Raw genomic sequence first — 57,671 nt, 5'->3', positions numbered from 1 at the left:
GCAATACGAAGTGTGAATCGGGGCGCACTATGGCTAAAGGTATCCCAGGAAGCCCTGGCCCCGTACCGACATCGATAAAACGGTTACCTTGTAAATGTGGGTTAACGACAATGCTATCCAAAATATGTCGTACCAACATTTGCATTGGGTCACGCACAGAAGTCAGATTATAAGCTTTGTTCCACTTATCAAGCAGTTCCACATAGCCTATCAGTTGGTGTTTTTGCTGATCGGGTAACGCAATACCTGCTGCATTTAGCAGGGAATCTAATTTTTTTAACACAACAATATCCTCTGACTAAAAAATCTCTGTCAGCCTGTAATGAACCAGTATGTGGAGTAATAATCTAGCCGAGCTAGTGGTTTGAATACTTCGTTACTGACTGAAAATAAAGCTAAATCTGCCTGACTGCTTATCTCTCACAGCTCAGGCAAATGTTGAATAGTTACGCGCTACGACGTAGCAAACCTTGTTTTTTCAGCCAAACCAGCAAAATGGAAATTGCCGCAGGTGTAATACCTGAAATACGTGAAGCCTGACCGATAGAGTTAGGTTTGTGATCATTCAATTTAGCAATAACTTCATTAGATAAACCAGATACTTGGCGATAATCTAAATCAGCAGGCAGCAATGTATTTTCATTGCGCAGCTGTTTTTCAATTTCTTCCTGCTGACGAGCAATATAGCCTTGATATTTAACTTGAATTTCAACCTGATCAGCGGCTTGCGGATCCGTTAATGCTGGGCCAAATAAAGGCAAAGTTGTTAACAAGCGATAGTCAATTTCAGGGCGGCGCAGTAATTCTTCCCCATTGGCTTCTTTTGACAATGGAGCTTTCAGCAACGCATTGATTTCAGCTACGTTCTCAGAATGGGGATGAACCCAAATATCTCGTAGGCGCTGCCGTTCTTTTTCAATTAGCTCAATTTTTTGGCTAAAGTGTGCCCAACGAGCATCATCGACCAACCCTAACTTACGACCCATTTCAGTCAAGCGCAGGTCCGCGTTGTCTTCACGCAACATCAGACGATATTCCGCTCGTGAGGTAAACATGCGGTACGGTTCTTTGGTGCCGAGGGTGCTTAAATCGTCCACCAGCACGCCAAGGTAAGCTTCATCACGACGAGGTGACCACCCATCATCATCATTGGCGAAACGGCCCGCATTGAGGCCTGCAAGCAGCCCTTGAGCTGCTGCTTCTTCATAACCGGTGGTGCCATTGATTTGTCCGGCAAAGAATAAACCCTGGATATATTTGCTTTCCAGAGTAGGTTTCAAATCTCGCGGATCAAAGAAATCATACTCAATGGCATAACCTGGCCGAATAATACGTGCGTTTTCAAGCCCTTTCATTGAACGAACTATCTGCATCTGAACATCGAAAGGCAAGCTGGTAGAAATACCGTTTGGATAGATTTCATTACTGGTCAGGCCTTCAGGTTCAAGGAAGATCTGATGTGAATTACGATCCGCAAAGCGCATAACTTTGTCTTCGATCGATGGGCAATAACGTGGCCCAATCCCTTCGATGATCCCGGCATACATCGGGCTGCGATCCAGGTTATTACGGATCACTTCATGCGTTTTTTCATTGGTGTAGGTGATATGGCATGCCATCTGCTCAGGGTGTTGATCGGCATTTCCCAGGAAAGAGAATACTGGAATTGGCGTATCACCAAACTGAGGAGCCAATTGGCTAAAATCGATGGTGCGCGCATCAATACGCGGCGGAGTACCGGTTTTAAGGCGATTGACTCGCAGCGGTAATTCACGCAAGCGTTGTGACAATGAGATGGATGGGGGATCACCAGCACGGCCACCGCTGTAGTTCTCAAGGCCAATATGAATTTTCCCGTCCAAGAAAGTACCGACGGTCAATACCACAGCTTTAGCACGGAATTTTAATCCCATTTGGGTCACAGCACCGACCACACGATCGTTCTCAACAATCAGATCTTCAACAGGTTGCTGGAAGAGAGTCAAGTTAGGCTGGTTTTCCAATGCGGTGCGGACTGCCTGGCGATATAGGACGCGGTCAGCTTGCGCTCGGGTTGCTCTTACCGCAGGGCCTTTGCTGGCGTTTAGTATCCTAAACTGAATACCGGCTTGGTCAGTCGCCATTGCCATCAAGCCGCCCAGAGCATCGATCTCTTTTACCAAATGCCCCTTACCGATACCGCCAATCGCTGGGTTACAAGACATTTGTCCCAGTGTGTCGATATTGTGCGTCAGCAATAAGGTCTGACGTCCCATGCGTGCCGCTGCCATTGCAGCTTCTGTGCCGGCATGGCCACCACCAATGATGATGACGTCAAATTGATCTGGATAAAACATGGTACTGCACCTCGCCGTTATGCGAATTTCTGTATTTGCCCTGGGGTGGGGGATTCTACTCAAGTTTAGACGATCGACCAAGCAGCTTAGGATCGCCTTTAATTAAAAGAAGATCTTTTTATTTAAAGATCTCTTTATTAGATCTCTTATTAGGATCATGATCCTCTGTGGATAAGTGATAATTCACATTAGAGATCATAAGATTAAGGAGGATCGTTTGCTGTTAATGATCGGTGATCCTATTGCGTATAAGCTGGGATCTAAATGGCATGTTATGCACAGGCACTTTCAGACACTAAGGTTGTTATGTGGATATGTACTGCTTATACCCTGCTTTTAAGCTTACTTATCCACATTCGATCGCGTGATCTTTAAGCAAATCAGAGCAAATTAATCCAATTTTTAACCCAAATCTCTGCTGGGTCCTCAGGAATTTCATGTTGGATGACGTCAATTTCTAAAATATCACCCACACGCAATGCTCCCTGAGTGATCAATTGCTGATCCAATTTTCTGACTGCTCCACAGAAAGTGTCATATTCTGAACTGCCCAAACCGACGGCACCAAAGCGAACCTGCGAGAGATCCGGTTGCTGTTCTTCGATTTGTTCTAATAAAGGTTGAAGATTGTCTGGTAGATCACCGGCACCATGGGTGGAAGTGATAATTAGCCACAAACCATCCAGAGTCAGCTCGTCTAATTCAGGGCCATGCAGTGTTTCTGTCGAGAAACCCGCCTCTTCTAATTTCTCAGCTAAATGTTCAGCAACGTATTCAGCACTGCCAAGCGTACTGCCACTGATCAAGGTAATGTCAGCCATAAAGAACCCAACCGAAGTAATGAACCGGTATTGTACGCTGTGAATCAGCTGGGATCTACCTGTGGATAATGTGGGTATAGTTATTTAGTGCTCAGGGCACGATGGTACGCATAATGGGGTTCTGCAGGGAAATAAGTGTCTCTGTCGACTGGATCTCATCAATCGTCTGGATCTTGTTGATAAGTACCTGTTGCAGTGCATCTATCGATTTACACATGACCTTAATAAAGATGCTGTAATGACCGGTGGTGTAATAGGCTTCAACAACTTCTTCTAAACTCTCCAGTTTTTTCAGTGCCGACGGGTAATCCTTGGCACTTTTCAAAATGATGCCGATAAAGCAGCACACGTCATAACCCAGCTGTTTTGGATTAACGTGAACACAGGCTGCGGTGATAATCCCCGCCTGCCGCATTTTCTCCACTCGGACATGAATTGTTCCTGGGCTGACACCAAAATTTTTTGCCAATTCTGCATAAGGTGTGCGCGCGTTTTCCATTAATGCGTTCAAGATGCCGCGATCGAGATTATCGATTTGATAAATTTCACTCATATTAACCCCGTTTTTTTATCGATTATCTAATTATAGACCTATAAAAATGAATTATTAAAAGTGAAAAGGCAATATTTGTTGTTGTATATTGAATTTAACCCTCATTCTGTTGCTTAATCGATGACAAGCCAAACGGCATAATCAAACAATTTGCATAATCGACAGCAACGAATTGAGAAAACGACAATGAAAAAACAATTTATCCAAAAACAACAACAGATCAGCTTTGTAAAATCTTTCTTTTCCCGTCAATTAGAACAGCAACTGGGCCTGATTGAAGTTCAAGCCCCTATCCTGAGCCGTGTTGGCGATGGAACTCAAGATAACCTTTCTGGTTCCGAGAAAGCTGTTCAGGTAAAAGTAAAAGCTTTGCCAGATGCGACCTTTGAAGTTGTTCATTCATTAGCTAAATGGAAACGTAAGACTTTAGGCCGCTTTGATTTTGGTGCTGATCAAGGGATTTACACCCATATGAAAGCATTGCGCCCTGATGAAGATCGCCTGAGTGCTATTCATTCAGTGTATGTTGATCAGTGGGATTGGGAGCGCGTAATGGGTGATGGCGAGCGCAACCTGGCTTACCTGAAATCTACGGTTAACAAAATCTACACCGCGATTAAAGAAACTGAAGCGGCGATCAGTGCTGAATTTGGTATAAAACCTTTCTTGCCAGAACAGATTCATTTTATCCACAGTGAAAGCTTGCGTGCTAAATTCCCTGATCTGGATGCTAAAGGCCGCGAACGCGCCATTGCTAAAGAGTTGGGTGCGGTGTTCTTGATTGGTATTGGCGGAAAATTGGCTGATGGTCAATCTCATGATGTTCGTGCACCAGATTATGATGACTGGACCTCTCCAAGCGCGGAAGGTTTTGCTGGTCTGAACGGCGATATTATTGTTTGGAACCCAGTGCTGGAAGATGCTTTTGAAATTTCATCCATGGGAATCCGTGTAGATGCAGAAGCGTTGAAACGCCAGTTGGCACTGACATCAGATGAAGATCGTTTGAAATTGGAATGGCACCAATCACTGCTACAAGGCGAAATGCCGCAGACTATCGGCGGCGGTATTGGCCAGTCCCGTTTAGTGATGTTATTGCTACAACAACAACATATTGGTCAGGTTCAGTGCGGTGTGTGGGGGGCAGAAGTCAGCGAGAAGGTAGAAGGCTTGCTGTAATTCCCCTTCATACTTGAAGTTGCAGGGGTGTTAGCCACACTCACTAATCCGAATCACTTACTTGTGTAAGCTCATCGGGATTTGTTCGCTTGCTGCCTACCTGCAACACCAATTATTTTGGGGATTATATTTCCCCAGTCCGCGGTGGCGGTCATCGCGGGTTATTAATCTATGCTGTAGTGATATATAAATATATGTATCACTACATGCAAAGGTTGTTGACGTTATGGCCCGATTTCACCCTCTTAAACATTACTCACATGCTCGTCCAAGGCTGCTATTATCTGTTGGTGCTGGAATAATCACTTACTTCCTGTTGCCATCACATTTCACTGTATTACTGCGTCTGATGGTGAGTTGGAATATATTTGCGTGGCTCTATTTGTTGTTTTTATGGCTGCAATTATTGCGAAATGACCCGAAAAAAATCAGATTAATCGCCCGTGTGCAGGATGAAAGTGCCAGTATGGTGCTGAGTATTGTCAGCATGGCGTGTTTGGCAAGTATTCTGGTTATTCTGTTTGAGTTAAGCACGGCGAATCAGTTATCTGGGTCGGCTAAAGCATTCCATTTAGTGCTTACGGGAATGACGTTATTGGTATCGTGGTTATTATTGCCAACTGCTTTTACGATGCATTACGCCCATTTATTTTATCAGTCCCGTGATGAATCTGATGCTGTCCTGCCATTAATTTTCCCCAAAGAGGTTACTGAACCTTCCTATTGGGATTTTCTTTATTTTTCATTCACTATTGGTGTGGCTTCGCAAACTGCGGATGTCTCGACCGGCACTTCAGATATCCGCCGCGTAGTATTATTGCAGTCAGTATTGTCCTTTATTTTTAATATGACGATTTTAGGGCTGTCGATTAACGTTGGGGCGGGGTTGCTTAACTAAAGCTATTGATTAGCGCTTCCAGCGGCGCATTAAACGGCTTTTTAACCCTGTATCAAAGCGCCAGATATGATCGAAAATCCGCATGATACCGGGCTTGCCATAGGCGGACATCGCCACGGCATGGAACCTATGTTGATGGGCTTGCTGCTGGATTTTAATTTTTCTGATCAATTCCTCGGGTAAACGCTGGGCAATGAAATCAGAAATAATCACGGCATCCGCGTCATACCAGTCTCTCTCTTCCATTTTATTGAGGGTGCTGGCTAAGCAGGCCGCGAGATCGGTGCCGCCACGAAAATGTTGGCTAAGAAAACGTATTGCTTGCTCAATACCATTAGCTGATGAGAGTTCGTAGTGAATGATTTCCGTGGCGAATAGCATGATGTAGCAGCGGCGATTATCCGCTAGCGCAATACGCAGCAAAGCCAGACAAAATGCCTTGGCGCATTGCTCGTTAAATCCTCCCATCGAACCAGAAGTATCGACACAGACAATAAAGGGGCCACGAGGTTGTTCGTCATGGTTTTTAAGGCTGACCGGGCGCTGTAAAGTTTTTTCCTGCCAGTTATCCCCCTGTAAGCGATAAGTGAGCAAGCGCCTTTCCAATAAGCGGCGATAAAATTCAAATTCCAGCTCGCTCATCCCCAGCATCACTAACTCGGTCGGCAACAATCGCAAAATATCATTGCTCTGATGAATGCCACTGACTTCCTCTGGCACGGTATCAGGTTGGCGCACCATCACGGTGTAAGGTTCAAAGCGGGCATCGGGGGTGGGTTGTGCTTTAGCACTGCGGCTGCGGCCCAGTTGCTCTGCAAGCTGCTGTAATTCCGGCTGCTGTTGCAGAAAATCGCCATATTGCAGCAATAACTGATAATCACCGCGCTGCAAATGGCCCTGACTCATATCCCAAAGCCGCCCTGCTGCACTATTATTCGTCGCCAGGATCGGTTCCAAAGCACCACTGAGCGCCAGCCGCTGTTGTAACTCAGCTAAAAGTTGCTCCCGCTCTTGCTCAAGTAACTGATGATGGATAGTGATGGTTTGTAAGGTCAGGCTGATGCGCCAGCGCTGTAAAAAGAGAGTTTGAAAACTATCGCCGGTTTGGGGGTTTTTCTCTAAATCTGCAGTTTGTAGCAATGTTTTAGCTTGTGTGGCGAAAGGCGAATGCCACTGTTGCAATTGCGCCACAATCTCCGGGAGATGGTCATAAAATAGTGGGCTGGCCTCCAACAGACTCTGTTGATACAGGGCAAACTCATTTGCCAGCCCTGCGGGGACTTTTGCCTCCCGAATACGCTGTTGTAAGTTTTGCTTCCAGCCGGGGATATCCTTCATTAATGCCCGTTTAATGCGCGGGAATTTTTCAAAGAATAACGCTAACTGCGGTGATACCAATAACCCCACCACCATCTCTTCGATAAGCTCACTTTCGCTTATCGATAGCAGCAAATCCAATGTTGCCAGGCTGAGCATTGATTAATGACCGCGCAGTTTTTGTTGCAGCAGTTTCACTTGCTCTGCCACATTCAGCAAGCTGGCTTCTATTTTCGCCAACCAAGAGGACGGCGTGAACAAGCAAGGTTGATGCTGACTGAATAACCGCCGTTGTTCAGCCAGGCTATTTTCCAGCTCTGCCAACTCCAGCAGCAACTCAGGCGGCACAGTGGCGGTGGAAGCCCCAGGTTGTGACAATATTGATGGCTGGCGGCTTACATCCAGAAGCGTGATATGTAGCTGATCGTCAATCTCTGCATCAATAGATTGGGCATAACCGACACCATTTAATTTGGCGCGTAAAATCCCCCCCTTATTAAGCCATTGAGTTAGCGCCTCTTTTTCTATTTGCAGATGATTGACCTGCATATCATGCAAACTGAGCGGTTTTTGCAGAAACAGGGTTAGGGTGCTGTCTGTGAGATGATCCGGCAGAGAATATTGCGGTTTACGGCTGAACATTCCGCTTTGCTTGGTCACTGTCAGTGCTTGATGGTCACTTTGCTGTTGCTGGTGCTTCAACCATTGGCTATTAATATGCTGGAGCTTCATTAATAAGTTTTGCTGCTGGTATCCTTGCTCCGTTAGCAATTGTTCAAGTTGTTGTTGCAGCAATTTTAGCGAACTCAGGTCATGCCATAAGCAATCTTTCAGCAAGATTAAGTCGATGGGGGTTACTTCATCCCGACCACTGAAAAAGGCGCTGGCTTGCAGTAAGCGCAGGGCTTTTTTCCACCGTCGGTCAGAGACATACGGCGCTTTTTCTTGCGCACTGAGTTGTTGACGTAACTGAAAAATAAGCTCAAAACAGTTATCTGGTAGGGCCATTTTGTCTATCAATGGCTGCCACTGATAAAATTCTTCATCACTGATACTAAGATTTTCAGCCACCGGATTATGATTTTCATTCTGGCGGCTGAGTAGCAAAGAACGGAAGTTTTGTTTTTCTTGTACGCGATCCAGCCATAGGCGGATCAGCATTCGGTCATAAAGCGCTTCCAGACTGCTGTCTGCATCCGGCAACTCATTTGAAGCCGTCACCAACAAGCGCATAGGAATACTGTCTTCCCGATCACCATTACGAAAGCGCCTTTCATTAATGGCGGTCAGTAAAGTATTCAGAATAGCCGGGCCGGCTTTCCAAATTTCATCCAGAAAAACGATTTCAGCTTCCGGCAGATAACCTCCGGTCATGCGCTGATAGCGCCCTTCTTCTTTTAGCGCTTGAATAGACAGTGGGCCAAACACTTCTTCCGGCGTAGAAAAACGAGTCATCAGATATTCAAATGCCCGGGCATTGCGGAAAGCAAATTTTAGGCGGCGGGCAATCAGGCTTTTGGCTATCCCCGGCGGGCCAAGTAGGAATACACTCTCGCCACTGAGGGCGGCTAATAAACACAAGCGAATAGCCTCCTGTCTTTCATACAGGCCACTCTCAAGGGCACTGCTTAAACGGGAGATTCTTTCAGCTAATTGTGATGATTGCGCCATAATTGCTCTATATGTTCCGTTAGTTGATGAATTTTTACCTGATCAGTAGGAATAAATCCTCTTTTTCTTCATAAGATAGCTCATTGATTAGTAATATTTTTATATCATCGGCTATTTGTAGTCGATCTATTTCCGCTCTTTTCGTTGCTTGATTTAAGAGTAGGCAATCTATTGAAATGGTGCATACTGTGCGCCTTTTGGTGGGCGTCAAGGGACACAGAACCGATTATTTCGGTTCTCAAACGTACACATCAGGTTATGGATGTTCTAGCAAAAAGAAATCAATTATGAGCACAGAACATAAACAGTCTTTATCGGCGGTAACCCTGGCAGCAATAGGGGTCGTTTATGGTGATATTGGTACCAGCCCACTCTATACCTTGAGAGAGTGTTTTTCTGGTCATTACGGTTTTGATGTGCGTCCGGATGTGGTATTTGGTTTTTTATCACTGATTTTCTGGATGTTAATTCTGATTGTCTCGGTTAAATATCTGACCTATGTCATGCGCGCGGATAACGCCGGTGAGGGGGGTATTTTAACCTTGATGTCTTTGGCTGGGCGTAATACCTCTTCCAGAGCCACTTCAATTTTGGTGATCCTCGGTTTAATTGGCGGCAGTTTCTTTTATGGTGAGGTGGTCATCACCCCGGCAATATCGGTTATGTCGGCCATTGAAGGGCTGGAAATAGCCGCACCCGCACTTGATCCTTATATTGTCCCCTGCTCTATTGCCGTGTTAACCCTGTTATTTGTGATTCAAAAACACGGGACTGGTAGCGTCGGTAAATTGTTTGCCCCAGTGATGTTGGTTTGGTTCTTGACCTTGGCATTGCTGGGGTTACGCAGCATTATCGCCAATCCGGAAGTGCTGGCTGCACTGAATCCTAAATGGGCAATAAGCTTCTTTACTGAGTATAAATCTGTTTCGTTCTTTGCTCTTGGCGCGGTAGTGCTGGCAATTACCGGGGTGGAAGCCTTATATGCGGATATGGGGCACTTTGGTAAATTTCCTATTCGGTTGGCTTGGTTTACCGTGGTGCTACCCTCATTGGTGCTGAATTATTTTGGCCAGGGCGCGTTATTACTGAAAAATCCAGAAGCCATCAAAAACCCCTTTTTCCTGCTCGCCCCTGACTGGGCATTGATTCCATTATTAATACTGGCAACATTGGCGACCGTCATTGCCTCGCAGGCTGTCATCTCTGGCGTATTTTCTCTGACCCGGCAAGCCGTTCGTTTAGGTTATTTACCGCCGATGCGCATTATTCATACCTCAGAAATGGAATCTGGTCAGATATATATCCCGGTGATTAACTGGACACTGTATCTGGCGGTGGTATTAGTGATTGTTGGCTTCGAGCGTTCCAGTAATTTGGCTGCCGCTTACGGCATCGCCGTGACCGGTACCATGGTCATCACCAGTATTCTATTCTGTATCGTGGCGCTGAAAAACTGGCACTGGAACCGCGTCTTTGTCGGCTGCTTGCTGGTGGTCTTATTGATTATTGATATTCCAATGTTCTCCGCCAATGCCCTGAAATTGTTCTCCGGCGGTTGGTTGCCACTGTCATTGGGCTTAGTGATGTTTATCATCATGACCACCTGGAAAAGTGAGCGTTTCAGTTTGTTGCGCCGTATGCATGAACACGGTAATTCACTGGAAGCGATGATTGCTTCATTGGAGAAGTCACCACCGGTACGTGTTCCCGGTACGGCGGTGTATATGTCGCGGGCGATGAATGTTATTCCATTCGCGTTGCTGCATAATCTTAAGCATAACAAAGTATTACATGATCGGGTGGTGTTGCTGACACTGCGAACTGAAGATGCGCCGTATGTCCATAATGTTAATCGCGTGACCATCGAGCAGCTCTCACCGACTTTTTGGCGCGTCGTCGCCAGCTATGGTTGGCGCGAAACCCCGAATGTGGAAGAGATTTTCCATCGCTGCGGTTTGGAAGGCTTACCTTGTCAAATGATGGAGACTTCATTCTTTATGTCGCACGAGTCGCTCATCCTAACCAAGCGGCCATGGTATCTGTTCTTGCGCGGCAAGCTATTTATTGCCCTCAGCCGTAATGCGCTGCGCGCCGCCGATCAGTTTGAAATCCCGCCGAATCGGGTGATTGAATTGGGCACACAGGTAGAGATTTAACGTAGAAGGCCGTTAATCATAACGGCCTTTTTCACATTCATCATTCCCGTTTTTCATTTGTTCAGCGAAACGTTTCGATGGCGATCACAATTCTACCAAATTGGGTTTGCCTTCTGCTGCCATTTTTCTAAACTCAGTATCAGCGAAACGTTTCGCTGCTGGAGTCGAAAATGAAAAAAGGCGCATTACTGAATTCTGATATTTCTGCTGTTATCTCCCGCTTGGGCCATACCGATCAGATTGTGATAGGTGATGCGGGGCTGCCAATACCGGCAACCACCACACGTATCGATTTGGCACTGACTCGAGGCGTTCCTGGGTTCCTCCAGGTTTTTGAGGTGGTAACACAAGAAATGCAGGTTGAGAGTGCCGTCTTGGCGGAGGAGATTATTAAAAATAACCCGCAACTCCATGAAACGTTGCTCGCACAACTATCACAACTTGAGCAACACCAGGGAAACCAAATTGTTTTGCACTATATCAGCCATGAGGCTTTTAAAGAGCAAACCAAACAAAGTCGGGCAGTGATTCGTAGCGGGGAATGTTCCCCCTTTGCTAACATCATTCTCTGCTCCGGCGTAACTTTCTGAGGCGTTTATGCAACCTTTGCTGCAACTGAAAGGGATTGATAAAGCCTTTCCCGGCGTCAAAGCACTTTCGGGTGCTGCGCTGAGTGTCTATCCCGGCAGGGTGATGGCATTGGTAGGCGAAAATGGGGCCGGAAAATCGACCATGATGAAAGTGTTGACGGGTATCTACCATAAAGATGCCGGCAGTCAGCATTTCTTGGGTAAAGAAGTGGTGTTTAATGGCCCGAAAGAGTCGCAGGAAGCGGGAATAGGCATTATTCATCAGGAACTTAACCTGATCCCACAATTAACCATCGCCGAAAATATCTTTTTAGGGCGCGAGTTTGTTAATCGTTTTGGCGGCATTGATTGGAAAAAAATGTATGCCGAAGCCGATTTACTGCTGGCGCGTCTGAATATCAGCTACAGCAGCCATCGGCTGGTGGGCGAGCTTTCCATTGGTGACCAGCAAATGGTGGAAATCGCCAAAGTGCTGAGCTTTGAATCCAAAGTTATCATCATGGATGAGCCAACCGATGCCCTGACTGACACCGAAACGGCCTCTTTATTTAATGTTATTAAAGAGTTGAAAGCAGAAGGCCGCGGTATTGTTTATATCTCCCATCGGCTAAAAGAAATCTTTGAGATTTGCGATGACGTTACGGTGTTCCGTGATGGGCAGTTTATTGCCGAAAAACCGGTTAACACGCTGACTGAAAACTCACTGATTGAGATGATGGTGGGCCGTAAGCTGGAAGAACAATATCCGCGCCTGAATTTACCTCGTGGTGAAAAACGCTTACAGGTCAAACAGCTATGTGGCCCCGGAGTGACAAATGTCAATTTCACCCTCTACAGTGGTGAAATTCTGGGAGTGGCGGGTTTGATGGGCGCAGGCCGCACTGAGCTGATGAAAATCATCTATGGTGCGTTGCCGCGTAAATCCGGCTTTGTCATGTTGGATGGCCGTGAAGTCGTGACTCATTCACCGCAGGACGGTTTAGCCAACGGCATTGTTTATATTTCTGAAGACCGTAAACGCGACGGATTAGTGCTCGGTATGTCAGTTAAAGAAAATATGTCTTTGACTGCATTGCGTTATTTCAGCCGTTCAGGTGGCTCGCTCAAGCATGCGGATGAGCAGCTGGCGGTGGCGGATTTTATTCGTTTATTTAATATCAAAACGCCTTCCATGGAGCAGCCGATTGGTTTGTTATCCGGCGGTAACCAGCAAAAAGTAGCTATTGCCCGCGGTCTGATGACTCGGCCAAAAGTGTTGATTCTTGATGAACCTACCCGTGGGGTGGACGTCGGGGCCAAAAAAGAAATTTATCAGTTAATTAACCAATTCAAACAAGAAGGGCTGAGCATCATTCTGGTTTCCTCGGAAATGCCGGAAGTGCTGGGCATGAGCGACCGCATCATTGTGATGCATGAAGGCCAGTTAAGCGGCGAGTTCTCTATTGAACAGGCTACCCAAGAAGTGTTGATGGCCGCGGCCGTCGGCAAGCGCGATTTATTGGAAAAATAATTTATTTATACTCTAAATAATTCGAGTTGCAGGAAGCCAACGCACATGCGGCTTGAAATATGACGAGTAGAGCAGGAGTAATCAGATATGAGTTCCCAAACTATCAATACCAAGCGCTGGTTCAGTAAAGAATGGTTATTAGAACAAAAATCACTGATTGCGCTGCTGGTGCTGATTGCTGTGGTTTCGTCACTAAGCCCGAACTTTTTTACCCTTAATAATATGTTTAACATTCTCCAGCAGACTTCCGTCAACGCCATTATGGCTGTTGGGATGACGCTGGTTATCCTGACCTCAGGTATTGACCTGTCGGTGGGGTCATTATTGGCGCTGACTGGCGCGGTGGCGGCCTCCATTGTCGGGTTGGAAGTCAATGCGCTGGTTGCCGTGGGAGCCGCACTGGCTCTGGGGGCGTTTATCGGCGGCATCACTGGGGTGATTGTCGCTAAGGGCAAAGTACAGGCCTTTATTGCCACTTTGGTCATGATGCTGTTATTACGCGGTGTCACCATGGTTTATACCAATGGTAGCCCGATAAATACCGGATTTACTGATGTTGGCGATACTTTTGGTTGGTTCGGTATTGGCCGTCCATTTGGTGTGCCGACCCCTATCTGGTTGATGGCGATTGTCTTTATCGCGGCTTGGTACATGCTGCATCACACACGTCTGGGCCGCTATATCTATGCGCTGGGGGGGAATGAATCTGCAACTCGCCTCTCTGGTATCAGTGTTGATAAAGTTAAAATTATTGTTTATTCACTTTGTGGATTGTTAGCGGCATTGGCAGGAATTATCGAAGTTGCCCGCTTATCATCAGCACAACCTACCGCCGGTACCGGCTATGAACTGGATGCAATAGCAGCCGTAGTTCTGGGGGGGACTAGTCTCGCTGGGGGTAAAGGGCGGATTGTTGGCACCCTGATCGGTGCATTAATCCTCGGCTTTTTAAATAACGGTTTGAATTTATTGGGTGTCTCCTCTTACTACCAAATGATCGTCAAAGCAGTCGTTATCCTGCTTGCGGTGTTGGTAGACAATAAAAAGCAGTAGGCTATTTTACTTGCCATTTTGGGCTTGGGCAGTGCTCAGAATCCTCACGTACTTTGTGTACGCTCCGGTTCTTGTGCGCTGGCCGCACCCAAACTGTCTGCGACAATAACGCCTACTAAATTGAATTTGCTAACCCCTACAGGAATTGCGACCATGAAAATGAAGAAACTGGCTACTTTGATCTCTGTTGTTGCATTGAGCGCTACCGTAAGTGCTAACGCGCTGGCAAAAGACACCATTGCGTTGGTGGTTTCCACACTGAATAACCCGTTCTTTGTTTCAATGAAAGACGGCGCACAAAAAGAAGCGGATAAACTGGGCTACAACTTAGTGATTTTGGATTCCCAAAACAACCCGGCTAAAGAATTGGCTAACGTGCAGGACTTAACTGTGCGCGGTACCAAGTTGCTGTTGATCAACCCAACAGATTCCGATGCAGTGGGCAACGCGGTTAAAATGGCCAACCAGGCAAATATTCCCGTCATTACTCTCGACCGTTTGGCTAATGCCGGTACCGTGGTGAGTCACGTGGCTTCTGATAACCGTTTTGGCGGCAAAATGGCCGGTGACTTTATTGCGAAGAAAGTCGGTAGCGATGCCAAAGTGATTCAATTGGAAGGGATTGCTGGTGCATCTGCTGCTCGTGAGCGCGGCGAAGGCTTCAAGCAATCAATGGAAAAAAACAAATTCCAATTGTTGGCTAGCCAACCGGCTGATTTTGACCGGACGAAAGGTTTGAACGTCATGCAAAACTTGCTGACCGCTCACCCTGATGTTCAGGCGGTGTTTGCTCAGAATGACGAGATGGCGCTGGGCGCATTGCGTGCCTTGCAGACTGCGGGCAAAACTGATGTTCTAGTGGTTGGTTTTGATGGCACTGACGATGGTATTAAAGCTGTCGAGAGTGGCAAAATGGGTGCAACTATTGCTCAACGTCCAGACCAGATTGGTGTTATTGGTGTACAAACCGCGGATAAAGTATTGAAAGGCGAGAAAATACAGGCCGTTATCCCGGTTGACTTGAAGTTAGTCACCAAACAATAAAAAAGAAAAGCAGGGCACTACGCCACCGTCGCGGTAATCTGGGCGGTGGCGTCATCTACAAAGGAATAAATACGATGGAAACAGGTAAACTGGTGGTCTTGGGCAGCATCAATGCCGACCATATTCTGAATATTGAGCAGTTTCCACGTCCGGGTGAAACGGTGGTAGGGGAGCAGTATAAAGTTGCTTTCGGTGGCAAAGGGGCTAATCAGGCCGTTGCTGCTGGCCGTAGTGGGGCGAATATCGCGTTTATTGCCTGTGTGGGTGAAGATGATATTGGTGACCGGGTACGCCAGCAGTTAGCCAGTGATAATATTGATACCAAACCCATCGAAGCTGTCGCGGGCAGCACTACCGGTGTGGCGCTGATCTTTGTGAATGGTGAGGGCGAGAATGTCATTGGTATTCATGCTGGTGCAAACTCGGCGGTAACTCCTGAATATCTTGGCCGCTACCAGCAGCAGGTTATCGGCGCAGATGCATTATTAATGCAACTGGAATCCCCACTTGAGACAGTTATCGCCGCCGCCAAATTGGCGAAACAGCATCAAACTCAGGTTATCCTCAATCCCGCCCCCGCCCGTGAACTGCCCGACGAGCTGTTAACGCTGGTGGATATGATTACCCCAAATGAAACTGAAGCTGAGCGCTTAACCGGTGTTCATATTGAGCAGGATGATGACGCAGCGAAAGCCGCGCAAATTTTGCATGATAAAGGTATCGCGACCGTCATTATTACTTTGGGCAGCCGTGGTGTGTGGCTCAGTGAGCGCGGCCAGGGTAAATTAGTTGCTGGGTTCAAAGTGAATGCCGTAGATACTATTGCCGCCGGTGATACATTCAATGGCGCATTACTGACAGCTTTATTGGAAGGCCAATCGATGGACGTAGCCGTCCGATTTGCGCATGCTGCGGCCGCTATTGCAGTGACGCGCCCTGGCGCACAACCTTCCATTCCATGGCGGGCCGAGATCGACAGTTTCTTACAAGACCGGGTATAACTTTGGCCACCATGAAAGATGTCGCCCGTTTAGCGGGCGTATCAACCTCAACTGTCTCGCATGTTATTAATAAAAATCGTTTTGTTAGCGATCCTATTCGCGACAAAGTGCTGGCTGTCATCAAGCAACTCAACTATGCCCCGTCTGCATTGGCGCGTAGTTTAAAACTCAATGAAACTCGGACTATCGGCATGTTGGTCACGGCCAGTAGCAACCCATTTTACGCCGAAGTGGTTCGTGGTGTGGAGCGCAGTTGCTATGAGCGCGGCTACAGTTTGATTTTGTGTAATACCGAGGGTGATATTGATCGCATGAGCCGCAGTATTGAAACTTTGATGCAAAAACGTGTCGATGGTTTGCTACTGATGTGCACCGAAAGTCACCGCCCGTCACAAGATATTCTGCGTTGTTATCCTTCCCTGCCAATCATTATGATGGACTGGGCCCCTTTCGAAGGGGTAAATGACGTCATTCAGGATAACTCTTTATTAGGCGGGGAAATGGCAACCTCGTATTTGATTGCCAGAGGATATACTCGCATCGCCTGTATTGCTGGCCCACAAGATAAAACCCCCGCTAAAGAACGTTTGGAAGGATACCGCCAAGCTATGGAACGCGCGGGTCTGCCGGTGCTTCCAGGTTATGAAGTGGCGAGTGATTTTGAATTTGGCGGTGGTTTGGTGGCCATGAAACAGCTACTTGCATTACCGCAGCCCCCTGAAGCCGTTTTTACCAGTAATGATGCTATGGCGGTTGGGGTTTATCAGGCTTTGCATCAAGCCGGATTATCAATTCCGCAAGATATGGCGGTCATTGGTTATGATGATATTGAAATCGCACAATATATGACGCCACCTTTGACGACTATTCATCAGCCGAAAGATTCCCTCGGCGAGCTGGCCATTGATACACTTATTTATCGACTGAATAACCCGGAAACGGAACCACAAGTTCTGATTCTCACTCCCGAGCTGATAGAGCGCGGGTCAGTTGTAACCCACTAAACTTCACTCTCTACGGGCTGCGTGACTTTTTTCACATTACGGCCCTGAATTAAATTATCGCCATCTTTAGGTTTGAGTAATAAGAACACCACGGATGACAGCAATGTCACCGCACCCATGGTAATAAAGGTGTAGTGGAAGTGATCAATATTATTCCCAACCGACAACCCATCATAAAACCGCAAAACAACTGCACTGATGGCAACGCCAAAGCTAATCGCCAGTTGCTGGGTTACCGCCAAAACACTGTTACCCGAGCTAGCATTGTTATCCGTTAAATCAGCCAAAGTAATCGTGTTCATCGCGGTGAATTGTGTCGACATCGCCATACCCAATACAAACAAGGGCAATATCATCATCCAAGGCGACATGCCCGGTGATTGAAATGCGAATAAAGCAATCAACACACCGATAATGGCTGTGACACCGACCAAAACCGTGCGGTAACCCAATGAACGTAAAACTTGAGTCACGGCTGATTTTGCCATCATCGAGCCAATGGCGGTGGGTGCCATCATGCAACCGGCAATAATAGCGGAATAACCAAATCCGACTTGCAACATCAGCGGCACCAAGAACGGAACACAGCCAGTCCCTAAACGTGAGGCTACGTTACCGGCAATCCCAACGGAGAAAGTTCGGGTTTTAAACAGTGGCAAACCAATCAGTGGATTTGGATGGCCTTTGGCATGGAATATATAGAAGAGCAGCATTAATAACCCACCCAATAGCGCCATGGCGGGTAGGTAGCTGGCAATATCGGGCCGCCCCATGATTTCCAAACTCACGGATATCAAGACTAAACTGCTACCGAACAGCAAGAAACCGATAATATCAAAGGCGCGTTTGGGCATGGTGAAGTCCGGCATATATTTACGGGCATAAAAGATACCCAACAAGCCGATAGGAATATTAAGAATAAAAATCCAATGCCATGTGGCGTAGGTCACCAGCAAACCACCTAATAATGGCCCTATTACCGGGCCAATTAATCCTGGGATAGTGACAAAGTTTAATACCGGTAGTAACTCACTGCGCGGATAAGCCCGAATAAGTGCCAACCGGGCGACGGGCATCATCATCGCGCCACCCACCCCTTGAATCACACGGGACGCCACTAAAAATGGCAAAGAGCCGGAAAGCGCGCACAGTAATGAACCCAGCGTAAATAATGAAACGGCCAAAATGAAAACTCGCCGAGTTCCGAAGCGATCTGCCAGCCAGCCACTCACCGGAATCAACATCGCTACTGTCAGGGTATAACTGATAATAGCCGACTGCATGGTGAGAGGTGAGCGGTTAAGGCTTTCAGCGATTGAAGGGAGTGCCGTATTCAGTATGGTGGCATCCAAAGCCTGCATAAAGAAAGCCATGGCGGCTATCCAAGGGAGGCCAGCCATGCTGCGCGCAGATTTTATCATTGTCCGTCCTGATTATATTGGGTGGGGGTAGCTACCCTCTCTATATATAGATATAAACAACATTTGGCCGTTAGTCTTTCTCTTTTAATAACACCTGACAAGCCAGTAAAGCGCCTTGGCTATTTCCTGCCAGAATGGTATCGACAATATCTTGATGGTGTTGCAGCTTAATCACTTCATCGCCGGTAATCGAACGAAAGTAACTGTGATAAACCGAGCTAAACAAATTAGCGAAAGAGGTTAAAAATGGATTGCCACTGGCTTCATAAATAAGTTGATGAAACTGGGCATCCACTTGAATCCATCTCTCACGATTAAAATGGGCATGCAGCTCTCGCATTTCTGTCATTAATGATGCTAACAGGGCTTTTTGTTTTTCGCTGGCATTGATAGCAGCCAGAGAGCAAGCTTGAGGTTCGAGTGACCGCCTTAATATAAGGAAGTGTTGCATGACTTGATCGAAGTTCTCTTTGGTCATCCACCAGGTCAGTAATTCTTGGTCAAGGAAGTTCCAATTAGTTTGCGGCATAACTCTGGTGCCAATACGGGGGCGCGGTAATAGCATCCCTTTTGCGGCAAGCATCTTTACAGCTTCGCGGACTGCGGTACGGCTAACACCAAATTGCTCCCCCAACTCTATCTCGCCAGGCAATATACTGCCGGCTTCATATTCCCCAGCAAGAATACGCTGGCCAATTTTTTCAGCCAGCAGATACGAGAGATTGCGCTGAGCGGCCTGTTGTTGGGTATTTAGTTGCATGGTGTTTTGTCCTATTTGTCTTCTTATACTTCTATTTTACTCTACTGTTTAACTCGGGTACTGAATGTTTAGCTTAATAATTGTTTAAATTGTGGCCTTTTACCCCATTTTTGCTGAAAAAAAACACGGTTGAAAAGTTTTTTCAAATTAGGGGTTGCAGCCTGTCAGGAACTCCCTATAATGCGCCTCCACTGACCGGGAACAACGAAACATACTTCGCCGGGTCAGGAAGAGAAAAGAATCATTTTGACTTCGAAAGAAAACAAATAAATCCTTGACTCTTCAGCGGGAAAGCGTATTATCTGCCTCCCGCGTTACCGTAAGATTCGCCGAAAGGCAAACGGGTAACGAACGCTCTTTAACAATTTATCAGACAATCTGTGTGGGCACTCGCAAGACGATATCGAAGCCTGTTTCGGCAGGCAGAAGAAATATCAAAGTCTTGAAGAGTGACCAAAGCAGTACACATTTGAACTTCGGTTCGAATGCATATTTGCAGAAAGTAATCTTTGAGCATCGCTATGTTAACTCATAGCAAATCAAACAAATCTTAAATTGAAGAGTTTGATCATGGCTCAGATTGAACGCTGGCGGCAGGCCTAACACATGCAAGTCGAGCGGCAGCGGGAAGTAGTTTACTACTTTGCCGGCGAGCGGCGGACGGGTGAGTAATGTCTGGGAAACTGCCTGATGGAGGGGGATAACTACTGGAAACGGTAGCTAATACCGCATGACCTCGCAAGAGCAAAGTGGGGGACCTTCGGGCCTCACGCCATCGGATGTGCCCAGATGGGATTAGCTAGTAGGTGGGGTAATGGCTCACCTAGGCGACGATCCCTAGCTGGTCTGAGAGGATGACCAGCCACACTGGAACTGAGACACGGTCCAGACTCCTACGGGAGGCAGCAGTGGGGAATATTGCACAATGGGCGCAAGCCTGATGCAGCCATGCCGCGTGTGTGAAGAAGGCCTTCGGGTTGTAAAGCACTTTCAGCGAGGAGGAAGGCAGTCGTGTTAATAGCACGATTGATTGACGTTACTCGCAGAAGAAGCACCGGCTAACTCCGTGCCAGCAGCCGCGGTAATACGGAGGGTGCAAGCGTTAATCGGAATTACTGGGCGTAAAGCGCACGCAGGCGGTTTGTTAAGTCAGATGTGAAATCCCCGCGCTTAACGTGGGAACTGCATTTGAAACTGGCAAGCTAGAGTCTTGTAGAGGGGGGTAGAATTCCAGGTGTAGCGGTGAAATGCGTAGAGATCTGGAGGAATACCGGTGGCGAAGGCGGCCCCCTGGACAAAGACTGACGCTCAGGTGCGAAAGCGTGGGGAGCAAACAGGATTAGATACCCTGGTAGTCCACGCTGTAAACGATGTCGACTTGGAGGTTGTGCCCTTGAGGCGTGGCTTCCGGAGCTAACGCGTTAAGTCGACCGCCTGGGGAGTACGGCCGCAAGGTTAAAACTCAAATGAATTGACGGGGGCCCGCACAAGCGGTGGAGCATGTGGTTTAATTCGATGCAACGCGAAGAACCTTACCTACTCTTGACATCCACAGAACTTAGCAGAGATGCTTCGGTGCCTTCGGGAACTGTGAGACAGGTGCTGCATGGCTGTCGTCAGCTCGTGTTGTGAAATGTTGGGTTAAGTCCCGCAACGAGCGCAACCCTTATCCTTTGTTGCCAGCACGTAATGGTGGGAACTCAAGGGAGACTGCCGGTGACAAACCGGAGGAAGGTGGGGATGACGTCAAGTCATCATGGCCCTTACGAGTAGGGCTACACACGTGCTACAATGGCAGATACAAAGTGAAGCGAACTCGCGAGAGCAAGCGGACCACATAAAGTCTGTCGTAGTCCGGATTGGAGTCTGCAACTCGACTCCATGAAGTCGGAATCGCTAGTAATCGTAGATCAGAATGCTACGGTGAATACGTTCCCGGGCCTTGTACACACCGCCCGTCACACCATGGGAGTGGGTTGCAAAAGAAGTAGGTAGCTTAACCTTCGGGAGGGCGCTTACCACTTTGTGATTCATGACTGGGGTGAAGTCGTAACAAGGTAACCGTAGGGGAACCTGCGGTTGGATCACCTCCTTACCTAACGATACGCATTGCGTAGTGTCCACACAGATTGTCTGATGAATGTAAATGAGCAAGAGCACCTGTTGATGTCGTGAGTTTCGACTCATGCTGATGCGAAACGGTTAGATTTCGGTTTAATCGGAACTTCGTGTCCCCATCGTCTAGAGGCCTAGGACACTGCCCTTTCACGGCTGTAACAGGGGTTCGAATCCCCTTGGGGACGCCAATCCGATAATGTGTGAAAGACATTATCAACTGAATATCTTAAAGATGACTTTACCAAGTCGTGTTTAAGATATTGCTCTTTAACAATCTGGAACAAGCTGAAAATTGAAACAATACAGCTGAAACTTATCTCTCCGTAGATGTACTGAGATAAGGACTAACCTGTATTAGAGTCTCTCAAATAATCGCAACGCAAGTTGTCTGTAAAGACACCTTCGGGTTGTGAGGTTAAGCGACTAAGCGTACACGGTGGATGCCTAGGCAGTCAGAGGCGATGAAGGGCGTGCTAATCTGCGAAAAGCGTCGGTAAGGTGATATGAACCGTTATAACCGACGATACCCGAATGGGGAAACCCAGTGCAATTCGTTGCACTATTGCATGGTGAATACATAGCCATGCAAGGCGAACCGGGGGAACTGAAACATCTAAGTACCCCGAGGAAAAGAAATCAACCGAGATTCCCCTAGTAGCGGCGAGCGAACGGGGAGGAGCCCAGAGTCTGAATCAGTTTGTGTGTTAGTGGAAGCGTCTGGAAAGTCGCAGGGTACAGGGTGATACTCCCGTACACAAAAACACACTTGCTGTGAACTCGATGAGTAGGGCGGGACACGTGACATCCTGTCTGAATATGGGGGGACCATCCTCCAAGGCTAAATACTCCTGACTGACCGATAGTGAACCAGTACCGTGAGGGAAAGGCGAAAAGAACCCCGGCGAGGGGAGTGAAATAGAACCTGAAACCGTGTACGTACAAGCAGTGGGAGCACCTTCGTGGTGTGACTGCGTACCTTTTGTATAATGGGTCAGCGACTTATATTTTGTAGCAAGGTTAACCGAATAGGGGAGCCGTAGGGAAACCGAGTCTTAACTGGGCGTCTAGTTGCAAGGTATAGACCCGAAACCCGGTGATCTAGCCATGGGCAGGTTGAAGGTTGGGTAACACTAACTGGAGGACCGAACCGACTAATGTTGAAAAATTAGCGGATGACTTGTGGCTGGGGGTGAAAGGCCAATCAAACCGGGAGATAGCTGGTTCTCCCCGAAAGCTATTTAGGTAGCGCCTCGTGAACTCATCTTCGGGGGTAGAGCACTGTTTCGGCTAGGGGGCCATCCCGGCTTACCAAACCGATGCAAACTCCGAATACCGAAGAATGTTATCACGGGAGACACACGGCGGGTGCTAACGTCCGTCGTGAAGAGGGAAACAACCCAGACCGCCAGCTAAGGTCCCAAAGTCATGGTTAAGTGGGAAACGATGTGGGAAGGCATAGACAGCCAGGATGTTGGCTTAGAAGCAGCCATCATTTAAAGAAAGCGTAATAGCTCACTGGTCGAGTCGGCCTGCGCGGAAGATGTAACGGGGCTAAACCATGCACCGAAGCTGCGGCAGCGACACTTAGGTGTTGTTGGGTAGGGGAGCGTTCTGTAAGCCGTTGAAGGTGACCTGTGAGGGTTGCTGGAGGTATCAGAAGTGCGAATGCTGACATAAGTAACGATAATGCGGGTGAAAAACCCGCACGCCGGAAGACCAAGGGTTCCTGTCCAACGTTAATCGGGGCAGGGTGAGTCGACCCCTAAGGCGAGGCTGAAAAGCGTAGTCGATGGGAAACAGGTTAATATTCCTGTACTTGGTGTTACTGCGAAGGGGGGACGGAGAAGGCTAGGCTAGCCGGGCGACGGTTGTCCCGGTTTAAGCATGTAGGCGGAGCGACTTGGTAAATCCGGTTGCTTATCAACGCTGAGGTGTGATGACGAGTCACTACGGTGATGAAGTAGTTGATGCCAAGCTTCCAGGAAAAGCCTCTAAGCATCAGGTAACATTAAATCGTACCCCAAACCGACACAGGTGGTCAGGTAGAGAATACTCAGGCGCTTGAGAGAACTCGGGTGAAGGAACTAGGCAAAATGGTGCCGTAACTTCGGGAGAAGGCACGCTGGCATTAGGTAAAGGGACTTGCTCCCGGCGCCGAAGCCAGTCGCAGATACCAGCTGGCTGCAACTGTTTAATAAAAACACAGCACTGTGCAAACACGAAAGTGGACGTATACGGTGTGACGCCTGCCCGGTGCTGGAAGGTTAATTGATGGGGTCAGCCGCAAGGCGAAGCTCTTGATCGAAGCCCCAGTAAACGGCGGCCGTAACTATAACGGTCCTAAGGTAGCGAAATTCCTTGTCGGGTAAGTTCCGACCTGCACGAATGGCGTAATGATGGCCAGGCTGTCTCCACCCGAGACTCAGTGAAATTGAACTCGCTGTGAAGATGCAGTGTACCCGCGGCAAGACGGAAAGACCCCGTGAACCTTTACTATAGCTTGACACTGAACATTGAGCCTTGATGTGTAGGATAGGTGGGAGGCATCGAAGTGTGGACGCCAGTCTGCATGGAGCCAACCTTGAAATACCACCCTTTAATGTTTGATGTTCTAACTCGGCCCCGTAATCCGGGGTGAGGACAGTGTCTGGTGGGTAGTTTGACTGGGGCGGTCTCCTCCCAAAGAGTAACGGAGGAGCACGAAGGTTAGCTAATCACGGTCGGACATCGTGAGGTTAGTGCAAAGGCATAAGCTAGCTTGACTGCGAGAGTGACGGCTCGAGCAGGTACGAAAGTAGGTCTTAGTGATCCGGTGGTTCTGAATGGAAGGGCCATCGCTCAACGGATAAAAGGTACTCCGGGGATAACAGGCTGATACCGCCCAAGAGTTCATATCGACGGCGGTGTTTGGCACCTCGATGTCGGCTCATCACATCCTGGGGCTGAAGTAGGTCCCAAGGGTATGGCTGTTCGCCATTTAAAGTGGTACGCGAGCTGGGTTTAGAACGTCGTGAGACAGTTCGGTCCCTATCTGCCGTGGGCGTTGGAAGATTGAGAGGGGCTGCTCCTAGTACGAGAGGACCGGAGTGGACGAATCACTGGTGTTCGGGTTGTCATGCCAATGGCATTGCCCGGTAGCTAAATTCGGAAGAGATAACCGCTGAAAGCATCTAAGCGGGAAACTTGCCTCGAGATGAGTCTTCCCTGGGGCTTTAAGCCCCCTGAAGGAACGTTAAAGACTATGACGTTGATAGGCTGGGTGTGTAAGTGCAGCGATGCATTGAGCTAACCAGTACTAATGATCCGTGAGGCTTAACCTTACAACACCAAAGGTGTTTTGGTGATTTGAGAGAAATTAAGATTTTCAGCGAAGTTCCGAGATTGGATTGGCTGGCTGTGTGATATTGCATAGCGGGTTAATTGAAACAGAATTTGCCTGGCGGCCATAGCGCGGTGGACCCACCTGATCCCATGCCGAACTCAGAAGTGAAACGCCGTAGCGCCGATGGTAGTGTGGGGTCTCCCCATGCGAGAGTAGGACACTGCCAGGCATCAAATAAAGCCGAGACCCCATGCCAAAAGCGTGGGGTTTTTGCTATGTGGAGAATATGAAAACTGCTAAAAGATATGGCTATTTTGCAATGGAATTTGGCGTAGATTTTGTATTTGAAGTACCCAATAGACGAAAAGGCTACCCTGATGGGTGGCCTTTTTGCGTTTAGTTCGGATGAAACTTAATATGAGTAATAGTGCTGATTAAATACTTTCTTCAGTCTTTCTGGTTTTTTCTAACCAACTACAAATAAAGTCTGCAATCTGTTCTGGCTGATTAATATCCAGTTGTGCGACATCAGTGGCAATCGGCTTATCACTTGCTAAAGCAATGACATATTCATCAATCAGGCTTGAGAACGGCTTGCCTACAGCCTCTCTATATAGAGCGATTTTATTGATTGATTCATGTTTAAAGCCTTCAACTAAGATTAAATCGATAGTTGAAGCATCCAACCTGCTAGCAAGATAGTGCAGATCCAATAGTTTTTGTTCTGGTGTTTCTGTCATTAACGCCCAGCGGCAATCACTGGCAACTAAGGTCTGATGTGCACCGGCCTTACGCAATTCATAACTATCCTTACCCGGTGTATCAATTTCCATATTGTGATGTGTATGCTTGATCAGACCAACCCGGATTTGGCGCTGCTGTAATAAAGGAATTAGGCTTTTGAGTAATGTTGTTTTTCCTGTACCACTGTATGCAGCAATCCCTAATAGTGGTGGTGTTTTCCGGCTCATAATTCCCCTCTTTTACTCTGTTCCCATAAATCACAGTCTGTGGGAGTATTCAGGTTACTGAATTGGTCTCTTTGCCCACTAAATATTATGGATTTAGCATTAACACTTTCCATAAATATCATTAGCTTACGATCACCTTTTGCCAAATACTCCGCAAGCAGTGATTTCAGACTAACATGCATGAGCGCTAATGTTGGGTGTGCTCGCTCGCCATCGTGAACATAAGCCGCAAGTGCTTGCTGCTTTCCTTGCCAAAGTTGAGACACTAAATTGCTTGGAAGCGCTGGGACGTCACAAGGAGCAAATACAACCCATTCCGTAGCTGAATAGCTCAACCCTGTGTGCATACCCGCCAACGGCCCCACAAAGCCAGTAATGATATCGTTAATGACCGGAATTCTACTTTGTTGGTAGAGTTCTTGATTACTATTTGCATTAATAAGGAGATCGTTAACTTGGGGTTTTAATCTATCAATGACATGTTGAAACAACGGCTTATTGTGAAGAAGAATAAGTCCTTTATCATTGCCTCCCATTCGGGAAGAACGGCCTCCGGCAAGAATAACACCTGTAATATTGGGCTTCATTTTTATCACTCCGCTGCATTCAACCGACGGATGAATTGTATCTTTAAATAGCACGGCGGGTCAGGATTTACTTTTATTGACAATAGGCTCTCTTTCCCTATGTGAATATCCCTGCTACTTTGTCAGCATATTTTTGAATAGGATAAATTTGCTATGAAATGCCATCGTGTTAATGAACTGATTGAGCTTTTACATCCAGCCTGGCAGCAAGAACCCGATTTAAATCTGGTGCAGTTTTTACAAAAACTATCAGATGAGGCCGGTTTTAAAGGTGGGCTTTCAGAACTCACGGACGATATTCTTATTTATCATCTAAAAATGCGTGGTTCAGCATCAACGGAAGTCATTCCTGGTCTGAAAAAAGATTACGAGGAAGACTTTAAAACTGCCATATTGCGTGCCCGTGGCATCATTAAAGATTAGTCATGCTCCTGTCTGCGGAGATAGGGACTTTTGATGATACTATTTATTATTCTCAGCGCGCTGCTGTCACTTATAAAGACTGAATGTTGTTATGAACAGCTCTGCTTTTAATTTTCAGACCTTGTCGCCTGACCTGATTATGGATGCCCTTGAAGGGGTAGGATTACGGGTGGATTCAGGGTTAACCGCGCTTAACAGCTATGAGAACCGCGTTTATCAGTTTATGGATGAAGATCGTAAACGGTACGTGGTGAAGTTTTATCGCCCTGAGCGCTGGAGTAGTGAGCAAATCATAGAAGAGCATCAATTCTCGCTTGATTTGGCTGAAGCGGAAATCCCGGTGATAGCCCCATTGCAGCTCAACGGGCGCACCTTGCATACTCACGGTGGCTTTTTCTTTACTGTTTTTCCGAGTGTTGGCGGGCGGCAGTATGAAATAGATAATCTTGACCAATTAGAGTGGGTTGGGCGTTATTTAGGCCGAATTCATCAGGTGGGTAGTGATGCTCTTTTTGTCGCTCGCTCAACAATAGGCATTGAGGAGTATCTAACAGAACCGCGTCAGTTACTGGCCAGTAGTGAGTTAGTGCCAGCAAAGCAGCGAGATAGATTTCTGGCGGCAACTGACCTACTGATTAGCACCATCAAGCAGTATTGGCATACTGATTGGCGGCCATTGCGGTTACATGGCGATTGTCACCCAGGGAATATTTTATGGCGTGATGGGCCGATGTTTGTTGATTTGGATGATGCCCGAAATGGCCCTGCAGTTCAGGATCTTTGGATGTTGTTACACGGTGAACGCAGTGAGCAATTAATCCAACTGGATATTTTGCTTGAAGCCTATGGTGAGTTTGCTGATTTTGATCAGCGCGAGCTTGCACTCATTGAACCGTTACGCGCGATGCGGATGGTTTATTACCTTGCATGGGTCGCCAGGCGTTGGCAAGACCCTGCATTTCCTAAAAGTTTTCCGTGGATGGCGGAGTCTGATTTCTGGTTACAACAGACTGCCTCATTTACAGAACAGGTTAAGCTGTTGCAGGCACCCCCTCTGCAGCTAATGCCAATGTACTAAAGCTAAGATAATGGAGATTGTTATAGTATGAAAAATGTATGGTTAGCACTTGTTGGCATAGTGATGGCATTCAGTGCATCGGCAGCACAATTTACTGATGGCACCCAGTATCAGACGTTAAACAAACCATTAACCGGTGAGCCTCAGGTTTTAGAGTTTTTCTCTTTCTATTGCCCGCACTGCTACCAGTTTGAAGAGGTTTATCATGTTCCTCAGGCAGTCAAAAAAGCATTGCCAGAAGGGACTAAAATGACCCGTTACCATGTTGATTTCCTCGGCCCATTGGGCAAGGAACTGACTCAAGCATGGGCTGTCGCTATGGCGTTGGGTGTTGAGGAAAAAGTCACTCCATTGATGTTTGAAGGTGTACAGAAAACACAAACTGTACAAACACCTGGTGACATCCGTAATGTATTCATCAAAGCAGGTGTGAGTGGTGAAGACTATGACGCCGCATTAAACAGCTTTGTGGTTAAATCACTGGTTGTTCAGCAGCAAAAAGCCGCTGAAGATTTGCAATTACGTGGTGTGCCAGCAATGTTTGTTAATGGCAAATATATGATTAAGAATGATGGCATGGATACCAGCTCAATGGATATCTATGTTAAACAGTATGCGGATGTTGTTAAGTTCCTACTGACTCAAAAGTAATCGTATAAAAAAAGGGGCTGGATTTTATTAGCCCCTTTTTCACTTATCTTATATCCGTATATTTCAAGTTTGTTTCTCTCTTTGCCATGAAAATATTACCTTCTCTAATGTGATATTCATGCGATTGAGTGATGATTTTTATTTGTTTTGGTGTTGTTTTTAGTTAACCCATCTATTCCAGTGATAGGTAATGGACCATATTCACAGTGAAAAAAAGATAGAATGAGTTTGCATTGTGTAATAAAAAAATGGCGTCGATAACTTTCTTATAAGTAAAATTTACTGACCTTATGATGGTAACTAAATAAGTAATATCCACAATTTAGATAAATAAATTATGACAGTAAAGAAAAAAACAATAACTATAACTTTATGATTTTAATCACATTAAAATATAGCCCTAAAGAAACTGGCCGATAACTATAATCTACTCATATTTTTATTCACAAACTTATCCACAAGTTAGATCTTTAAGATCACAATGTGAAAATGCTCTCTTTCGCACAAGAATGGACGCTAAGATTCGTCTCTTGCTGCCAGCTATGGCATTCTTAGCGTCAGACCTTGCTGAATAAAGATGAAGAAACTCTATGGCCCAGATTGCAGAAAATCCATTGATCCTCGTTGACGGTTCCTCTTACCTCTATCGTGCTTACCATGCTTTCCCGCCGCTGACCAACGGCAGCGGTGAGCCAACGGGCGCGATGTATGGCGTGTTGAACATGTTGCGCAGTTTGTTGCTGCAATATCGTCCAAGCCATGTCGCCGTAGTTTTTGATGCTAAAGGTAAAACATTCCGCGATGAGCTTTTCGCTGAATATAAGTCTCACCGACCCCCTATGCCGGATGATTTACGCGCTCAAATTGAGCCACTTCACCAAATGGTTAAGGCTATGGGATTACCTTTATTGGTCGTTTCCGGCGTTGAGGCTGACGATGTTATTGGCACTTTGGCACAAGAAGCTGAAAAAGCAGGTCATGCTGTATTAATTAGTACTGGTGATAAAGATATGGCGCAATTAGTTACGCCGAATATCACTCTCATCAATACAATGAATAACGCTATTTTAGGGCCACAGGAAGTATGTGAAAAATATGGCGTTCCCCCTGAGCTGATTATTGATTTTCTCGCCCTGATGGGGGATTCCTCAGATAATATTCCTGGAGTGCCGGGTGTTGGTGAGAAAACTGCACAGGCTTTATTACAAGGTCTGGGTGGTCTGGATGCGCTATTCAGTAATTTGGATAAAATATCCTCGCTGACATTTCGTGGTGCAAAAACGATGTCGGCCAAATTGGAGCAGAATAAAGATGTTGCCTATCTCTCCTATAAATTAGCCACGATTAAAACGGATGTTGAACTGGATGTGACTTGTGATGAGCTGAAAGTCACGGCTCCTGATGATGATCAGCTACATCAATTATTTAGCCGCTATGAATTTAAGCGCTGGCTGGCGGATGTTGAAGCCGGGAAATGGCTGGAGGGTAAAAAAGATCGGCCAACAGGGCAGAGCAGCAATAAAGTTTTTGTCGCAGCAGAATCAGCTCCTGCGGTTGAAGTTACCGCGGTGCTCTCACAAGAAAATTATCAAACTATCTTGGATGAGAAATCTTTAAGCGACTGGATTGAACGGCTCAAAAACTCAGAGGTTTTTGCGTTTGATACTGAAACTGACGGCCTTGATACCCTTAGCAGTAATTTAATTGGTTTTTCTTTTGCCGTGGCACCGGGTGAAGCCGCTTATTTGCCTGTAGCTCATGATTATCTGGACGCCCCTACCCAGCTTGATAGAAATTGGGTTCTGGCCCAGCTTAAACCTTTACTGGAAGATGAAAAGGCCCTGAAAGTCGGGCAGAATCTTAAGTTTGACCAAAGCATGCTGGCGCGTTATGACATTGATCTGCGGGGTATTGCTTTCGATACCATGCTGGAATCTTATGTTCTAGACAGTGTTGCTGGCCGACATGATATGGATAGCTTGGCGGAGCGCTATCTCAATCATAAGACCATTACCTTTGAAGAAATTGCTGGCAAAGGCAAAAATCAGCTCACTTTTAACCAAATTGCGTTAGAGCAAGCTGGGCCTTATGCGGCAGAAGATGCTGATGTCACCTTACAGTTGCATTTAGTCTTGTGGCCAAAATTGCAGCAAAGTGAGGGGCTTAAGCGAGTATTCCAAGAAATTGAGATGCCGCTGTTACCAATATTGTCCCGCATTGAGCGGACTGGTGTATTGATTGACCAGAATATATTGGTGGCACACTCCAAAGAACTGACTATTCGCCTTGATGAATTGGAAAAACAAGCACATGAATTGGCTGAAGAGCCATTCAATCTCGCCTCACCGAAGCAGCTTCAGGCCATTTTGTATGAAAAACAAAAATTGCCGATCTTGAAGAAAACACCAGGAGGCGCGGCTTCAACCAATGAAGAGGTGCTGGCTGAGTTGGCACTGGATTACCCTCTGCCGAAGGTGATTCTTGAGTATCGCGGCTTGGCGAAACTGAAAAGCACTTATACCGATAAATTGCCGTTGATGATTAACCCGGTTTCTGGGCGAGTTCATACTTCTTATCATCAGGCTGTCACGGCGACTGGGCGTTTATCTTCCCGTGATCCTAACCTGCAAAACATTCCGGTGCGAAATGAAGAAGGGCGTCGTATACGTCAGGCTTTTATTGCGCCAAAGGGTTACCGCATCATGGCGGCTGACTACTCACAGATTGAGTTGCGCATCATGGCCCATTTGTCGCAAGACCAAGGATTACTGACTGCATTTGCTGCCGGGAAGGATATCCACCGCGCGACTGCGGCTGAAGTCTTTGGTTTGCCATTGGAAAAAGTCACAAACGACCAACGCCGCAGTGCTAAAGCCATTAACTTTGGTCTGATTTATGGCATGAGCGCATTCGGTTTAGCGCGACAGCTGAATATTCCTCGTGGGGAAGCGCAGCGCTATATGGATCTCTATTTTGAGCGCTACCCTGGTGTGCTGGAATATATGGAACGCACGCGCAAGCAAGCCGCTGAACAAGGTTATGTCACGACGCTGGATGGCCGCCGCCTCTATCTACCTGATATTCACTCACGCAATGCCACGCGCCGTAAGGCGGCCGAGCGTGAAGCTATCAATGCGCCGATGCAAGGCACTGCCGCTGATATTATTAAGCGCGCAATGATTGCAGTGGATGCTTGGTTGCAGCAAGAACCTGAGCCTTTGGTGCGGGTTATCATGCAAGTACATGATGAATTGGTGTTTGAGGTGCATGAAAGTGTATTGGAAAGCGCTGAGCAGAAAATTCGTGAGCTGATGGAACAGAGTATGCAATTGGCCGTGCCATTAAAAGTGGATGTCGGTGTGGGTGATAACTGGGATCAAGCGCACTAACTATTTATCTATGAAAGTAATCTATGCGGGTAAGTGGCGATAAATAAAGCACTTTATGTAATTAAGCTACATTTAGTGGTGATAATGCGGGAATGATGCAAGCTGAATCGTGCCAATTTGTGTAACTATACAACAAAAAATTCTTTTGCCCTGCGAAAAAATGATGTAGAGTTACAGATGTAGGGTACAGAGGTAAGATGTTCTATCTTTCAGACCTTTTACTTCACGTAATCGGATTTGGCTGTATATTAGCCGCCCCAGTCATTTATTGACTGGGGCGTTTTTTATTGGGTCTTTGTCAGAAAATAGGCCAGAAAATGGGCAAGCCACTGGCGAATAGAAAAGGGCTGTTGGCGGTTTTTATCAGAGAAACCTGAAGCGGAGATCGGAGTGCGGGGCATCATCCCCTGAAGTAACAGCCCTTACGGGCTGCTTTTACCATCAATTACTCGCCTTCGTCGTCATACTCGTCAACCATCACTTCCGGCGGGATCTCACTAAACCAGGTATCCAGTTTTTCGCGTAACTTATCGACACCAATCTTTTTCAATGATGAGAAAACTTCAACCTGAATATCACCCATAAATGGAATGATAGCTTCCCGCACCATGTTCAATTGGGCTTTACGAGCGCCAGATGCCAGCTTATCTGCTTTGGTCAGCAACAACATCACTGGGGTACCGACGGCGACAGCCCACGTAATCATCTGTTGGTCTAAATCTTTCAACGGATGGCGGATATCCATCAGAACAACCAACCCTTTCAGACAGTTACGCTTCTGTAAGTATTCGCCCAGTGCGCGTTGCCACTTGAGTTTCATCTCTTCCGGGACTTCGGCATAACCATACCCCGGCAAGTCGACCAGACGGATACCATCAACCACTTCAAATAAGTTAATCAGTTGAGTACGGCCCGGTGTTTTACTGGTTCGGGCCAGGCTTTTCTGGTTGGTCAATGTATTGAGAGCGCTCGACTTTCCTGCATTTGAGCGGCCAGCGAATGCCACCTCAATACCTTCATCACGCGGCAGATGGCGAATATCCGGAGCACTGATGACGAAGTGAGTCATGTGATAGTTATAATTTCTGATAGTCAAAATTTGTCGTCTCCGTGAGAGATAGCTTACATGGAGCGATTATAACTGCATCGGGCCAAAAAAAGGGGGTTTATCTCATATAGCTTTTGTGCAGGGATCCGTGATGTCCATTAATCTGTTTTTTTTGATGAAATAACAGTTTTGTGAGTAGGTGGCCATTGTAGGGGCAATTAATTGTTTATCATTGAATGATTGTTAAGAAAAATTTTATTAAAAGTAGGCTACAATTGTCAGCAGTTAGTTTGTTTTTATCATTATTTTATGAATAAAAACAAATGACTACTTTTTGTAAACCATGGTTTTGAACAGTGCGGGATGTGCTGGCAAGGAGCATAAACACTCAGGGAGAGTGGCCTATGCTTAAGGAATGTAATGGATATACTGTGAGCCAGGGATGATCAAAGAGCTTATATACCCTAAATAATTTGAGTTGAAGTGTGACGGGTATAAAGGGATGTTCAGGGACACAGGCTGGAGCGCCGGGTGAGTCGCCTTCAGGGTTGGAGGGATGGCAAGGATAGCGAATTGCAGGAGGGAGAAACCGGGACGTTATGTAAGTGCAGGGAGTGCGCTGTAAGGATATCCTTCCGCAGAAGGTGCGAAAAAAGGCGACAGGTTAATCTGCCGCCTTTTTTCTTTCTCTTCTTTCTGCTAGATTCCGCCCAATCCTATACCTAATAAATTTCAAGATGCAGGAAAACGGCAAGTGAGAGCATCTGCAACTTGAAAGGTGACGGGTATATACTCAATCCGATCCCATATTCATTTAAGAGCACAGGTTATGAAACAACCCAATAAAGCACCACGCGCTGACCGTGCGGCCCCGAAAGGCACCGCAACACCAAAGCGTCATAAAAAAACCCGTGTAGAGCTTGATATTGAAGCCCGCGAGCGTAAACGTCAGAAAAGACACAGTGGCAATCGCTCAGGTGCGAGAACCAATGTCGAGGGCAGCAATAAGAAAGGTCAAACCGAGACTCAAGAGAAAGATCCACGTATTGGCAGCAAAGTGCCTGTGCCTCTGGTGGTGGACAGTAAGATAAAAGCTAAGCCAACCACTAAGCCGGTGGCGAAAGTCGAAGCCAAGCCACGCCTGACGCCGGAAGAAGAGCTGACTAAGCTGGAAAACGATGAGCGTCTGGATGCATTGCTGGATAGACTCGATAACGACGAAATATTGAGCAAAGAAGACCAAGCTTATGTTGATCTGACGTTGGACCGTATTGATGCCCTGATGGAAAAACTGGGTATTGAACTGGGTGACGATGAAGAAGAAGAGAAAGAAGAAAAGCAGGAAGACATTCTAAAATTACTGAAGAGCGGTAATCCAAAAGACACATTTTAAATTATGGCGTGGGTGATCCCGATAATAGCCCTACTACTTACATGTTATCTATTGTGGTTATTGGGTAAACTATGGCGGCTGTCGCAACGAAGAAAGCGGTTGCGCAGCGCTACTGCGGCCAGACAACGAAAACATCTGCCCCCTAACCGGCCCGGTAAGCGAAAATATCGGAAGGAATGAACATGTCTGAAAACGCCATAGTTTGGGATCTGTCCCTGATTCAAAAATATAATTATTCAGGGCCGCGCTATACCTCGTACCCCACAGCCCTTGAATTTAGTGAAGATTATGATGAATCTGCTTTTGAGCAGGCGGTGAAACGCTACCCGCAGCGGCCTTTGTCGCTGTATGTGCATATCCCGTTTTGTCATAAACTTTGCTATTTCTGTGGCTGTAATAAGCTGGTGACACGTCAACAACATAAAGCTGATGAATATTTGGCGGTCTTAGAAAAAGAGATCCGCCAGCGCGCCGCGTTGTTTGCCGGGCGTCAGGTTAGCCAGATGCACTGGGGCGGTGGGACACCCACTTATCTAAATAAAACACAAATCACTCATTTGATGAATCTGTTGCGTGAAAACTTTGATTTTCTGCCCGGTGCCGAGCAGTCAATTGAAGTCGATCCACGTGAAATTGAGCTGGATGTGCTCGATCACCTGCGGGCTGAGGGGTTTAACCGCCTGAGCATGGGGGTGCAGGATTTCAATAAGGAAGTTCAACGGTTGGTTAACCGTGAGCAAGATGAAGACTTTATCTTCGCGCTGATTGCTCGCGCTAAAGCTCTCGGTTTTAACTCAACCAATATTGATTTGATTTATGGTTTGCCAAAACAGACGCCAGAAAGCTTTGCGTTTACCCTCAAGCGGGTGGCTGAACTTAGCCCCGACCGCCTGAGTGTCTTCAATTATGCCCATCTGCCGAGCTTGTTTGCCGCACAGCGCAAAATTAAAGATGCTGATTTACCCACCGCCGAGCAGCGGCTGGATATCTTGCAGCATACCATCAGTTTCTTAACCGAATCCGGCTATCAGTTTATCGGGATGGATCACTTCGCCCGGCCCGATGATGAGTTAGCCGTTGCCCAGCGGGAAGGGAAATTACATCGTAATTTCCAAGGTTATACCACCCAAGGTGAGAGTGATTTACTCGGATTGGGGGTTTCTGCCATCAGTATGTTAGGTGACAGTTACGCGCAAAACGAAAAAGATTTGAAGACTTACTATGCCGTTGTCGAGCAACGAGGCAATGCATTGTGGCGCGGTCTGACCATGACTGAAGATGATTGCTTGCGCCGTGACGTGATTAAAACGCTAATTTGTAATTTCCAAATCAGTTATCAGCCAATTGAACAGCATTATGGTATTCGTTTTGCTGATTATTTTGCTGAAGATTTCGAATTACTCGCCCCCTTTGAACAAGACGGGCTGGTGGAGCGGGATGATAATGGCATTCGTGTGACACCGCGCGGGCGCTTACTCATTCGTAATATTTGTATGTGCTTTGATATCTATTTACGCAAACAAGCGCGTCGGCAACAGTTTTCCCGAGTGATCTGATGATGTCACCCTCAGTGATGAGGGTGACTTTCAAATAAAATTTATTCCATTCCTAACTCTTTCAACTTACGCGTTAACGTATTACGGCCCCAGCCCAACAGGCGCGCAGCTTCCTGTTTATGCCCTTGAGTGTGACGTAGTGCCGTGGTTAACAACGTGCGCTCCATTTCTGGCTGTGCTTCTGACAACAAATCCTGATGACCAGAACGTAATGCGCGATCAGCCCATTGCGCCAGCAGTGTTGACCAATTGTCCGGTGTGCGTTGACCAGAAGCATCCGGGGTGCTGGTTTCAAATAGCTCGGAAGGTAAATCCTGCACCAGCACTTCTTGCCCAGCCGCCATCACCGTCAGCCAACGACAGGTATTTTCCAGTTGGCGAACGTTACCCTGCCAGGGGAGGCGAGTTAGCGCGACTTCAGTTTCAGGATGCAGAATCTTGGCTTCCACCCCAAGCTCTTTAGCGGCCACTTGCAAGAAGTAGCGTGCCAGGCGCGGAATATCTTCACGGCGCTCACGCAGCGGCGGTAAATGCACTCGAATCACATTCAGACGATGGAATAAATCCTCACGGAATTTCCCTTCCTGAACCCGCAGCTCCAGATTTTGATGGGTCGCGGCAATGATGCGCACATCCACTTTGACCGGCGCGTAACCGCCAACCCGATAAAACTGGCCATCAGCCAAAACGCGCAATAGGCGAGTTTGCACATCCAGCGGCATATCACCGATTTCATCTAAAAACAGTGTGCCGCCATCAGCTTGTTCAAAACGGCCCTGGCGCACCTGATTAGCGCCGGTAAAGGCCCCTTTTTCGTGGCCAAACAGCTCGGACTCAATTAAGTCTTTCGGGATCGCCGCCATATTCAGCGCGATGAAAGGCGCTTTAGCCCGAGGGCTATGGCGATGTAGTGCATGGGCCACTAACTCTTTACCGGTTCCCGATTCGCCGTTAATCAGCACGCTGATAGAGGAGCGGGATAAGCGCCCAATGATGCGGAAAACGTCCTGCATCGCCGGCGCTTCACCAATGATATCTGCGGTTGGGCCGCTTGCAGGCTGGCTACGGGGCGGTTGTTGCTGTTCTTGATAATGGCTAATCGCCCGTTCAACCAGCGCGACAGCTTCATCAATATCAAAGGGCTTGGGCAGGTAATCAAAAGCCCCTTGCTGATAGGCGCTGACTGCCGCATCTAAATCAGAATGTGCCGTCATTATGATGACCGGGAGCATTGGGTGGCGCTGTTTAATTTGTTTCAGCAGTGCCAATCCATCCATGCCGGGCATACGAATATCTGATAACAACACGTCCGGAGTTTGTGTCGCCAATGCATCCAACACCTGATTACCGGAATCAAATGTTACACAGTTCAGACCCGCTCCAGTCAGTGCGCGCTCAAGCACCCAGCGGATGGAGCTATCGTCATCGACGATCCAGACTATCCCTCGTTGCATAGAAACCTCACTGGCGAATAGGCAGGTAAACCGAGAATTCGGTGTGTCCCGGCCAACTGTTAAATTCAATTTTACCCGAATGTTGGTCAATTAGACTGCGGGCAATCGACAGGCCAAGGCCGGTTCCTCCCTCGCGGCCACTGACCATCGGGTAGAAGACGGTATCTTGTAATTGCGTTGGTACACCTGGGCCATCATCTTCAATATCAATTCGCGCGGCCAAGCGATAGCGCACACCGTGCAGTGTTATCTGAAATGCAGTGCGAGTGCGCAGTGTAATGGTACCGCCAGCTTCACCTAAAGCTTGTAATGCATTGCGGGTGATATTCAGTAGCACTTGTTCAATTTGGTCGGGATCATGCGCCAGCTCCGGTAAACTGGGGTCATAGTCACGGATTAACGTCACGTTATCCGGCTTTTCCAGTGATACGAGTTGGCAAACCCGTTCAGCAACCTGATGGATGCTTTGTGTCACATGTTGACCGGGCCGCTGAGGGCCTAATAAGCGGTCAACCAGATTGCGTAAGCGATCCGCTTGCTCAATGATGACTTTGGTGTATTCCAGCAACGCCGGATCGGGCAGAGCTTTTGACAATAACTGCGCCGCACCGCGCAAGCCACCCAGTGGATTTTTAATCTCGTGTGCCAACCCACGAACCAAATCGCGTGCAGCGATTTGTTGTGCATGCTGTAGTTGCTCTTGGCTTAGCCGACGTTGGTTATCCATCGGTGCCATTTCCAGCAATATAAAACCTTCCGGTAATGACTGCGCGGTCAGCGATAAAATATGCGCACGGCCATCAACCACTAATGTCACTTCATTATCGGTAAAACCTTGCCCCGTATGTAGGCTTTCCCGCATCAAGTCGATATTGAGGGAAAAATAGCCTAATAAATCTGGCAAAGGTGTACCAAAAAGTTTACGGGAGCTTTGCGCCAGAAGTTGCTGGGCAGCGGGATTGGCATAATGGATAGCCAAATCATCATCTAATAGCAGGATGCTATTAATGAGAGAATTAAGGATCTGCCCAGCATCGGGCAGCGTGCCTGTTGCCATTACGCAGACTCCTAACCCGTCATACTTCAAGCCGCATGTGCGTTGGCTGCGTTCAATCACCCGAATCACTTACCTATGTAAGCTCATCAGGACTCTCTTGCTTGCCGCCTTCTTGCAACTCGAATTATTTTGGGTTGTATTTTACTCCAGTTCAGTCACCACTGAGCCAGAGGTATGAAAACGAAAAGTGGAGAAAAAAGCCCATTATGAAATGGGCCAAAAGTTTCCACGGCAACAACCCTTCATCTTTCAAGTTGTAGGTGTGTTGGCTGCTCTCACTCACCCGAATCACTTACTGGTGTAAGCTCATCGGAATTTATTCGCTTGCCGTCTTCCTACACCTTGAAATCTATTGGGTAAAACAATTAAACGCTGTAGTACAGTTCGAACTCAACTGGGTGCGGAGTCATACGAACGCGGTCCATTTCTTCTTTACGCAGTTCGATGTAAGCATCGATAGCGTCGTCAGTGAACACGCCACCACGGGTCAAGAACTCGCGGTCTTCGTTCAGTGCAGCCATTGCTTCGTCCAGTGAGCCTGCTACTTTTGGAATTTCAGCTTCTTCTTCCGGTGGCAAGTCATACAGGTTTTTGTCCATCGCATCACCAGGGTGAATTTTGTTGATGATGCCATCAAGGCCAGCCATCAGCAGCGCTGCGAAGCACAGGTACGGGTTAGCCGCTGGGTCTGGGAAACGCGCTTCAATACGACGCGCTTTCGGGCTGGCAACCACAGGGATACGGATAGAAGCTGAACGGTTACGGGCAGAGTATGCCAGCATTACCGGTGCTTCGTAGCCTGGGACCAAACGCTTGTAGGAGTTTGTCGTTGGGTTAGCCAAGGCATTAATTGCTTTTGCGTGCTTGATGATACCGCCGATATAGAACAGCGCCATTTCAGACAGGCCCGCGTATTTGTCACCTGCGAACAAGTTAGTGCCGTTCTTGGACAAAGACATATGGCAGTGCATGCCGGAACCGTTATCACCGAACATAGGTTTTGGCATGAAAGTCGCGGTTTTACCAAACGCGTGTGCCACGTTGTGCACAACGTATTTGTAAATCTGAATTTCGTCAGCTTTCTTGGTCATGGTATTGAAGCGAGTAGCCACTTCGTTTTGACCGGCTGTTGCCACTTCATGGTGGTGCGCTTCAACAACCAGGCCCATTTCTTCCATGGTCAAACACATGGTAGAACGCAAATCCTGTGAAGAATCGACCGGAGGGACAGGGAAGTAACCGCCTTTTACTGCTGGACGATGGCCTTTGTTGCCGCCTTCGTATTTGGTGCTGGAGTTCCATGCGCCTTCGATATCATCGATAGCGACGTGGGAACCACGGATGCTGCTACCAAAACGAACGTCATCGAACAGGAAGAATTCTGGCTCAGGCCCAAACAACACGGTATCCGCGATACCCGAAGATTTCAGGAATTCTTCTGCGCGTTTGGAGATAGAACGCGGGTCGCGGTCATAACCTTGCAGGGTGCCTGGCTCGAGAATGTCACAACGGATAATCAGTGTGGAATCTTCGAAGAACGGGTCCATAACAGCGGTGCTGGCGTCTGGCATCAGTACCATGTCGGATTCGTTAATGCCTTTCCAGCCACCAATCGAGGAGCCATCAAACATTTTGCCTTCTTCGAAGAAGTCAGCGTTGACCTGATGAGCTGGAATAGTGATGTGCTGTTCTTTCCCTTTAGTATCGGTGAAGCGCAAATCAACAAATTTCACTTCGTGCTCATTCAGCATCGTCAAAACATGTTCAGCGGACATACTTATATCTCCTGGATTTGTCATAGTCGTCGTCGTGGAACGATTACCGTTAGGGTGTTCAGTTATCTTTTTATGCAGGCTAACGTCCATGCTGATTTTTCATGACCGTTATTCATGCTAAAATACATTGCGAAATCTATGCCAACTTTCCAAACCCCCCGTTTATGCCATATCATAGGGGTCTGCTGATATTCAGTATGCACCAGGATAGTTATATTGCACTATTTTGGTGCTTCATTTGCGCCATTGGGCACCGTATTGGTGCAAAAGTGGGCCGAGAGGCTGTTTTTGCACCGTGAAAGGGATCACAAACACACCGTCGTTAGGTTGTTTATAAGAGAAGTTTGTGATCTTGTTTAGTCCCTCGCCTAATACGTGTACAATAGCGCGCTATTTCTAAATGCCTGAGGCAAAAAAGCTGTGATCGAGAATCTGCGTAACATCGCCATTATTGCGCACGTTGACCATGGGAAAACTACCCTGGTTGATAAGTTGCTACAACAATCTGGTACTTTCGGTGAACGTACTGAAGCAACTGAACGTGTAATGGACTCCAACGATTTGGAGAAAGAGCGTGGGATAACTATCCTCGCAAAAAATACTGCCATTAAATGGAAAGACTACCGCATCAACATCGTGGATACTCCAGGACACGCCGATTTCGGTGGTGAAGTTGAGCGCGTAATGTCTATGGTTGACTCTGTGCTGTTGGTCGTCGACGCAATGGATGGCCCGATGCCGCAGACCCGTTTCGTGACCAAAAAAGCTTTTGCTAATGGTCTGAAACCAATCGTGGTAATCAACAAAGTTGACCGTCCTGGCGCGCGTCCTGACTGGGTTGTGGATCAGGTGTTTGACCTGTTCGTCAACCTGGATGCAACTGACGAACAACTGGACTTCCCTATCATTTATGCATCTGCATTGATGGGTATCGCGGGTGAAGACCACAATGATATGGCGGCAGACATGACTCCGTTGTATCAAGCTATCGTTGACCATGTATCTGCGCCACAAGTTGAGCTTGAAGCGCCGTTCCAGATGCAGATCTCTCAGCTGGATTACAACAACTATGTTGGTGTTATCGGCATCGGTCGTATCAAACGCGGTAAAGTTAAGCCAAACCAGCAAGTCACTATCATTGATAGCGAAGGCAAGACGCGTAACGGTAAAGTCGGTAAAGTTCTGACTCACATGGGTCTGGAGCGTATCGAAGCTACCGAGGCTGAAGCTGGCGACATCGTGGCTATCACCGGTCTGGGTGAGTTGAACATCTCCGACACTATCTGTGACGTTAATGCTGTTGAAGCATTGCCAGCACTGTCTGTTGATGAACCAACCGTTACCATGTATTTCTGCGTTAACACCTCTCCGTTCTGTGGTAAAGAAGGTAAGTACGTGACTTCACGTCAAATTCTTGACCGCCTGAACAAAGAGCTGATTCATAACGTAGCATTGCGTGTTGAAGAAACTGAAGATTCTGATGCGTTCCGCGTATCTGGCCGTGGTGAACTTCACCTGTCGGTTCTGATCGAAAACATGCGTCGCGAAGGTTTCGAACTGGCTGTATCTCGTCCTAAAGTTATCAACCGTGTTATCGACGGCCGCAATCAAGAACCATTTGAAAGCGTAACTTTGGATATCGAAGAACAGCACCAGGGCTCAGTGATGCAAGCCATGGGTGAACGTAAAGGCGATGTGAAGGACATGGTTCCGGACGGCAAAGGTCGTATTCGTCTGGATTATATGATCCCAAGCCGTGGCCTGATTGGCTTCCGTACTGAATTCATGACCATGACTTCAGGTACTGGCCTGCTGTACTCCACATTCAGTCATTATGATGATGTGCGTCCAGGCGAGATCGGCCAACGTCAAAACGGCGTACTGATTTCTAATGGTCAGGGTAAAGCTGTTGCGTTTGCATTGTTCAAACTGCAAGACCGCGGCAAACTGTTCATCGGTCACGGTACAGAAGTGTATGAAGGCCAAATCATCGGTATTCACTCACGTTCTAACGACCTGACTGTAAACTGTTTGACGGGTAAGCAGTTGACCAACATGCGTGCATCGGGTACTGACGAAGCAACCACTCTGGTTCCTTTCCTGAAGAAAACTCTGGAACAGGCTCTGGAATTCATTGATGACGATGAATTGGTTGAAGTTACCCCGCAATCGATCCGTATCCGTAAGCGTCATTTAACGGAAAACGATCGTAAGCGTGCAGGTCGTGGTCCTAAAGAAGGTTAATTCTTCTTAGTTCTACTGATACTTAGGGCGCGAAAAGCGCCCTGAGTTCTCATCTTTCAAGCCGCAGATGTGTTGGCTGCTTTCGTTCACCCGAATCACTTACTCGAGTAAGCTCATCGGGTCTCTCTCTTTTGCCGCCTTCCTGCAACTTGAAATCTGTTTGTTATAATTACCTCCGGTAAAAATATTATTTTTCCTGACTGACCCCTCCTTTTTGCCACTCTCTCTATTCAGTTTTCTTTTTTCCCGTTACAGTAAAACTCACCATCTAATTGGGAGAGCGCCATGCTGTATATCTTTGATCTAGGGAATGTGATTGTTGATATCGACTTCAAACGTGTGTTGGGCGTCTGGAGTAAATTAAGCAGTGTCCCGTTGGCGACACTGAGCGAGCGCTTTACGATGGGAGAGGTCTTCCAGCAGCATGAGCGCGGTGAAATCAGCGATGAGGATTTTGCCCGCCAGCTGAGTGACGAGATGGGGCTATCATTGAGTTTTGAACAGTTTGCTGAGGGTTGGCAGGCGGTATTTGTGGCCTTACGTCCTGAAGTCATCACGATTATGCAAAAGTTGCGGGCAGAAGGGCACCGGGTAGTGGTGCTATCTAATACTAATCGCCTGCATTGCAATTACTGGCCACAGCACTACCCTGAAGTTGCCGCTGCTGCCGATCATCTGTATTTGTCCCAAGACTTGGGGATGCGCAAACCTGAAGCCAGGATTTATCAACATATATTGAGCGCGGAAAATATCCCTGCGGAACAAGCTGTGTTTTTTGATGATGTTGAGGCGAATATTGTTGCAGCCAGAATTGAGGGCATTACCGGTATTCATGTCACTGACCGAAAGGTTATTCCTGCTTATTTTTCCTGATAAGTTCTTACTCGAGTGATTAATGGGTTAGCCTTAAGCTAGCCCATAACCGAGCTTAACTGTGTTGACTGAGAGATAAACATGGCGAATTTTCCGCGTTTTCGCTTATCTGCATCTTTAAAACCCAGTATTACGTTCGGGCGAATGCTTTACACCCGAATTGATAAAGACGGGTTAACAATACTGGCTGGGCATTTGGCCTATGTATCATTGCTTTCTCTGGTGCCGTTGATAACTGTGATTTTTGCCCTGTTTGCGGCTTTTCCGATGTTTGCCGATATCAGCATAAAATTGAAAGCCTTCATATTCGCTAATTTTATGCCTGCCACCGGCGACATCATCCAAAATTATCTTGAGCAATTTGTGGCGAACTCAAATCGCATGACGGTGGTGGGCACTTGCGGCTTGATTGTGACCGCGCTACTGCTGATTTACTCTGTCGACAGTGTGCTCAACACTATCTGGCGCAGTAAAGTTCACCGGTCACTGGTTTTTTCATTTGCTATTTATTGGATGGTACTGACGTTAGGGCCGATTCTCGTCGGGGCCAGCATGGTGATCAGCTCGTATCTGCTGTCATTGCAATGGCTGGCAAATGCCCAGGTAGACAGCATGATCGACGAAACACTGCGGTTATTTCCATTGCTGATTTCTTGGGTTTCGTTTTGGTTATTGTACAGTGTGGTGCCAACGGTACGGGTGCCAGCCCGAGATGCTGTGATTGGCGCGCTGATTGCCGCATTGCTTTTCGAGTTAGGTAAGAAAGGATTCACAATGTACATCACTTTGTTTCCGTCTTATCAGCTGATTTACGGGGTGCTGGCCGTCATCCCTATTTTATTCCTCTGGGTTTACTGGAGCTGGTGCATTGTGTTGCTGGGGGCGGAAATTACCGTCACCTTGGGGGAATATCGTGCTCAGCGAGATAAAACGAATATCGAGGAAAGCCAGAGTCAGGAGATGTAAGGCATTATGATTGCGTTGATTCAACGGGCGCTCAGCGCCAATGTCGTGGTTGATGGGACGGTTGTGGGTGAAATTGGCCCTGGCTTGTTGATATTACTTGGTGTCGAACAAGAGGATACCGAGCAAAAAGCACGGCGCTTATGTGAAAAGGTATTGGGTTACCGGGTTTTCGGTGATGAAGACGACAAAATGAATCTGAATGTTCAGCAAGCTGGGGGCAGTGTGCTGGTGGTTTCACAATTTACGTTAGTGGCTGATACGCAAAAAGGTATGAGACCGAGCTTTTCACGAGGTGCAGTTCCTGCAGAAGCTGACCGGCTTTATCAGTATTTTGTTGCTCAGTGCCGCGAGCGTGGTGTAAAAACTGAAACGGGAATATTTGCAGCGGATATGAAAGTTAGCTTGGTCAACGATGGCCCAGTGACTTTCTGGTTGCAAGTATAGAGACAGGATTTCACCCAAGATTGAGGAATCTAATATAGATTTTATTGATAATTTTAAAGAGAGAATGCTCCTATGTATCACTTGCGTGTGCCCACAACAGAACAAGAACTTAAAGATTATTATCAATTCCGTTGGGAAATGTTACGCAAGCCGCTACATCAACCGATAGGCTCTGAAAAAGATGCTTATGACGCGATGGCCCATCATCAAATGGTGGTGGATGAGCAAGGGAAGCCTGTTGCTATTGGCCGTTTATATATAAATGCTGATAATGAGGCCGCTATTCGCTTTCTGGCTGTGGACCCTTCAGTTCGTGCTAAGGGGTTAGGGACGTTAGTCGCGATGACGTTGGAGTCTGTGGCGCGCCAAGAAGGGGTAAAGCGGGTAGTGTGTAGTGCTCGTGAAGATGCGGTCGATTTCTTTGCCAAGTTAGGTTTTGTCAGCCAAGGGGAAATAACGGCCCCGCAGACCACACCCGTTCGTCACTTTTTAATGATTAAACCGGTGGCAACCATGGATGATATCCTGCATCGCCCAGATTGGTGCGGCCAGTTGCAGCAGGCTTGGTACGACCATATCCCACTCAGCGAAAAAATGGGTGTGCGCATCAGCCAATATACTGGCCAGCGGTTTGTGACCACGATGCCAGAGGCGGGCAATCAGAACCCTCATCATACTTTATTTGCCGGCAGCCTTTTTTCGTTAGCGACGTTAACGGGCTGGGGGTTGATTTGGTTATTACTGCGAGAACGTCATTTGGGCGGCACAATTATTCTTGCTGATGCTCATATTCGCTACAGTTCTCCCGTCACTGGACGACCACGAGCGGTTGCAGAGCTGAGTTCACTCAGTGGGGATCTGGATAGATTGGCGCGTGGCCGCCGTGCCAGAGTGCAGCTAGATGTGAACTTATTTGGCGATGAAGATGCTGGTGCCGTATTCTCAGGAACTTACATGGTTCTACCCGTCGAAGCAGGGAGTGATGGGGTTAACTAATTATTATCTTACCCGTTCATTGATAACTGATGAGCGGGTTGCGCGATAAATGATGGCAGTGAAGTGTGATTTAATGTTCTAACCTTTCATAATACTATCAAATATATTCTATTTTTTAGTTCTACACTGTTTGTTTTGATTAATACAGTGGTGATAATTTTTATTCCTATCGCTAGAAAATTTCATATTTATTTCTTAACCATTTCTCAATATCACCTAGCAGTAAATAGAGTAAGTAATACACTAGACGATGCGTGGTAATCGTTATTTAATTACTCATCACCCGACATTTTATTTTATTTTTTAATTTTCACCCTATCTTAGGTTGTTATTAATAAGCTAATTTTATTGTCGGATTATTAAGTTTATTGATGTTTTTAATTTTTATTAAAGAGGGAATTAAGATGAATAAGGACTGGCATAGACAAGAGATATTAGCCGCTATACGCAAAAAGAAAGGCTCTCTCTCAGCATTATCACGAGAGAGCGGGCTTTCCCCCGGAACACTGGCTAACGCACTGACACGCCCATGGCCAAAGGGTGAGATGATTATTGCAAACGCTATTGGTATTACTCCGCAAGAAATATGGCCTAGTCGATTTATCGATTATCGCGGATGTAGCATTACTCGAAGAATAAGAAAAATCTAGGAGGGTAAGACGATGGATAAATCGTTATTAGATTCAGTTAAAATGTTAATCCCATTTTGGGAGCGAAGCTCAGAACCTTGGGCAGTAAAAGATAGTCAATCACGATATATTTATGGAAATAATAGGTTGCGTAAGTTATTAACCTTACCTGGTGGGTTTACTCTGGAAGGACGAACGGATGGAGATATTCCTGCACCAATATCAGAGTTTGAGGTTGAATTTCAAAAACATGATCGTCAGGTGGAATTGTCACAGGATCGTATAACAGCGGTTGAAATACATGCGTGGGATGGGCTTTCATATTTCACTCCTTATTTCGTTGATAAATATCCATTAATAGATAGTAATGGCGTGTCTCAAGGGGTTATTTGTCATGGTAGGCCGGTAGAAGATATAATATTAACCCATTTAAATAAAATAAAAGTACCCACGTCACTGTTATTTACACCACCATCAGAGTTGTTCACCAAAAGAGAATGGGAAGTGTTGTTTTATGTTTTGCATGCTTTTTCAAGTAAAGAGATTGCTAAAAAACTCCATTTATCACCTAGGTCAGTCTGCAATATAATCCAAAGCATCTATAGCAAAGCTGGAGTTACCAGTAAAAATCAGGTCATAGATTATTGTTATGAAAATAAGATCAATAATTATGTCCCGCAAAGCTTCTTTGAATACTCAGGTTCTTTCCCATTAACATAAGGAAAGTTAAAATATAACTGGAGGTTATAATGGATGAAAACTTAAAGAATTCACTGGATGTACTAATAAGATTTTGGGAACACAGTTCAGAACCATGGGAGGTAAAAGATAATCAATCAAGATATATTTATGCAAATCCTAAATTCAATGAATTTTTAGATTTGCCTAAAAAATATAATGTGGAAGGGCGGTTTGATGGTGAACTTCCTACTCCAGTCTCAGAGTTTGAAGTCGAATTTCAGAGGCAAGATAGGCAGGTGGAGTTAATACAGGATCGTGTTACATCGGTTGAAATACATCTACTTAATGGACTTTCTTATTTCACAGCTTATTTTTGTGATAAATATCCTTTAATCGATGAAAACGGCATTTCACAAGGGGTTATTTGCCATGCCAGGCCGGTGCAGGATGTCATATTAACGCATTTAAATAAGATAAAAGTACCCACATCTCTTGTATTCACTCCGCCATCAGAATTATTTACCAAAAAGGAATGGGAGGTTTTATTTTATATTTTACACTCATTCTCCAGTAAAGATATTGCGAAAAAGCTCCATTTATCATCCAGAACTGTCAGTAATATTACTCAGAAAATATATGATAAGGCTGGTGTTTCCAGTCGGCGGCAGATAGTGGATTATTGCTATGAAAATAAGATCAATAATTATGTCCCGCAAAGCTTCTTTGAATATTCAGGTTCTTTCCCGCTTATGCAGGGATAAGCTGCTGCGCCGATTACATGAGGTATTTAACGTAATCGGCGGTTGTTACTCAATGGCAATCTGGTAAGGCAGTATTAACCGCCCTTATTGCCCTGCTATGCCATGCACCTCGCCGTGCTGCATTGTCTGATTAACTTGCTGCCCGTGGCTATCAGTGGCTTGCAGAGAGCCATTAAGGGTTGGTTTCAATGGCTTATCTGCTGCCAAGTTACCTTTTATCTGCAATTTCAAATTACCCAGCCCTTGCAGCGGTAGTCCTTGTCGCGATAATGTTGGCCAGCCCCAATTTTGTAAAATGTTAAGGTCGACAGAGCGGCCAGTCAGCGCGAGTGAGAAGGTTCTGGCGGGTGTTTGGTCAATCGTGGCGCTGGCTTCCAGCAATCCCTCTGTGGTGAAAGCACTTAAATCACTCACTGTAATTTGTTGTTCATTAGCGCTTAGAGCTAATGATGGGCGGCGGACATCGTTTTTATTAAAAGTCGCATTCCCGGCATTCAACATTAATGAGCCAGACCACACTCCCCACTGATGATTTTTGGCGAGCAGTAAATTACCCCCCGCTGCATCCAGTGATGTAATTTGGAATGGGAAGTCTGGGCTAATATCAATCAACAAGTTACGGTTAGCACTTAACTTGCTGATATACACCTCAGACAACCAGTTTGGCAGTGTTTGCTGCCATTGCTGCTTCCAGTCAGTGGGGAGGGTATAAACCAGAGCCACCAGTGTCAGCTCATCGAGTTGTAGGCGGTGGGTATCCCGCGCCCAGCTCCCCTGAGTTCTTAATAGACCATCTTGCCAACGAGTGGAGAACTGATTAATGGCTACTCCTGCTGGCGATAGTGCTAATGTCGCGATAGGGTCAATCAGATGAATATTACCTTTAATAATGTCACCGGCATTAAGGGATAATTCCCCATCATCACTTTGCCAGTCACCTTGCTTAAACGTGATATTTTTAAGAGTGAGATCTAAATCATTAAACGCCCAGTTTTTTCCTTCAACCCGCGCATCAATTAAATCAAGGCGCTTTAGCGTAATAGGCGGAAGTTGTAAAAAGGTCTTCCAGATATCTTCTAATGCTGCCGAGGTTTGCAGGCGAATATTACTCAAGCGCAAGCGATCGACTAGCCAACTTCCGTCAGCGGATTGGCTGGCATTACCCGTCAGTTCCCCTTGCGCGATATCAGCCCCGAAATTATTCAAAGTAAGAGTGTTTTTCTGTATTGAACCTTGCAGATACAGTTTTTCAGCAGTAATGCCATTGATGGTCAAAGAACCCGCGCTGAACTGAAATTGGGCATTTTCGCCCAAACTATTACCGGGTAGTGGCTGCCAAGGGATCAGCCCGCCATTGACTTGTTGCCCAACCACTTTCCACTGACCAGCCGCATTTTGCGGCTCAATAGTGGTATTCAGCGCCATATTGGTCAGCCGCAAAGTATCAGCCTGCAAAGGTAGCGGTGATGTGCTGTTATTGAGGGTTAAACTACCATTTTGCAAATTAAGGCTGAGAAAATGGCGAGGCTCGGTCAGTTGTTGCCAGCCCAGACCAAATACGGCCTGCTGAGCAATAAGAAATGGAGGTTGCTTGGCCCGCCCTAGCGTGACATCAGTAAAGCTGATTTGCCCAGGTTGTGACCATGAGTGGTCTATTTTCCCCAGAGAGAGGCGATATTCACTGTTATCACTGACCCAACGGCTTAACCAACCAGCAGCCCAGCTAGTTTGAAGCAGTACATAGCACAGCACTATAGACAGTACTAATAGCAGTAATAACGTTAGCAGCACTTTCCCGAGAAATTTCATCCGGTATTTCCACGCCAGTCTGTATACGGAACTCTGTTTATGCCGCAAATTGTTCATTAGCTCAATAGACAATCAGTTATCGGGGCATAAAAAAATGGCCGGTGTCTTTTCCGACCGGCCATTTCAGTGACGTATTAGCGTAAAGATTATTTTTCTTCTGGGAAGAGTAAGTTAAGTACGATGGCAGTAATACCGCCAGCGGCAATTCCGGAAGAAAGCAGAGTTTTGATCCAGTCAGGTGCAAATTGCAGAATCAGTGGTTGCTGTGCCACACCCATACCGACCGCCAATGACAACGCCATAATCATAATCGCACGGCGGTTAAGGGTTTCGCGAGAGACGATCCGCACACCGGAAGCGGCAATCGTGCCGAACATGACGAGAGTTGCGCCGCCCAGCACGGGTTCTGGAATATGCTGCACAAACCCAGCCACCGCAGGGAATAGGCCCAGAACAATCAGCATCAGTGCAACCACAAAACCGACATAGCGGCTGGCAACCCCGGTCAACTGGATAACTCCATTGTTTTGGCCAAAGCAGGAGTTCGGGAAAGTGTTAAACACGGCGGAAAGCATGGAGTTCAAACCATTTGCTAATACACCGCCCTTGAGGCGCTTCATGTACAGCGGGCCGCGAACCGGTTGCTCTGATACATCTGAGGTTGCGGTGATATCCCCGATGGTCTCAAGTGAGGTCACCATGAAGATAAGCATCAGCGGTACCAGCAGGTTCCAGTCAAAAGACAAACCATAGTACAGCGGCGTTGGGATGGTAATCAGGGCGGTGTCTACCACTGGGCGGCTTTCAGGCAACATACCTAGCGCCCACGCCAACAGATAACCCACTGCCATGGCGATAACCAAAGAGGCCACTCGTAGATACGGATTGCGCTGGCGGTTCAGTAAAATAATGACTAACAGCACGGAGCCGGCTAATAAGAGATTTTTAGGTGAGCCAAAAGTATGGTCGCTCATCGCACCATAACCGCCACCAATAGATGTCAGCCCAACTTGAATCAATGACAGGCCGATAATCATCACCACAATACCGGATACCAGAGGGGTGATAATGCGGCGCGCCAGATGCAAGAAACGGGAAAGTATAATTTCGGTACAGGACGCAACCATCAAGGTACCGAACAAGGCCGCCATCATGGTCGGGATATCAGCCCCACCATTTTTCAGCGCCAAACCGCCCATAATCAGCGGAGAAACAAAGTTAAAACTGGTGCCCTGAATGGATAACAGGCCAGAGCCCACCGGCCCCCAAGTTTTAATTTGCAGCAGCGACGCCAGGCCGGAGGCAAACAGTGACATGCTGATAATGCGCTGGGTATCTTCCGCTGGCAGCCCTAGCGCCTGACAAATTAGCAGGCCGGGGGTTATCACCGCGACAAACATAGCCAATAAATGTTGGCATGCGGCAAACAAAGTTTGGGTGAGTGGCGGGCGGTCTTCTAAACGATAAATGAGTTCGCTGGGGCGAGTTGTTGTTTGCTGCGGTGCATCAAGTTCGGCGGATTGCGTAGACATGGAGTGGCATTCCCGGATCGGCAAAGAGGGCATTTTAATGATCTGCCTCACAAAAGCAATCGGTTGCGCTGTGTTTTCTTAAATATTCTTGTTTGCCGCTAGTTCATGTTTTTCTTTTACTAAACTTGTAATCGAGAGGATTTTTTTTTCTAATCCTCTTCTTACTGCTTTGGCGTTTATTAAGGAACTGTCTAACGTCATATTTTTATTCGATATTTTAATCGCATGGAGTACCAAGATGTTTCATCTCGATACCTACGGCACGCTAGTCGCGGCCTGTCTGGTTTTATTGTTAGGCCGAAAACTCGTACAAACAGTCCCTTTTCTAAAAAAGTACACTATTCCAGAACCTGTTGCCGGTGGCCTGCTGGTGGCTTTCATGATGCTGCTGATGCAAAAGACCCTCGGTTGGGAAATCAGTTTTGATATGTCGCTGAAAGACCCCTTGATGCTGGCATTCTTTGCAACAATTGGCCTGAATGCTAACTTGGCGAGTTTACGCGCCGGTGGCAAGGCCTTGAGTGTGTTTGTCTTTGTGGTCGTTGGTTTGCTACTGATGCAGAACGCAATTGGCATCGCTCTCGCGAAGCTGATGGGTTTAGATCCGCTCATGGGCTTATTGGCTGGCTCAATTACATTATCCGGTGGGCACGGTACCGGCGCAGCATGGAGCAAAGTGTTTGTTGAACGCTATGGCTTTGAAAATGCAACTGAAGTGGCCATGGCTTGTGCAACATTTGGCCTTGTTTTGGGCGGGTTGATTGGTGGCCCAGTGGCTCGCTATCTGGTCAAACACTCTTCCACACCAGATGGCACCCCAGAGGACAGCGAAGTACCCTCCGCTTTTGAAAAGCCTTCGGCGGGCCGCATGATAACTTCATTGGTCTTGGTCGAAACCATCGCCATGATTGCGATTTGCCTGATGGCTGGCCAAGTGATTTCTAGTGCGTTACAGGGCACGATGTTTGAATTACCGACCTTCGTCTGCGTGTTATTCATCGGAGTTATTCTCAGTAACACACTCGCGGTAATCGGCTTCTATAAAGTCTTTGATCGCGCGGTTTCGGTGTTGGGGAATGTCAGTTTGTCACTGTTCCTGGCAATGGCCTTGATGAGCCTGAAACTGTGGGAACTGGCTTCACTGGCATTGCCGATGTTGGTTATCTTGTCGGTACAAGCATTGGCGATGGCGCTGTACGCTATCTTTGTTACTTATCGGTTGATGGGTAAAAACTATGATGCGGCCGTGTTAGCGGCGGGCCATTGTGGTTTTGGTTTAGGTGCGACACCGACGGCCATTGCGAATATGCAGGCCATTACTGACCGTTTCGGTCCATCACATTTAGCTTTCTTGGTGGTGCCGATGGTCGGTGCGTTCTTTATTGATATCGTCAATGTGATCGTGATTAAGCTTTATCTGTTGCTGCCAATCTTCCCGGCGGTAGTGGGATAATTCTGTTGTAAGAATAGTCTTAAGGGGCGGACAAAACCGCCCCTTAATCATCAAGCATTGGTATAACGCGTTCGCTCTGGTAGCCAGCGTTCTATTAATGCCTGTGCATGTTCGGGATATTGTTGATGTAGGTGACGAGCCACTCTTTGCACTTCTGGAATCATGGCCTGATCGCGCAGTAAATCAGCCACTTTAAACTCGGCACTGCCGGTTTGGCGCGTCCCTAATAATTCGCCGGGGCCGCGAATCTCTAAATCCCGCTGGGCGATAACAAAACCGTCATTACTGTCGCGCAGCACTTGCAAACGCATCTGAGCCGTTTTACTCAGCGGTGTTTTATACAGCAGAACACAGTGTGAAGCGACGGCCCCACGGCCCACGCGGCCACGTAACTGGTGCAATTGCGCTAACCCTAACCGCTCCGGATTATCGATAATCATCAAACTGGCATTCGGTACATCAACCCCAACTTCAATCACGGTGGTAGCAACCAGTAATTGTAATTCACCTTGTTTGAAAGCCAGCATAACTGCTTGTTTTTCTGGCCCTTTCATCCGGCCATGTACCAAACCGACTTTAATCTCCGGCAAGGCAATTTTCAGCTCCTCGCAGGTAACTTCAGCGGCTTGGGCTTCCAGCAGCTCAGATTCTTCAATCAAGGTGCAGACCCAATAAGCTTGTCGGCCCTCTTCCAAACAGGCATTTTTAACCCGTTGAATCACATCACTGCGGCGAGTATCTGGAATCGCCACTGTCGTGACTGGGGTTCTGCCAGGGGGCAGTTCGTCAATGACCGAGGTATCGAGATCAGCATAGGCCGTCATAGCCAGCGTTCGGGGAATGGGGGTTGCTGTCATAATCAACTGGTGTGGATGGAAGCCTTGCTCCTCACCCTTTTCCCATAACGCGAGCCGCTGGTGAACACCAAAACGATGCTGCTCATCAATAATAACTAGTGCTAATCCAGAAAACTGCACTTGCTCCTGAAACATGGCGTGAGTACCCACGACCATGGCGACCTGACCACTGGCGACAGCTTCTTGTTGTGCCAGCCGTGCTTTGCCTTTTTGTTTCCCAGCCAGCCAGCCTACTTGTAAACCTAACGGTTCCAGCCATTGGCGGAAAGTATTGGCATGCTGTTCAGCCAATAACTCAGTGGGAGCCATCAACGCGACCTGCTTACCATGGGCAATAGCACGCAGTGCGGCCAGTGCGGCAACCAGTGTTTTTCCCGAGCCAACGTCCCCTTGAATCAGCCGCATCATCGGGAAATTATGTGTCATATCTTGCTCGATTTCCGCCACAACCCGCTGTTGGGCTTGGGTTGGCGTGAAAGGCAGTGCCGCAAGAAAACGTTGTTTAAGTTGTTCTTCGGGCAATAAGGATAGCGCCCGATAACTTTGTGCTCCCGCCCTGACCGCCAGCATGCTGAGGTTATGGGCCAGCAGTTCTTCCATTATCAGCCGCCGCTGAGCAGGATGCTTGCCTTGTTCTAACTCGGCTAGTTGAATGTCTGCTGGTGGACGATGCAAAGTATGAATCGCTTCTGGCAGGCTGATCAGCGAGCGGCTTAATTCAATCGGCAACAATTCAGCAATGACGCTGGAATCCAGCATCGCCAGAGCTTGATCAATAAGTTTACGCAAAGTTGCCTGACGAATACCTTCCGTTGTGGGGTAAACGGGGGTCAATGATTCTTGTAATTCAACACCGATATTTTCGCCATGCACCCGATATTCTGGGTGAATGATTTCAGGGCCAGTATTTCCCCGTTTAGCCTCACCATAGGCAATTACATGCTTACCCGGCGATAAGCTGTTTTTCATTGCGGCATTAAAATTGAAAAAGCGCAGGGTGAGCACACCGCTACCGTCGCTGATTTGGCAGGTCATCATGCGGCGGCGGCCAAAACTGATATCAGAGCGGAGAACTTCACCTTCAACAGTGACGGAAAGGCCGGGCAACAGATCGCCAATTCGGTATAGTCGTGTGCGATCTTCGTAACGTAGCGGAAGGTGAAGCAGCAGGTCTTGAATGGTTTCCAGACCCATCTTAGCCAGTTTTCCGGCCTGACTCGCGCCAACACCGGAAAGTGTACTGAGGGGTACGGCATCCAGTAGGCGGCCTTTCATTTAAGACTCCGTGGATTGCATGGCTGACCACCATTGCACATCAGCGATAACCTGGCCTTGCTCATCAATATGAGGCCGGGGAAGCCCTTTGCGTTTAGCCACTTGCGCCAGCACCGGGTAGCCACCTTCAAATAATAGCCGCTGTTGCTCATCTTCTGACAAAACACTTTGTGTTCGGTGATACATGCCGGCATTTTGCCGCTGCCGCTGGGCTTCATATAAAATGAGTGCTGAAGCGACTGATACATTCAGGGATTGCACCATTCCGATCATCGGAATAATGATGTCTTTATCAGCCATTGCCAAAGCTTCTTTAGATATCCCCGTTTTTTCCTGCCCCATTAAAATACAGGTTGGACGAGTATAATCAATTTCACGAAAATCAACTGCTTTATCAGATAGATGCGTCGCAAGTATTTGCATACCTTGCGATTTTAAATGAGTTATAGCATCGGTAATATCAGAGTGTGTTTTTACCTGAACCCAGCTGTTGCTACCGGCAGCCGAAGAGAGCCGCGTGTACATTTCAGGGGTAGGCCAAATCGCGTGAATCTGATGAATGCCGACGGCATCAGCAGTGCGAATAATCGCGGAGACATTATGAGGTTTATGTACTTGCTCCAGACAAACCGTCAAATCCGGCTGCCTGGTAGCAAGCATTTCACAAATCCGCGCATAGCGTTGAGGATTCATAGGCGTTAATTACGGTTACGGCTGACTTTGACCACATCTGGCATGATACGAATCTTACGCATAATGTTAGCCAGATGGACTCGGTCACGAGTAGTCAGGCGAATAAAGGCGCTGTATACCCGGCCATCTTTCTCTTCAGTATTCAGGCTTTGAATATTTGATTCGGCCGCATTAATTGCCGCAGTCAGATTTGCCAAGGCACCTTGCTGGTTGAACATATCGACTTTAATTTCAGCAATAAATTCTTGTTCAGTCTCTTGGTCCCATTCAACCGCCATAAACTTCTCTGGCTCTTTTTGGTAGCCACGGATATTACGGCAGGACTCATGATGGATAACCAAACCTTTGCCGGGGCTGATATGGGCGATAATTGGGTCACCCGGAATTGGGCGGCAGCACTTGGCAAAGGTAATCAGGACGCCATCGGCACCTTTAATTGCCAGGTTACGGGTACCAGAAGTTGCCAGCGTGGACGGGTCACCCAAGAGGTTTTTCGCCACCACCACACTCATTGCATTACCCAGCCCAATCTCCGCCAGCAAATCATCCAGCGTTGCTAACTTCATACGATCCAATTCATGTTTGATATTTTCTTCAGAAATATCAGACAGTTTTCGGCCATTTCCTAAAGCATGATTCAGTAATCGGCGACCAAGGCTTACCGATTCATCACGTTTAAGGTTTTTCAGCAATTGACGAATTTTGGCGCGAGCTTTCGAGCTGACAACAAAATTCAGCCAAGCGGCATTTGGTCGCGCACCCGGAGCGGTAATTATCTCAACAGTTTGGCCACTGCTGAGTGACTGAGAAAGTGGATAGGGCTGACGATCAACGCGCGCGCCAACACAAGCATGGCCAATATCAGTATGCACGGCATAAGCAAAATCGACAGGTGTTGCACCGGCAGGCAATTCAACAATGCGCCCTTCCGGGGTGAAAACGTAAATCTCATCAGGGAACAAATCAGATTTTACGCTTTCAATAAATTCAAATGAGCTGCCCGCGCTTTGCTGTAATTCCAGCAAGCTTTGCATCCAGCGCTGAGCGCGGATCTGTGCGGTGGTGCCGGACTCACCTTGCTCTTTATAAGCCCAGTGTGCTGCAACCCCCATTTCGGCCATCTGATCCATATCTTCAGTACGGATTTGTACCTCTACCGGAACTCCATGAGGGCCGATTAATGAGGTATGCAACGATTGATAGCCGTTAGCCTTAGGAATAGCAATATAGTCTTTTACTCGGCCAGGGCGGGGTTTATACAGGCTATGAGCTTGCCCCAGCACGCGATAGCAAGTATCGACTTCTTTAACGATAACCCGAAAAGCATAGATATCCATGATGGAGTGAAAACGCTGCTCCTTCAGGTTCATCTTGCAATAGATTGAGTAGAGATGCTTTTCTCGACCACTGACGCGGCAAGGTATCCCAGCTTCCGTCAGACGCCCTTCAATTTCCGCCAAGATTTTTTGGATCATTTCTTTGCGGTTACCACGTGCGGCTTTCACCACTTCTTTAATCACGCGGTAGCGATTGGGATAAAGCGCTTCAAAACCCAGCTCTTCCAGCTCGGTTTTTAAATGGTGAATACCCAACCGGTGAGCCAGTGGGCTATATATTTCAAGGGTTTCGCGGGCAATACGGCGACGTTTATCCGGGCGCAAAGAGCCCAGCGTTCGCATGTTATGGGTGCGGTCAGCCAGTTTGATCAAAATGACGCGGATATCCTGCACCATCGCCATGATCATTTTGCGGAAGTTCTCCGCCTGGGCTTCTTTCTTATCGCGGAAGTTCAGTTTATCGAGTTTAGAAACGCCCTCGACCAGCTCGGCTACGCTTTTCCCAAACAACTGCTCCATATCTTGATAGGTAGCAGGGGTATCTTCAATGACGTCATGTAACAGCGCCGCCATTAAGGTTTCGTAATCGAGCCGCATCTCCGCAAGAATACAGGCCACAGCAACCGGGTGAGTTATATAGGGCTCACCACTGGAGCGTGTCTGACCCTCGTGAGCATCACGTGCGACAAGGTATGCCTGTTTGAGGCGCTTAATCTGCTCCTCTGGCAGGTAACGTAGAATCAGCAGATTCAGGCTTTCAAACAGGTACAAAGTAGACTCGCTGTCTAATTAACGACGACCTTCAGCAATCGCGGTTACCGCTTGGATCTCTGCGGCTTCCTGCTCTTGCTGTTCTTGGCGTTCACGTACATCGAGAATCTGATTTGTAATCAGGCCTTCTTCGATTTCGCGCAGCGCAATCACAGTAACTTTATCGTTTTCTTCTGGAACCAGTGCGTCTTTACCGCCGGACTGGATTTGACGT

44 protein-coding genes, 1 tRNA gene and 3 rRNA genes (2 of these 48 cut by a window edge) are annotated in these 57,671 nt (G+C 47.2%); 28 read left to right on the top strand and 20 right to left on the bottom strand.

From position 1 onward, the window contains the following. The 4 genes from rsmG to asnC all read right to left on the bottom strand — a co-directional run. Positions 1–283 carry the start of a 16S rRNA (guanine(527)-N(7))-methyltransferase RsmG gene (gene rsmG / locus OP863_RS19750; protein ID WP_038637752.1) on the bottom strand. The gene continues 338 nt to the left of window position 1, outside the view, so 283 of the gene's 621 nt are visible here — the first part of the coding sequence; the start codon lies at positions 281–283; its stop codon lies beyond the left edge, outside the window. A 163-nt stretch (positions 284–446) separates the two neighbouring features. Further along, positions 447–2,336 carry a tRNA uridine-5-carboxymethylaminomethyl(34) synthesis enzyme MnmG gene (gene mnmG / locus OP863_RS19745; protein WP_145592006.1) on the bottom strand — a complete coding sequence of 630 codons (1,890 nt, stop codon included), beginning with the start codon at positions 2,334–2,336 and terminating at the stop codon, positions 447–449. Positions 2,337–2,716: 380 nt separating this feature from the next. Then, positions 2,717–3,157 carry an FMN-binding protein MioC gene (gene mioC, locus OP863_RS19740; RefSeq protein WP_038637758.1) on the bottom strand — a complete coding sequence of 147 codons (441 nt, stop codon included), beginning with the start codon at positions 3,155–3,157 and terminating at the stop codon, positions 2,717–2,719. 91 nt (positions 3,158–3,248) lie between these two features. Further along, the gene (asnC, locus tag OP863_RS19735; RefSeq protein ID WP_005161192.1) at positions 3,249–3,710 is read right to left on the bottom strand and encodes a transcriptional regulator AsnC; all 462 of its coding nucleotides are present in this window, start codon (positions 3,708–3,710) and stop codon (positions 3,249–3,251) included. A 186-nt stretch (positions 3,711–3,896) separates the two neighbouring features. Between asnC and asnA the strand changes: the two genes are divergently transcribed. Together asnA and OP863_RS19725 are read left to right on the top strand one after the other, a co-directional pair. Continuing rightward, complete coding sequence (gene asnA / locus OP863_RS19730; protein WP_265525737.1) at positions 3,897–4,889, top strand: aspartate--ammonia ligase; 993 nt, start codon at positions 3,897–3,899, stop codon at positions 4,887–4,889. A 226-nt stretch (positions 4,890–5,115) separates the two neighbouring features. Further along, a complete protein-coding gene (locus tag OP863_RS19725) occupies positions 5,116–5,787 on the top strand; it encodes a DUF1345 domain-containing protein (RefSeq protein WP_145589122.1) in 672 nt (223 codons plus the stop codon). Between the two features lie 9 nt (positions 5,788–5,796). On the opposite strand, the gene viaA is transcribed toward OP863_RS19725, so the two are convergent. Next, a complete protein-coding gene (gene viaA / locus OP863_RS19720) occupies positions 5,797–7,263 on the bottom strand; it encodes an ATPase RavA stimulator ViaA (protein WP_265525736.1) in 1,467 nt (488 codons plus the stop codon). A 3-nt stretch (positions 7,264–7,266) separates the two neighbouring features. Next, on the bottom strand, positions 7,267–8,775 hold the full coding sequence (gene ravA, locus OP863_RS19715) for an ATPase RavA (RefSeq protein ID WP_050291914.1): 1,509 nt from the start codon (positions 8,773–8,775) through the stop codon (positions 7,267–7,269). 287 nt (positions 8,776–9,062) lie between these two features. On the opposite strand from ravA, the gene kup reads away from it, so the two are divergent. From kup to rbsR, 7 genes are all read left to right on the top strand, one after another. Further along, a complete protein-coding gene (kup, locus tag OP863_RS19710; RefSeq protein WP_145589124.1) occupies positions 9,063–10,931 on the top strand; it encodes a low affinity potassium transporter Kup in 1,869 nt (622 codons plus the stop codon). A 170-nt stretch (positions 10,932–11,101) separates the two neighbouring features. Continuing rightward, on the top strand, positions 11,102–11,521 hold the full coding sequence (rbsD, locus tag OP863_RS19705) for a D-ribose pyranase (RefSeq protein ID WP_038637775.1): 420 nt from the start codon (positions 11,102–11,104) through the stop codon (positions 11,519–11,521). A 7-nt stretch (positions 11,522–11,528) separates the two neighbouring features. Further along, positions 11,529–13,031, top strand: coding sequence for a ribose ABC transporter ATP-binding protein RbsA (gene rbsA / locus OP863_RS19700; RefSeq protein ID WP_145592009.1), 1,503 nt, complete (start codon positions 11,529–11,531; stop codon positions 13,029–13,031). A gap of 87 nt (positions 13,032–13,118) precedes the next feature. Beyond that, positions 13,119–14,084 (top strand): ribose ABC transporter permease, encoded by a 966-nt coding sequence (rbsC, locus tag OP863_RS19695; protein ID WP_049558373.1) that lies wholly within the window; start codon positions 13,119–13,121, stop codon positions 14,082–14,084. A 153-nt stretch (positions 14,085–14,237) separates the two neighbouring features. Then, positions 14,238–15,128, top strand: coding sequence for a ribose ABC transporter substrate-binding protein RbsB (gene rbsB / locus OP863_RS19690; RefSeq protein ID WP_038637781.1), 891 nt, complete (start codon positions 14,238–14,240; stop codon positions 15,126–15,128). A 74-nt stretch (positions 15,129–15,202) separates the two neighbouring features. Further along, entirely contained in the window at positions 15,203–16,129 is a 927-nt protein-coding gene (gene rbsK, locus OP863_RS19685) for a ribokinase (RefSeq protein ID WP_038637783.1), read from the top strand. A 2-nt stretch (positions 16,130–16,131) separates the two neighbouring features. Beyond that, on the top strand, positions 16,132–17,133 hold the full coding sequence (gene rbsR / locus OP863_RS19680; RefSeq protein WP_145592011.1) for a ribose operon transcriptional repressor RbsR: 1,002 nt from the start codon (positions 16,132–16,134) through the stop codon (positions 17,131–17,133). Here rbsR and mdtD read toward each other — a convergent pair. Beyond that, positions 17,130–18,554: a multidrug transporter subunit MdtD gene (gene mdtD, locus OP863_RS19675; protein WP_145592012.1), complete on the bottom strand. Its 1,425-nt coding sequence runs from the start codon at positions 18,552–18,554 to the stop codon at positions 17,130–17,132. The genes rbsR and mdtD overlap by 4 nt on opposite strands. Positions 18,555–18,624: 70 nt before the next feature. Further along, positions 18,625–19,314 carry a FadR/GntR family transcriptional regulator gene (locus tag OP863_RS19670; RefSeq protein WP_038637790.1) on the bottom strand — a complete coding sequence of 230 codons (690 nt, stop codon included), beginning with the start codon at positions 19,312–19,314 and terminating at the stop codon, positions 18,625–18,627. A gap of 552 nt (positions 19,315–19,866) precedes the next feature. Between OP863_RS19670 and OP863_RS19665 the strand changes: the two genes are divergently transcribed. From OP863_RS19665 to rrf, 4 genes are all read left to right on the top strand, one after another. Next, a 16S ribosomal RNA gene (locus OP863_RS19665) occupies positions 19,867–21,409 on the top strand. A 135-nt stretch (positions 21,410–21,544) separates the two neighbouring features. Beyond that, positions 21,545–21,620: transfer RNA gene (locus tag OP863_RS19660), tRNA-Glu, on the top strand. 225 nt (positions 21,621–21,845) lie between these two features. Continuing rightward, positions 21,846–24,752 (top strand): 23S ribosomal RNA (locus tag OP863_RS19655). Positions 24,753–24,867: 115 nt separating this feature from the next. Next, positions 24,868–24,983 (top strand): 5S ribosomal RNA (rrf, locus tag OP863_RS19650). Together the 16S, 23S and 5S rRNA genes with 1 tRNA gene alongside form the textbook arrangement of a ribosomal RNA operon. A 205-nt stretch (positions 24,984–25,188) precedes the next feature. Here rrf and mobB read toward each other — a convergent pair. Beyond that, on the bottom strand, positions 25,189–25,725 hold the full coding sequence (gene mobB / locus OP863_RS19645; RefSeq protein WP_038637792.1) for a molybdopterin-guanine dinucleotide biosynthesis protein MobB: 537 nt from the start codon (positions 25,723–25,725) through the stop codon (positions 25,189–25,191). Then, entirely contained in the window at positions 25,722–26,312 is a 591-nt protein-coding gene (gene mobA / locus OP863_RS19640) for a molybdenum cofactor guanylyltransferase MobA (protein WP_265525735.1), read from the bottom strand. The genes mobB and mobA overlap by 4 nt, the downstream gene beginning before the upstream one ends. A 153-nt stretch (positions 26,313–26,465) precedes the next feature. Here mobA and OP863_RS19635 point away from each other — a divergent pair, with 153 nt between their 5' ends. From OP863_RS19635 to polA, 4 genes are all read left to right on the top strand, one after another. Next, entirely contained in the window at positions 26,466–26,735 is a 270-nt protein-coding gene (locus tag OP863_RS19635; RefSeq protein ID WP_038637796.1) for a YihD family protein, read from the top strand. Between the two features lie 91 nt (positions 26,736–26,826). Beyond that, entirely contained in the window at positions 26,827–27,813 is a 987-nt protein-coding gene (locus tag OP863_RS19630) for a serine/threonine protein kinase (RefSeq protein WP_038637798.1), read from the top strand. A 27-nt stretch (positions 27,814–27,840) separates the two neighbouring features. Beyond that, positions 27,841–28,464: a thiol:disulfide interchange protein DsbA gene (gene dsbA / locus OP863_RS19625; protein ID WP_038637801.1), complete on the top strand. Its 624-nt coding sequence runs from the start codon at positions 27,841–27,843 to the stop codon at positions 28,462–28,464. 590 nt (positions 28,465–29,054) lie between these two features. Continuing rightward, positions 29,055–31,853 (top strand): DNA polymerase I, encoded by a 2,799-nt coding sequence (polA, locus tag OP863_RS19620; protein WP_265525734.1) that lies wholly within the window; start codon positions 29,055–29,057, stop codon positions 31,851–31,853. Positions 31,854–32,298: 445 nt separating this feature from the next. Here polA and yihA read toward each other — a convergent pair whose 3' ends face one another. Beyond that, positions 32,299–32,949 carry a ribosome biogenesis GTP-binding protein YihA/YsxC gene (gene yihA / locus OP863_RS19615; RefSeq protein ID WP_038637806.1) on the bottom strand — a complete coding sequence of 217 codons (651 nt, stop codon included), beginning with the start codon at positions 32,947–32,949 and terminating at the stop codon, positions 32,299–32,301. Between the two features lie 781 nt (positions 32,950–33,730). Between yihA and yihI the strand changes: the two genes are divergently transcribed. Both yihI and hemN read left to right on the top strand, forming a co-directional pair. Continuing rightward, positions 33,731–34,294, top strand: a complete 564-nt coding sequence (yihI, locus tag OP863_RS19610) for a Der GTPase-activating protein YihI (RefSeq protein ID WP_265525733.1) — start codon at positions 33,731–33,733, stop codon at positions 34,292–34,294. 182 nt (positions 34,295–34,476) lie between these two features. Continuing rightward, positions 34,477–35,850 (top strand): oxygen-independent coproporphyrinogen III oxidase, encoded by a 1,374-nt coding sequence (hemN, locus tag OP863_RS19605; RefSeq protein ID WP_145591978.1) that lies wholly within the window; start codon positions 34,477–34,479, stop codon positions 35,848–35,850. Positions 35,851–35,891: 41 nt separating this feature from the next. Here the strand turns inward: hemN and glnG are convergent, their stop codons facing one another. The 3 genes from glnG to glnA form a co-directional block, all read right to left on the bottom strand. Continuing rightward, a complete protein-coding gene (gene glnG, locus OP863_RS19600; RefSeq protein WP_038637813.1) occupies positions 35,892–37,304 on the bottom strand; it encodes a nitrogen regulation protein NR(I) in 1,413 nt (470 codons plus the stop codon). A gap of 7 nt (positions 37,305–37,311) precedes the next feature. Further along, positions 37,312–38,361, bottom strand: coding sequence for a nitrogen regulation protein NR(II) (gene glnL / locus OP863_RS19595; RefSeq protein WP_038637816.1), 1,050 nt, complete (start codon positions 38,359–38,361; stop codon positions 37,312–37,314). A 365-nt stretch (positions 38,362–38,726) separates the two neighbouring features. Beyond that, positions 38,727–40,136 carry a glutamate--ammonia ligase gene (gene glnA, locus OP863_RS19590; RefSeq protein ID WP_004392048.1) on the bottom strand — a complete coding sequence of 470 codons (1,410 nt, stop codon included), beginning with the start codon at positions 40,134–40,136 and terminating at the stop codon, positions 38,727–38,729. 420 nt (positions 40,137–40,556) lie between these two features. On the opposite strand from glnA, the gene typA reads away from it, so the two are divergent. The 8 genes from typA (at position 40,557) to OP863_RS19550 (ending at position 47,730) form a co-directional block, all read left to right on the top strand. Beyond that, positions 40,557–42,380: a ribosome-dependent GTPase TypA gene (gene typA, locus OP863_RS19585; protein WP_004392049.1), complete on the top strand. Its 1,824-nt coding sequence runs from the start codon at positions 40,557–40,559 to the stop codon at positions 42,378–42,380. Between the two features lie 285 nt (positions 42,381–42,665). Then, positions 42,666–43,253: a glucose-1-phosphatase gene (gene yihX, locus OP863_RS19580; RefSeq protein ID WP_265525732.1), complete on the top strand. Its 588-nt coding sequence runs from the start codon at positions 42,666–42,668 to the stop codon at positions 43,251–43,253. An 81-nt stretch (positions 43,254–43,334) separates the two neighbouring features. Beyond that, positions 43,335–44,219, top strand: a complete 885-nt coding sequence (locus OP863_RS19575) for a virulence factor BrkB family protein (RefSeq protein ID WP_265525731.1) — start codon at positions 43,335–43,337, stop codon at positions 44,217–44,219. Between the two features lie 6 nt (positions 44,220–44,225). Then, positions 44,226–44,663, top strand: coding sequence for a D-aminoacyl-tRNA deacylase (gene dtd / locus OP863_RS19570; protein ID WP_038637827.1), 438 nt, complete (start codon positions 44,226–44,228; stop codon positions 44,661–44,663). 72 nt (positions 44,664–44,735) lie between these two features. After that, entirely contained in the window at positions 44,736–45,659 is a 924-nt protein-coding gene (gene fabY / locus OP863_RS19565) for a fatty acid biosynthesis protein FabY (protein WP_038637829.1), read from the top strand. 404 nt (positions 45,660–46,063) lie between these two features. Further along, positions 46,064–46,309, top strand: a complete 246-nt coding sequence (locus OP863_RS19560) for a helix-turn-helix domain-containing protein (protein WP_145589652.1) — start codon at positions 46,064–46,066, stop codon at positions 46,307–46,309. Positions 46,310–46,321: 12 nt separating this feature from the next. Beyond that, entirely contained in the window at positions 46,322–47,008 is a 687-nt protein-coding gene (locus OP863_RS19555; protein WP_145589651.1) for a helix-turn-helix transcriptional regulator, read from the top strand. Between the two features lie 29 nt (positions 47,009–47,037). Further along, complete coding sequence (locus OP863_RS19550; RefSeq protein ID WP_265525730.1) at positions 47,038–47,730, top strand: helix-turn-helix transcriptional regulator; 693 nt, start codon at positions 47,038–47,040, stop codon at positions 47,728–47,730. An 84-nt stretch (positions 47,731–47,814) separates the two neighbouring features. On the opposite strand, the gene OP863_RS19545 is transcribed toward OP863_RS19550, so the two are convergent. Further along, entirely contained in the window at positions 47,815–49,539 is a 1,725-nt protein-coding gene (locus OP863_RS19545) for an AsmA family protein (RefSeq protein ID WP_145589649.1), read from the bottom strand. Between the two features lie 146 nt (positions 49,540–49,685). Next, positions 49,686–51,071: a uracil-xanthine permease family protein gene (locus tag OP863_RS19540; protein ID WP_038637845.1), complete on the bottom strand. Its 1,386-nt coding sequence runs from the start codon at positions 51,069–51,071 to the stop codon at positions 49,686–49,688. Between the two features lie 238 nt (positions 51,072–51,309). Between OP863_RS19540 and gltS the strand changes: the two genes are divergently transcribed. After that, a complete protein-coding gene (gene gltS / locus OP863_RS19535; protein ID WP_265525729.1) occupies positions 51,310–52,524 on the top strand; it encodes a sodium/glutamate symporter in 1,215 nt (404 codons plus the stop codon). A 50-nt stretch (positions 52,525–52,574) separates the two neighbouring features. Here the strand turns inward: gltS and recG are convergent, their stop codons facing one another. The 4 genes in view from recG to rpoZ are tightly spaced (at most 18 nt apart) and all read right to left on the bottom strand, a layout consistent with a single transcriptional unit that may run on beyond the window. Continuing rightward, positions 52,575–54,656, bottom strand: a complete 2,082-nt coding sequence (recG, locus tag OP863_RS19530; RefSeq protein WP_265525728.1) for an ATP-dependent DNA helicase RecG — start codon at positions 54,654–54,656, stop codon at positions 52,575–52,577. Then, positions 54,657–55,349 carry a tRNA (guanosine(18)-2'-O)-methyltransferase TrmH gene (gene trmH, locus OP863_RS19525; protein ID WP_145589646.1) on the bottom strand — a complete coding sequence of 231 codons (693 nt, stop codon included), beginning with the start codon at positions 55,347–55,349 and terminating at the stop codon, positions 54,657–54,659. Positions 55,350–55,354: 5 nt separating this feature from the next. Continuing rightward, entirely contained in the window at positions 55,355–57,457 is a 2,103-nt protein-coding gene (gene spoT, locus OP863_RS19520) for a bifunctional GTP diphosphokinase/guanosine-3',5'-bis pyrophosphate 3'-pyrophosphohydrolase (protein WP_038637855.1), read from the bottom strand. A gap of 18 nt (positions 57,458–57,475) precedes the next feature. Beyond that, positions 57,476–57,671 carry the 3' portion of a DNA-directed RNA polymerase subunit omega gene (rpoZ, locus tag OP863_RS19515; RefSeq protein ID WP_004392061.1) on the bottom strand. 80 nt of this gene lie beyond the right edge of the window, so 196 of the gene's 276 nt are visible here — the last part of the coding sequence; its start codon lies beyond the right edge, outside the window; it ends in the stop codon at positions 57,476–57,478.

Source organism: Yersinia sp. SCPM-O-B-9106 (C-191) (assembly GCF_026183365.1).
Classification (GTDB): domain Bacteria; phylum Pseudomonadota; class Gammaproteobacteria; order Enterobacterales; family Enterobacteriaceae; genus Yersinia; species Yersinia rochesterensis.
This window is presented reverse-complemented; position numbering and strand designations above follow the sequence as displayed.

Coding starts and splice junctions, on each gene's coding strand:
- mnmG (WP_145592006.1), bottom strand. CDS start 2,336: ATGTTTTATCCAGATCAATTTGACGTCATCATCATTGGTGGTGGCCAT.
- mioC (WP_038637758.1), bottom strand. CDS start 3,157: ATGGCTGACATTACCTTGATCAGTGGCAGTACGCTTGGCAGTGCTGAA.
- asnC (WP_005161192.1), bottom strand. CDS start 3,710: ATGAGTGAAATTTATCAAATCGATAATCTCGATCGCGGCATCTTGAAC.
- asnA (WP_265525737.1), top strand. CDS start 3,897: ATGAAAAAACAATTTATCCAAAAACAACAACAGATCAGCTTTGTAAAA.
- OP863_RS19725 (WP_145589122.1), top strand. CDS start 5,116: ATGGCCCGATTTCACCCTCTTAAACATTACTCACATGCTCGTCCAAGG.
- viaA (WP_265525736.1), bottom strand. CDS start 7,263: ATGCTCAGCCTGGCAACATTGGATTTGCTGCTATCGATAAGCGAAAGT.
- ravA (WP_050291914.1), bottom strand. CDS start 8,775: ATGGCGCAATCATCACAATTAGCTGAAAGAATCTCCCGTTTAAGCAGT.
- kup (WP_145589124.1), top strand. CDS start 9,063: ATGAGCACAGAACATAAACAGTCTTTATCGGCGGTAACCCTGGCAGCA.
- rbsD (WP_038637775.1), top strand. CDS start 11,102: ATGAAAAAAGGCGCATTACTGAATTCTGATATTTCTGCTGTTATCTCC.
- rbsA (WP_145592009.1), top strand. CDS start 11,529: ATGCAACCTTTGCTGCAACTGAAAGGGATTGATAAAGCCTTTCCCGGC.
- rbsC (WP_049558373.1), top strand. CDS start 13,119: ATGAGTTCCCAAACTATCAATACCAAGCGCTGGTTCAGTAAAGAATGG.
- rbsB (WP_038637781.1), top strand. CDS start 14,238: ATGAAAATGAAGAAACTGGCTACTTTGATCTCTGTTGTTGCATTGAGC.
- rbsK (WP_038637783.1), top strand. CDS start 15,203: ATGGAAACAGGTAAACTGGTGGTCTTGGGCAGCATCAATGCCGACCAT.
- mdtD (WP_145592012.1), bottom strand. CDS start 18,554: ATGATAAAATCTGCGCGCAGCATGGCTGGCCTCCCTTGGATAGCCGCC.
- OP863_RS19670 (WP_038637790.1), bottom strand. CDS start 19,314: ATGCAACTAAATACCCAACAACAGGCCGCTCAGCGCAATCTCTCGTAT.
- mobB (WP_038637792.1), bottom strand. CDS start 25,725: ATGAGCCGGAAAACACCACCACTATTAGGGATTGCTGCATACAGTGGT.
- mobA (WP_265525735.1), bottom strand. CDS start 26,312: ATGAAGCCCAATATTACAGGTGTTATTCTTGCCGGAGGCCGTTCTTCC.
- OP863_RS19635 (WP_038637796.1), top strand. CDS start 26,466: ATGAAATGCCATCGTGTTAATGAACTGATTGAGCTTTTACATCCAGCC.
- OP863_RS19630 (WP_038637798.1), top strand. CDS start 26,827: ATGAACAGCTCTGCTTTTAATTTTCAGACCTTGTCGCCTGACCTGATT.
- dsbA (WP_038637801.1), top strand. CDS start 27,841: ATGAAAAATGTATGGTTAGCACTTGTTGGCATAGTGATGGCATTCAGT.
- polA (WP_265525734.1), top strand. CDS start 29,055: ATGGCCCAGATTGCAGAAAATCCATTGATCCTCGTTGACGGTTCCTCT.
- yihI (WP_265525733.1), top strand. CDS start 33,731: ATGAAACAACCCAATAAAGCACCACGCGCTGACCGTGCGGCCCCGAAA.
- hemN (WP_145591978.1), top strand. CDS start 34,477: ATGTCTGAAAACGCCATAGTTTGGGATCTGTCCCTGATTCAAAAATAT.
- glnG (WP_038637813.1), bottom strand. CDS start 37,304: ATGCAACGAGGGATAGTCTGGATCGTCGATGACGATAGCTCCATCCGC.
- glnL (WP_038637816.1), bottom strand. CDS start 38,361: ATGGCAACAGGCACGCTGCCCGATGCTGGGCAGATCCTTAATTCTCTC.
- glnA (WP_004392048.1), bottom strand. CDS start 40,136: ATGTCCGCTGAACATGTTTTGACGATGCTGAATGAGCACGAAGTGAAA.
- yihX (WP_265525732.1), top strand. CDS start 42,666: ATGCTGTATATCTTTGATCTAGGGAATGTGATTGTTGATATCGACTTC.
- OP863_RS19575 (WP_265525731.1), top strand. CDS start 43,335: ATGGCGAATTTTCCGCGTTTTCGCTTATCTGCATCTTTAAAACCCAGT.
- dtd (WP_038637827.1), top strand. CDS start 44,226: ATGATTGCGTTGATTCAACGGGCGCTCAGCGCCAATGTCGTGGTTGAT.
- fabY (WP_038637829.1), top strand. CDS start 44,736: ATGTATCACTTGCGTGTGCCCACAACAGAACAAGAACTTAAAGATTAT.
- OP863_RS19560 (WP_145589652.1), top strand. CDS start 46,064: ATGAATAAGGACTGGCATAGACAAGAGATATTAGCCGCTATACGCAAA.
- OP863_RS19555 (WP_145589651.1), top strand. CDS start 46,322: ATGGATAAATCGTTATTAGATTCAGTTAAAATGTTAATCCCATTTTGG.
- OP863_RS19550 (WP_265525730.1), top strand. CDS start 47,038: ATGGATGAAAACTTAAAGAATTCACTGGATGTACTAATAAGATTTTGG.
- OP863_RS19545 (WP_145589649.1), bottom strand. CDS start 49,539: ATGAAATTTCTCGGGAAAGTGCTGCTAACGTTATTACTGCTATTAGTA.
- OP863_RS19540 (WP_038637845.1), bottom strand. CDS start 51,071: ATGTCTACGCAATCCGCCGAACTTGATGCACCGCAGCAAACAACAACT.
- gltS (WP_265525729.1), top strand. CDS start 51,310: ATGTTTCATCTCGATACCTACGGCACGCTAGTCGCGGCCTGTCTGGTT.
- recG (WP_265525728.1), bottom strand. CDS start 54,656: ATGAAAGGCCGCCTACTGGATGCCGTACCCCTCAGTACACTTTCCGGT.
- trmH (WP_145589646.1), bottom strand. CDS start 55,349: ATGAATCCTCAACGCTATGCGCGGATTTGTGAAATGCTTGCTACCAGG.